We start from the raw sequence: 54472 nt of genomic DNA on the forward strand, positions 1-54472 counted from the left end.
GGGGTTCAAGAACCTCGGGCACTACATCTTGCGATCCTTGATCCACTCCGGACAGCTGCACACCAAGATCAACGCACTCTAAAACCGGAAGAGCCACTAACCGCTAGGCTAGAGGCCATGAATGACAACTCCCTAAGCGGCTCCGAAGCCGTCAACCTGGCAGCAGAGCAAGCGAAACATACCGCTGACCGCAACATCCCAGGCCTAGGTGAACTTCCCATTCCTGATGACACCGCAAACCTCCGCCAAGGCCCCAGTCTGCACGATGGCCTCCTGGCGCTGCTTCCTTTGATCGGCGTGTGGCGCGGCGAGGGCCAGGCCGACACCGCAGTGGACGGCCAGTACAACTTCGGCCAGGAAATCACCTTCGCCCACGACGGCGAGAACTACATCGCCTACAATTCCCGCTTCTGGAAGCTCGACGAAGAAGGCAACCCAACCGGTGCCGACCTGCGCGAAACCGGGTTCATCCGCATCGACCTCAAAGACGAGATCGAGTTCATCCTCTGCCACTCCACTGGCGTCGTGGAAATTTTCTACGGCAACCCGCTCAACGAACGCGCCTGGCAGCTGGAATCCGCATCCACCATGGTCACTTCCTCTGGGCCTGCTGCTCTAGGCCCCGGTAAACGCCTCTACGGCCTCCTACCCACCAATGAGCTGGGCTGGGTGGACGAGCGCCTCGTGGCTGGCGAAATGCGACCTAGAATGTCTGCCCAACTCAAGCGCGTGATCGGCTAGCGCCCCAGCAAATCTCTGACTGTATCCAGGTCGCCGCGGGACTTCAGGGGGGCGTCGTCAAGCTGCGTGACCCGCACCGCGCCCCGCGTCGACGACACCAGCCACACCTGGTCTGCCTTGAGCAAGTCGCCGTAATACATCGGCTTTTCTCGGCAGTTCCAGCCCGCTTTCAGTGCGCGCTTAAACAGAAGCGCTTGGGTGGTGCCGGCGAGGACCTCGGCGCCCGGCTGTGGGGTGCGAATTTTGTTGCCACGCACGGTGATAATCGTGGAGGTTGCCCCTTCGAGGACCTGTTCACCGTCGGTGAAGATAACATCGTCAAATCCCCGGCTGCGGGCGTATCGCAACGCGGCCATGTTCTCCGCATAGGCCAGAGTCTTCGCGCCAGTGATACTCCACGGCGCAAGTTTGGTGAGCTGATAGCCCCGCGGTCCTGTGAGCACTTTCACTCCCTCAGCGCGCTGCCGAAGGATTTCCTCGCTCAGGGGCTTAACCACCAGCCACGTGCTTGGAATGTCTGGTCGGGAGGCCCTGCCCCGAGACATCGTCCAGGTACAGGCGGCTTCCCCGTCCCCGTGCAGCGATGCCCACTTCTCAGCTGCTTCCCGGGTCGCGGTAGCCCAATGGTCCGGGTTCGGCGCTGGCAGTCCCAGCAAAGTGGCAGAACGAATGAAACGGGCCAGGTGGCGGTCCAGGTTGACCGGCGTGCCCGCCACAATGCGAATGGATTCGAATACCCCGTCGCCACGGGTTACGGCAGCATCGTCCCAGAAGAGCATGGGCAACGCAGGGCTGTGTTCCCGAGTGGAACCGCCGAATGGCTCAAGGATATAGATCAGTGGGCTCATACCCTCTAGGCTACGCGCTAACATCGGTTTTGTGACTGACTACGTTTCCCCGCTGCTCTCCCGAGCAGGCGCAGCGCCACTGACCGACGACACACTCATCGACCACCACGGCGTGGCCTGGCACTACGGCGACCCGTTGGGCGAACAACGATTCACATCCGCCATTATTGACCGCTCCCATCGAGTGGTGATTGCGGTGTCCGGCCCCGACGCCCCAGCGTTCCTCAACAAGCTAGTGAGCCAAAAGCTCGATGACGTTCCTGACGGTTTCAGCGCCGCAGCACTCGACCTCGACGCCCAAGGCCACATCCTCCACCACATGGACGTCACACGCCGGGAAGGCACCTTCTACCTGGACGTTCCCCACCCCCAGGCCGAGACGCTCCTGGATTACCTCCGCAAAATGGTGTTCTGGTCCGATGTCACCATTGACGTCACCAACCTTGGAATCCTTACCCTCTTCGGCACGCTCCCCCTCCCCGACGGCCGCCTCGCCCGCACCGTCGATTGGGCCGGACCGCCCAGGACCGACCTGTTTGTGGAACGCACGCTTATCGACGCCACAACCGCTCAACTCGAGTCCACCGGAGGGCAACTCGCCGGTCTTATGACCTTCACCGCTGCAAGGGTCAACGCCCGCGAGCCGGAACTCGCAGCAGACCTGGACGCAAAATCCATCCCTCACGAATCCACAGAACTCCTGCGTCGCGCAGTCCACCTGGACAAGGGTTGCTACCGCGGGCAAGAAACCGTCAGCCGAGTGCATAACCTCGGACGTTCCCCTCGCGCCCTCGTACTCCTGCACCTCGATGGTTCTGCACCAACCCAACCCGCCCCCGGAACTTCGATAACTTCCGGAGGACGCACCGTCGGTAGGTTGGGGACCGTGGTGCATGACCACGAGCTGGGTCCTATCGCCCTTGGATTAGTCAAACGCAGCGCTATGTCCGCCACGCTGGTAGCTGGCGACACCGCATTGGCGGTCGATCCAGATTCAATCCCTGACGATTCGACACCACGACCGGGCCGAGCCGCCATCGATCGACTCCGCGGGCTCTAACACGGGGTAACACCACATTTGCCCTAACTTCACTATCTTCGCAGGTAACAGCGCTATCATTCGCATGCACCTCAGATTTTTTGCGACGCGAACCCAAAAATCGTAGCCCCGTTTGAGCATTTTTCGTCACTACCCGCTATTGTGTCTTACAGGAATACACTTATTTAGAAATCAAGCCCTGGGGCGACGGTCTTCCGTTCGCCCCGTTTACTCCAAGGGGGTCAGGCCATGGGTCGCGGCCGTGCCAAGGCAAAGCAAGCCAAGGTTGCTCGTCAGTTGAAGTACAACACGCCAGATATGGATTTGGACTCGCTCCAGCGCGAGCTCGCAGGAAAGTCTCAAGCAGACTCCTCCTACGACGAGTCCAACGACTACGAAGATCCATATGCGGAATGGGTTGAAGACGACTGGGACGAGGCTCCTGAAGCGGGCAAGCGCTAACTCCTGCTCCAACCCAAAGCTCTAGCGAGGTAAGAGAACATTCTCTTACCTCGCTTTGCCGTGCCCGTGGTGATCTAGGGCAGGTGCCGCGCTAGCGCGGGTGCCACCAAAATGAGAGTCCTGGAATTCGAGTCTCGGATGAAATAGCAACTGTGCAGCACAAAAATGGGGTTATATTCACCGAGACTCGAATTCCACGTCTCGCGTTCAGCTGGCTTGGTGCCCCGCAGTAATAGGAACTAATGCAAAAGCCGGGCCTCTCAACGGGCCCGGCTTATGAAGCAAATTTTTTAGGCGTCTGGGTGTGCACCCTTGAGGATGGCGCGGTCGGTCTCCCCCTCTGCGGCAGAGCGGACGGTTCCGAGCTCCCAGGCGTCGATATGCCGTGCAGTGAGCATCGCGAGCGCGCGGTCACGGTCTTCGGCGGCAACGACAGCGACCATGCCGATGCCCATGTTGAAGGTCTTCTCCATCTCTTCCTGTGGCACCTTGCCCAGGCGTTCGATGGTGCGGAAGATTGGGCCTGGGGTCCAGGTCGCACGGGACATCTCAGCGACCATGCCTTCTGGGATGATGCGGACCATGTTGCCCACTAGTCCGCCACCGGTGACGTGGCAGAAGGTGTGGACTTCGCATTCGTTGGCCAGCGCGAGGCAGTCCTTGGCGTAGATGCGGGTTGGTTCGAGGAGTTCTTCACCGAGGGTGCGGCCAAGCTCATCCATGTAGGTATCCAGTGGCAGTGCGGCCTTTTCCAGCAGGACGTGGCGCGCCAAGGAGTAGCCGTTGGAGTGCAGACCGGAGGACTTCATCGCGATCAACACGTCGCCGGTGCGGACGCGGTCGGGGCCAAGGAGCTCCTCAGCTTCCACAACGCCCACTGCGGTAGCGGATACGTCGTAGTGGTCGGGTTCCATCACGCCTGGGTGCTCAGCGGTTTCGCCACCCAGGAGCGCGCAACCAGCTTGGACGCAGCCTTCTGCGATACCGGCAACGATCTGAGCCACGTGCTCTGGAACAACCCTGCCGATGGCGATGTAGTCCTGCAGGAACAGTGGTTCCGCGCCACAAACAACCAAGTCATCAACGCACATTGCCACCAGGTCGATACCGATGGTGTCGTGCTTGTCCATAGCCTGAGCCACGGCCAGCTTAGTTCCCACGCCATCAGAGCCGGCAGCGAGCAGTGGCTCCTTGTACTTGCCCAGGGCAAACAGTCCAGCAAAGCCACCGAGGCTACCGCGAACCTCAGGTCGGGTAGCACGCTTCGCGTGAGGCGCGAACAGTTCGACCGCGCGGTCGCCAGCTTCAATGTCCACGCCAGCGGCAGCGTACGAGGTCACTTGTTCGTTGTTGTCAGTCATCGGTGTGTTCACTTCTCCTGGGTTAGTTTTCTGCCTGCATGGTCTTCACGAGCTCCGCATTGGCATTGCCCTCCGGCAGCCCGAGTGGGTACTTGCCGTCGAAACATGCGCAGCACAAGTTCTCGCGCTGTTCTCCGGTGGCAGCGACCATGCCGTCCACGGAGACGTAGCCGAGGGAGTCCGCCCCCAACGCCACGCGAACCGACTCCACCATGGCTGCCTCATTTGAGCCATCCACGTTGTTCGCGATCAGTTCACCTGGGGACGCGAAATCAATACCGTAAAAGCACGGCCACTTCACTGGTGGCGAAGCAATACGAACGTGCACTTCTGCGGCGCCGGCCTCGCGCAGCATCCTGATCAGGGCGCGCTGAGTATTGCCGCGGACGATGGAATCATCCACCACTACGAGCTTTTTACCAGCGATCTCCCCCTTGAGCGGGTTGAGCTTGAGGCGGATACCGAGCTGGCGAATAGTCTGCGTTGGCTGAATGAAGGTACGGCCCACGTAAGCGTTCTTCACTAGGCCGAGGCCAAATGGGATACCGGAGCCTTGCGCGTAGCCCACTGCGGCTGGTGTGCCTGAGTCTGGGGTTGGCATCACCATGTCAGCATCTGCCGGCCATTCCTTCGCCAGTCGACGACCGATTTCCACGCGGCTGGCATGGACCGAATGTCTGGAGATGACGGAGTCAGGACGTGCGAGGTAGACGTGTTCGAACACGCACAGTTTGCGGGTTGGTTCCGCGAAGCGGACGCTGTGGATACCGGAGGCGTCGATACGCAGCAGCTCGCCCGGTTCTACGTCGCGAACGAAAGACGCGCCCACGATATCGAGCGCACAGGTCTCCGAGGCAACAACCCAACCGGAATCGAGACGGCCTATGGACAGTGGTCGGACGCCGTGCGGGTCGCGAGCAGCGTAGAGGCTCTTGCCGTCCATGAAGGTGAGGCAGAACGCGCCCTTGATACGAGGAAGGAGTTCCTGGGCAGATTGGAAGATCGTCCTGCCGTCACGGGCATTGTTCGCCAGCAGCGCTGTCATGATGTCGGAGTCAGACGGATGGGAGTCCTTGTTCACCAGTCCCAAAGCTGTGGCCTCTTCCAACAGCTCCACATAGTTAACGAGGTTGCCATTGTGTCCGAGTGCCACGTCAATATCGTCTGGGGTAACCCGGAACATAGGTTGGGAGTTTTCCCAGGAGACACCGCCTGCGGTGGAGTAGCGAGTGTGCCCCACTGCAAGGTCGCCGTTAAGGGCACTCAAGGACTGCTCGTCAAAGACTTGGGAGACTAGGCCCAAGTCTTTGAATACGACGATTGAATCACCATCGCCTACCGCAATACCTGCGGCTTCTTGCCCGCGGTGCTGCAGGGCGTATAGGCCGTAGTAGGTAAGTTTTGCAACGTCTTCACCCGGGGCCCACACACCGAAAACGCCGCACTCTTCACGAGGGGCATGTTCACCGTGGTCATCCAAATCCGGGCGCTCTAAAGTACGGTCGTCTACCACGGTGTTCATCGTAGCCTGTCTAGGTCGTAACTACCACATTCCGGTTACGCCACCGACACCCCAAAAAGCCAACCGATCAGGTATGTCACTCCAAGCGCGAGTGCGCCACCAACAACGAGGCGGGTAACCGAGCGTCCTGTGCTGGATTCGGAGAACTTCGCAGACAACCCACCGGTAAGGGTGAGCGCCACCACCGTACCCAGCAGGATCACCCACACCCGAGCCTCAACTGGCGCGAAAATCGCACAGAGGAACGGAATCATCGCCCCCACAACGAAGGACACGGCACTAGAACCCGCAGCCACCCATGGGTTGGTCAGCTCTTCCGCGTCCATGCCCAGTTCCATATCGAGGTGAGCCGCAAGAGCATTCTGTGATTCCATCTCAGTCGCAGCGATCTCTGCCGTTTCCGCCGACATGCCCTTTTCCTCTAATATCCCGACCAGCTCAGCGTGTTCTTGGTCTGGAAAACTCTCCAACTCCCACTTTTCTTTAGCCACGAGCTGTCGTTCGGTGTCTCGCTGCGCGGAAACTGAGACGTATTCGCCGAGTGCCATGGAGACAGCGCCGGAAGCTACAGACGCAATGCCCGCCGTCAAGAGTTCTTTGGATCCGGCACCGGCGGCGGCCACACCCATCAGCAAACCGGCGACCGAGACGATGCCATCGTTTGCGCCCAGCACCCCGGCGCGCAGCCAGTTGAGCTTAGAGTTCACGTCCGTTGCGTGGGGTTCAAAAAACTCTTGGTTGTGGTCGGACATGATGAACTCTCCCTTGCACGTATCAGGCGTTGCTAATTCATCATGCTAACCACTATTTGCGCAGGTCACAACGAAGTTTAGCCTAGGTTTACTATGGGTAGCCAATGCTCTATCTCACCCGCGCGGGTGCCTGAGCAGTCTTTTTCTGCTGCGGCGAAAGCTGCAATCCCCGTTGCGACTCTCAGCCATTCGCGCGGCGACATCTCCACCACATTCGGCGGCGTCCCTCTCGTATGGCGTGGCCCCTGAATGCATTGCACAGCCACGAACGGCGGTACGCGCAGCTCCACGCTCTGCCCCGGCGCGGTCTGCGCTAGGGTCCGGGCGGTGAGGCGAGTGGCGTCGGCAAGCTGGCTTCTCGACGGCCGTTGCCCGCAATCCTCGTCCCTAATCCAATCGGCGATGGCGAGGACAGCCGCGCGGGTTTCGGCGGGATCCACTTTCTTGGGGGTAGGCATAGGCTCGGCTTCCATGTTGCTGAGGTGACAAGAATATATAGTGAACTCTTACGTTCATGTAGTTACTCGATCTGAAAGTCATCTTATGCCGGACCGCTCCCCTGCCATCACTCTTCGTTTCCTGGCCGCACCGACGGATGTGCTCATGGCTGGCAACCACGGCGTCAATGGTGGACGCGTGCTGGAATGGATCGACAAGGCGGCATACGCGTGCGCCACATCGTGGTCCGGGACTTACTGCGTCACAGCTTACGTGGGTCACATTCACTTCTTCCGTCCGATCCCCTCTGGACACATGGTGGAGGTGCGTTCCCGAATCGCCATGACGGGGCGCTCCTCCATGCATATCGTCAACGAGGTGTTCTCCGCAGACCCTCGCGAAGGCGTCTTCACCCGCGCCTGCGACTGCCTGGTCATCTTCGTCGCTAAGGACACCGCCACCGGAAAATCCGTGGCAGTGCCCACCTACGAACCCAGCACTGATGAGGAGCAGCGAGTTTACGAAGCCGCCCTCTCCCGCATCGAGCTGCGCCAGGCCATCGAGGCCGAAATGGAAAAGCAAACCTACAACGGCCCTTCCGACGCCCCACGCCTCATCACCCGCTTCCTGGCCAAACCAACCGATGTGAACTGGGGCGGCAAGGTCCACGGTGGCACCGCAATGGAGTGGATCGATGAAGCCGGCGCTGCCTGCACCATGGAATGGTCCGGCGAACACACCGTCGCTGTTTACGCTGGTGGTATCCGCTTCTACCGCCCCATCCAGATCGGCGACCTCATCGAAGTCGACGCACGGCTCATCCGCACCGACGCCCGTGGTATGCAAACATCCATCCACGTCCGCTCCGGTGCACCGCGTGGCGGCCGCTCCCACCTGGAAACCGCCATTCATGCGACTGTGTCCTACGTTGCTGTGGACATCGACGGCAACCCACTACCCGCCCGCCAGTTCACGCCGGTCACCGAGGAAGACAAGCGCCTCTTCGAACACGCAGCAACCCTCCGCGAACTGCGCTCCCAGTACTCGCCACGGCCACTAGTTGCGCAGCGGCAAGTGCGGTTGACGGATTAGGGCTAGATCGGAAGATTCTCCTCAATCAGGTCAATAACCTCATCATCCTCCGGGTCGGTCTTGGGCCGGAACCGAGCGATGACCTCACCTGACGGAGAGATCAAGAACTTTTCAAAGTTCCACTGCACGTCACCGGCGTCCCCTGTCGCATCAGGGGTCTCTTTGACGATCTGGTAAAGCGGATGCGCATTCTCGCCATTGACGTCCGCCTTGGCCAGCATCGGGAACGTCACCCCGTAATTTGCCTGGCAGAATTGTTGAATCTCCTCAGCACTGCCAGGCTCCTGCGCCCCGAATTGGTTGCAGGGCATTCCAATGACGAAAAGGCCTCGCATCATGTAGTCGTCGAAAAGCCGCTGCAAGCCCTCATATTGCCCGGTCAGGCCGCACTCGCTGGCGGTATTGACCAGCAGCACCAGGTGCCCTTCCCAATCTTTGAAGGTGGTTTCGGTGCCGTCCAACAGGGTTACTGGGGTGTCATAGATGCTCATGCCGCCCAGGCTAGCGGAAGTCACGGTAGTCGCGCGGGGTGAGGCCGAGACGCAGCGCCTTATCGACGCCCTCCAGAAAATCCCGGGCCGTCTTTTTATCCGAGAGATTGCGCGCCGAGATTGACAAGCGAACCGTCCTGCCCTGCGCCGCCCCACGCTCCACCGCGCGGATGATGTTTCGCCGCCACCACTTCGCCGCGCCGTAGCCTTCACCGAAGGACAGGTTTCGGGTCTGGGTGAAGTCCCCGCTGTCCAGATTGTGAATTCCCCGCGTGGAGGAAACGAGCGTGAACCCGAATTCCGGGAGGACCTGGAGAGTCCCCGCAGACAGTCGCCAGCGAGGCGGGGCAAACAGATCAGTATCAAAACCGATCTTCTGCATCTGACGGGTAGCGCCCTTGAGCCGCAGCCGGGCTTCGTGGGACTCCAGGTTCGCGAACTCGGCGCGTCGGCCCTGCACCGCTTGATCGAAGCCATTGAGGATGATCGCGCGGTCCGCGCTTTGCTGATCAAGGAGCCACTGCTTGGTGGCCGGGTCCTTGGCTAGGTGCCAATTGCCGTCGATATGCGGGGCGACCAGCAGCGACACTGGCACTCCCCTGCTGTCCAGGTGACTGATGAGTTTTTCGGTATCGGCACGTGTGGCATCAAAGATGCTTGAGATCGAAACCAACAGAGCGCCGTGCATGAGGCGTATTATCGCACGACCTCGCCCACCCCGCCACAGGAAAAGCCCTCAACCTGCTGGCTGAGGGCTCGTTGGGAAACAACTAGTGCCGGTACGCGTCCAGGTCGACCTGCGGCGTCGGCTGCAAAGTCATGTTAGGAGCGTTTTCGACCTCTGGGTTACGAAGGTCAACGTGCGTATCATCCGGCAAGGCGACGTAAGGAATCTTGCCGTTAAGCACGTCCTTGACGCGCTCTTTGTCGATGGACTTGGTCCAAACACCAACCAACAGGGTAGCCACGGAGTTACCAGCGAAGTTGGTGAGCGCGCGAGCTTCAGACATAAACTTATCGATGCCCATGATGACGTCCACACCGCTGAGCAGCGCTGGGGAGTGAGACTGCAGACCGGCAGCCAGCGTGGCGATGCCAGCACCGGAGACGCCAGCAGCGCCCTTGGATGCGATCATCATGAAGATCAGCAGGCCAATCTGCTCATTGAGCGACATCGGCATGTGCATGGCATCAGCGATGAAGATGGCGGACATCGTCAGGTAAATAGCGGTGCCGTCCAGGTTGAAGGAGTAACCGGTCGGAACAACAATGCCGACGGTGGACTTGTCCACGCCCGCGTGCTCCATCTTGCGCATGAGGTTAGGCAGCGCGGACTCGGAGGACGAGGTAGCCACGATGAGCAGGAACTCGCGCCCCAGGTACTTGAGCAGCTTGAAGATGTTGAAGCCACCGAACACCCACAGCACCAGGCCAAGCACCACAAACACGAACAGGAAACAGGTGATGTAGAAGGCGAGCATCAGCACGGCCAGGGACTTCACGGCAGCCATACCGGAGCCACCCACCACACCAGCCATGGCGCCGAAGGCACCAAGCGGGGCGAGCCACAGGATCATGTTCAGGATCTTGAAGACGACCTTCTGCAGGTGAGCGACGAAACCGAGAATCGGCTCGCCGGCCTTGCCCATACCTTGAACAGCGAAACCGAACAGCAGCGCAATGAACAGCACCTGCAACACGGATCCGGAGGTAAACGCAGAGAACATTGTGTCCGGAATGATCGACTGGATAAAGCCAACCGTACCCGTTGCCTTACTTGGGTCCGGCGCAGACTTCGGGCGCTCAACAGCTGCGATGTGCAGGTTAGAACCAGGCTGAATGTAGTTGCCCACCATGAGGCCCACCGCAAGAGCGAAGGTGGACATAGTGATGAAGTACGCCAGCGCAATACCGCCAGCCTTACCGACGGTGGCTGCAGCGCGAACCGAGCCAATACCCAACACGATGGTGCAGAAAATCACCGGAGGAATGATCATCTTTATCAGCGACACGAACATCGTGCCAACGACCTTCCATTCCTTCGCGTGAGCCGGATCGACCAGGCCGAAGGTGACGCCTGCGACGATCGCGACGATCACCATGATGTACAGCCAGTGGGTACGGTCCTTACGAGGCTTCTTTGACTCCGCAATGCGTGGGGTGGCGGAGGATGCAGAGAGGCGTTGGGCGGCCGGGTACTCGCCCATATTGTCTTTGTCAGACATCAGTGGTTGTGGTCTTTCTAGGAAATGGCCACCATGTATGCGGTGGCCGAGTGAACGTAAAGTTCGCTGCTCGACGCACAGCTCCAATTCCCACTTGGTGTGAAACCAACGAGGAGCGCACAGGTCTGTATCGAGGGGCACATCGAACCTTCTGCGAACTGTAGTGCCACGCTGCCTACGCAATCAATGCACAACTAAGCCCCACGAAAACGCCCCCGAAAGCGGGAGGAAAAATCACAAATCAGTTACATCTTCATTTCTGCAGCGTACAGACTTGCAGCCCCCGAAAAGTTCCGATAATAAGACGCAGCGCCATAAACTATGAAACACGCCACATAAGTAACGGAAGGGGTAAAAATACCCCCGCCCGCCTGCGCTTTAGGCCTCGAGACCGGACACCTGGTTCACCAGCCACGCGAGTTCAAAGGCGGACTGGCGCCACCGCTCATAACGGCCTGAGACACCGCCGTGGCCTGCTGCCATTTCAGTCTTGAGCAGGAATTGGCCACCAGCAGCGGTGTCCCGCAGCTTCGCGATCCATTTCGCAGGCTCCACATACAGCACACGAGTGTCATTGATGGAGGTCACCGCCAGGATATTCGGGTACTGCAGCGCCGCCACGTTCTCATATGGCGAGTAGGACGCCATGTACTCGTACACTTCCTTGGATTCCAGCGGGTTGCCCCATTCTTCCCACTCCACCACAGTCAGTGGCAGCTCCGGCATGAGGATGGAGGTCAATGGATCCACAAACGGCACCTTCGCGGCGATGGCCTTGAATCGATCAGGAGCCATGTTTGCCACGGCGCCCATCAACAGGCCTCCGGCGGAGCCGCCCTCGGCGCCGAGCAGTTCGGGCGTCGTCAAGCCTGCTGCGATGAGGTCGTCTGCGACGTCGATGAAGTCGGTGAAGGTGTTCTTCTTGGCGAGGATCTTGCCGTCGTCATACCAGCGGCGTCCCATCTCGCCGCCACCACGCACGTGCGCCACGGCAAAGACGATCCCGCGGTCATACACGGAGATGTACAGGTTGGAAAAGCTCGGGTCGATAGAATGCTCATAGGAGCCATAGCCGTAGAGGATCATCGGGTTCGGCTTGCTCAAGTCCAGGTCAGCGCGGTGCACCAGCGACACCGGGATTTTCTGACCATCCCGCGCGGTCACCCACCGGCGCGTCGCGACATAGTCCTCCGGGTTGTAGCCACCGAGGACTTCCTGCTGCTTCAGCAGAGTGCGCGTTTGCTTCTCGACGTCCAACAGGTTCACGCTCGCTGGCTGCGTAAAACTGCCATAGGTATACCGAAAGACCGGGGTATCCCACTCCGGATTGCCACCGGAACCGGCGGAATAGAGCTCCTCATCGAAGCTCATTTCCACAAAACTGGTGTAGCCAGGGTCCAGCTTCATCAGCGCAATCCGGCCGATGGCCTCCCGTCGGTAGCCCAACACCAGGTGGCCGGCAAACGGGTCAATGGCTTCCAGGCGGACATCGCTACGGTGTGGCACCAGGACATTCAGTTCCTCAATCTGGAAAGAGCCCACCGGGCACTCACCGATCTCGAAGTTGGGGCCCGTCGCGTTGTGAATGACCAACCAACGGTCCTCACCATTGACCACTGCATGGTCAACACCGTACTCGATCCCTTCCTGACGCGGCAGCAAACAACGAAACTCACCGGTCGGATTATCCAGCTCCAGCGCCCACATTTCCGAGGTCATCTTCGACCCGGCCTCCAGAAGCAAGTACTTTTCCGACCGTGTGGAAGCGACGCCTACCCAGAACCGCTCATCCGGCTCGTGGAATACGCGAACATCCTGCTCGGTCGGGGTTCCGACCTTATGGCGCCACACCGAATCCGGACGCCAGGACTCGTCCACTCGCTGGTAGAAGAGATAATCATCCCCTGCCCAGGTTGCGCCGTAGGCAATATCTTCAATGACGTCATCGAGCAGCTCACCGGTACGCAGATCCTTGATCCTTAAGGTGAAACGCTCGTCGCCCTTAGTGTCGGTGGAAAACGCCAGGAAATTGCCGGACACCGTCACACTGGACGCCCCCACAGCAAAGAACTCGTGGCCCTCTGCCAGCTCATTCATATCCAGCAGTACCTGCTCATTAGGCTCAGGTTCTTCCGTGATCGTCGGCGGAAGCCACGCATCCTGCCCCTCTGTCACCGGCAGACGGCAGGCACGCCCGTAGCTCTTCCCCTCCTCCGTACGGGAGTAGTACCAGAATTTCCCCTGACGCACCGGAACCGACATATCGGTTTCCTTAATGCGGCCCTTAAGCTCCTGGTAAAGGTTTTCTTCCAGCGTCTTCAGATGCTCAGTCTGCTCCGCAGTATATGCGTTTTCCGCTTCCAGATATGCCTTAGTGTCGGCCGATTCCTTGTCCCGCAACCACTCATAATTGTCAACAAAATCAATGCCATGATGGCTGCGAGTAATAGGGCGCTTAGCTGCTTTAGGGTACATGAGCTACCACACTACCCGGACACAAGGGGTGCGTGCTTCACAGCGGTCCCGAGACAGCCCTCGCCGCAATTCCGGTTTCCGAAAAACAGCAGAAAAGATTCATCTATCCTGTGCGTGCCAAAAACAACAAGTTCCACATAGGCCCTCCTGCTCCCACTGGCCACAGTAGATACCAGTAGTGCGTTCGGTAGGCACTGGACATCCTAAGAGACTTGTCACGCAAGTACGGGAAATACGTTCTCCCCGACATTACCCGCCCGAAGTTCGGGGTCGCGGACCCATTTTTGGAACAACCTCGGGGCCATAATGTCGGGGCCAAAGCCTGTACCCCACAAAACGGAGAATGTCACCACGCATAAACCTTTGGACGCTCTCGGAACTGTTGGCACGTGCCATCTGTAACTGTTGGTAGAAGGCTCAGCCATTCCCAGTGGCGCTCCTGTATACGAAAACCGGGAACGCTAGTTGCTAAACACCAAACCCCCAACGCACACAGCATTGGGGGTTGACTGTTTAACGGGCTACACGCAGCAGCCGATCCATTCGGAGAATTTCTTGCCCGAGATGCGCTCGTAGGCTTCGATGTAGCGTTCGCGGGTTGCTTCCACAACGGAGCCTGGGAGTGGTGGTGGCGGGGTCTGGGAAGCCTTGTTCCAACCGGACTTCGGTCCGGTGAGCCAGTTGCGGACGTACTGCTTGTCGAAGGATGGTTGGACTCGCCCCTCGACGTAGTCGTCGGCTGGCCAGTAGCGGGAGGAATCGGGGGTGAGGACTTCGTCGGCGAGGACAAGGTTGCCGTCGGAGTCAAGGCCGAACTCGAATTTGGTATCGGCGAGGATGATGCCCTTCTCCAGCGCCATTTCTGCGGCCTGGGTGTAGATCTTCAAGGTGGCGTCGCGAAGCTCTTCAGCGCGCGCCTGCCCGAGCTTTTCGACGACCTGTTCAAAACTTACGTTTTCATCATGGTCACCGAGGTCTGCCTTCGTGGCAGGGGTGAAGATTGGCTCCGGGAGTTTGGAGGATTCGCGCAGGCCTTCTGGCAGTTCGATACCGCAGACGGTGCCGTTCTCCTTGTATTCGGCGAGGCCGGAACCGGTGAGGTAACCGCGTGCCACGCATTCGAATGGCAGCATTTCCAGCTTCTTGCACACCAGTGCTCGGCCGAGGACCTCCTCAGGGATCCGTGGATCATCGATGGGGCCGGCCAGTTGGTTAGGGAAATCAATGTTTTCAAAGAAGTGGACCGACATTGCGGTGAGCACACGGCCCTTGTCCGGGATTTCGGTGTCAAGGATGTAGTCGTATGCCGAAATTCGGTCGGAGACCACCATCAGAAGGGTCTCATCATCGATCTCGTAGATTTCGCGTACTTTACCTGCGGACAGGTGATTGTACGAAGAAAGTTCAGGACGCATAACAGGGTAGTGTAGCCCTGCCCTTGCCGAAATGCCATGTCGAGCGTCGGCAAGGGCAGCAAAATTTTTACAGGATCTCCCCCGGCTGGTACTTCGCGGCCTCCGGGTAGCGGGACACCACGTCGTTCACGCGGGCGAGGACGCGGCTCACCTGAGTTTCCGCCGCGCCGATGAAGGCATGGCGATCAGCCAGCGCTGCCTGCAGATCTTCCGCGGACAAGGTCATGCGCTCGTCGGCAGCAAGTCGCTCGATGAGGTCCTGGGAGCCACCGTTCTCACGCATGTTCAGCGCCACGGCGACAGCGTTTTCCTTAATCACTTCGTGAGCAGTTTCACGTCCCATGCCAGAGCGCACCGCCGCCATGAGGATGCGGGTGGTGGCCAGGAACGGCAGGTAGCGCTCCAGTTCGCGGTCGATCATCGCTGGGAACGCACCGAATTCATCCAGAACGGTAAGGAAAGTTTCGAACATGCCATCCAGCGCGAAGAATGCGTCCGGCAGCGCGACACGACGCACCACCGAGCAGAACACGTCGCCTTCGTTCCACTGCTGGCCAGACAAATCCGCCACCATGGTGAGGTAGCCGCGCAGAATAACCTGCATACCACCCACGCGTTCACAGGAGCGTGCGTTCATCTTGTGTGGCATTGCAGAAGAGCCAACCTGGCCTTCCTTGAAGCCTTCCGTGACAGTCTCGTTGCCTGCCATCAGGCGGATGGTGTGGGCCAGGGAGGATGGGCCTGCGCCGAGCTGCACCAGAGCGGACACCGCATCGAAGTCGAGGGAACGTGGGTACACCTGCCCCACGGAGTCGAACACGCGGTGGAAGCCAAGGTGATCCGCAATGCGGGTCTCCAAGGAGGCAAGCTTGGTTTCGTTGCCACCCATGAGGTCGAGCATGTCCTGTGCGGTGCCCATTGGGCCCTTGATGCCGCGCAATGGGTAGCGGTCAATCAGGGACTCGGTGCGCTCAATGGCGATGAGCAGCTCGTCGGCTGCGGAAGCGAAGCGCTTACCCAGCGTTGTTGCCTGCGCTGCTACGTTATGAGAGCGGCCGGCCATCACCAGAGACTGGTACATGGCGGCACGCTCACCGATACGAGCAAGCACAGCCACGGCCTTGCCAAGAATGATCTCCAGGGAGCGGTGAATCTGGAGCTGCTCCACATTTTCCGTAAGATCGCGGCTGGTCATGCCCTTGTGAATGTGCTCGAAACCAGCCAGGTCATTGAACTCTTCAATGCGTGCCTTCACATCGTGGCGCGTGATCTTCTCGCGCTCAGCGATGGATGCCACATCCACCTGATCTTTTACCGCCTCATAGGCAGCAATGGCCTCGGCGGGAATATCCACACCGAGGTCTTTCTGTGCCTTCATGACCGCGATCCAAAGCTCGCGCTCCATCACGATCTTCGTTTCAGCGCTCCACAAATTAGAAAGGTCAGCGGACGCATACCGATTGGACAGGACGTTGGAAATCTTCTTCTTTTCAGCCACGTCCCCATTATTCCACGTCTGAACTACCTCTCAGAAAACTCATCCAAGGCCTGAGCGGTGCCCGCAACAATCACCAAGTCTCCGGACTGAATACGATAGTCGGGTTGTGGCGTCGAAAAGCGGCCCCCTGCAGGCCTAATCGCCACCACCGTAATCCCCTGTGGAAAGTCCTTGACAGTTTTACCGTGCAGGGAAATTGGCGGCGCCAGTTTAGCCAGCGCAAAATCGGACTCAAACTCCACATAATCCTGCAGATGCCCCGCGATCAGGTGCGCCACCCGGCGGCCGGTGTCTCGTTCCGGTCGCACCACGTGGTGCACACCAATTTGGGTCAGAATCTTGGCATGCTGGTCATTGTCGGCCTTGGCCCACACGTTTTTCACGCCCAAATCCATCACCGCGGACGCCGTCAACAAGGAAGCACCCATGTCCGAGCCGATGCCGATGACCACGCGCTCCGCATCGTCCACACCCAGCTGCCGCAGCGCTTCCGCAGACGTCGTCTCTGAAATCACAGCATGAGTGATTAGGGAGGAAGCCTTGGTCACCGTAGCCTCGTCCCGGTCAATACCAAGCACCTCCACACCAGCGTTGACCAGCTCTTCGCCGAGAGCCAGACCAAAGCGTCCAAGGCCAATGATGATCACAGGCGGGGTCTTGTGAGAAGAAAACAACTTAACCAATGAACGGCCTTTCTACTGGGTAGCGGTACAACCGCTTGCTTTGCCGCGCAGCAAGCGCCGCAACGACGGTAATCGGCCCAACTCGGCCGGCGTACATCAGCACCACCAACCACAACTGGGCAAACTCCGGCAGGTCAGGAGTAATGCCCGTCGTCAGCCCCACCGTAGCAAACGCACTGATTGTTTCGAAGACGATCTGGTGCGAACTGAACTGTGGCATCAACACCTGCAGCGTCAAGATGGACACCAGCAGCACCAAGGTAGCCATCATGAACACAGCCATCGCCTGACGGACAATGCGGTTAGGCACCCGACGCCCAGAGACAAACACCTGCTCATCGCCACGAATCTCGGCGACCAACACTGCCACCAGCACTGCCGTCGTGGTCACCTTCACGCCACCAGCAGTTCCGCCAGAACCGCCACCGATAACCATCAACAAGTCAGTCATAAGCAACGTGGAATCATGCAAGTGCGACAGATCAAAAGCATTGAAACCCGCGGTCCGGGTGGAGACGCTATGGAAAAACGCAGCCTGCACCGCATTCCAAGTACTTAAGTGAGCAAGCGCCCCATTCCATTCAAAAACTGCCGTGCCCAGGGCACCGACCACCAGCAGCACCGCCGTCCCCCACAGGGTAAAACGCAAGGTCAACGACACGGGCAGTCTGTTCGGATGGTGGACCCGCTGTCGAATCTCGAGCAGCACCGGGAACCCCAAACCGCCGATGATGACGCCACAGGCGATAGGCAAAATAATCAGGGAGTCGCCCACATAAGGCACCAGGTTGGTACTTGCCAGCCCAAAGCCGGCATTATTAAAAGCCGACACCGCGTGGAAGACGCCCTCCCATACGCTGGCCCCAACTCCTAGGTCATAGTGCTCATGGAATCGCAGCACCAAAATCGTAGCCACGATTAATTCCATAAAGAAGGAAAACCCCAGGGTGCCAAGGATGATGGCTTTCACCTCACCCAATTCCCGGCCCCGCATCTCCGCGGTGGCATTCAGCCTGCCCTTCACCCCCAGGCGACCAGCCAGCAAATAGCTGGCGACCGTGGCCAAGGTCATGATGCCCAGGCCACCTATCTGAATGAGGATGAGGATGACAGCTTGCCCAAAATGCGACCAGTACGTAGCGGTATCGACCACGGTCAAACCGGTCAGGCACACCGCAGACGTCGCAGTGAACAGCGCAGTTACCGGTTCGGGGCTCTGCGGGCCGCTCCTAGAAATGGGGAGCAGTAACAACGCTGTTCCGAGCAAGATCAGCACTAAAAAACTCACGGATACCAGCTGGGCTGGGCTAAAACCGCGGCGTGGATGTGAAGAGATCACGGGAGATACTGTAGACCTCTTCACCCCAGTTTCGCACCATTTTTATAAGGAGATCCGGCCTTCTACCGCGGGGAGGGCAATGTCGGAGCGGTAGTGGGAACCGTCCAACTCGATATCTTTAATCACTGCGTATGCGGCGTTCCGGGCGTCGGCAAGCGTGCTGCCAGTGCCGATAACGTTGAGCACGCGCCCACCAGCGGAAACCAGCTCGCCGTTGCGCAGAGCGGTGCCGGCGTGCAGCACCTGCTCAGAGTCGGCGTTGCGGATCACATCGCCGGTGCGTGGGCTCTCCGGGTAACCATTGGCCGCGAGCACCACGGTGAGCGCGTAGCCGTCCTCCCATTCCAGCGGAGGCTGCTCCGCCAGAGTGCCGGTAGCCACCGAGTTCAGCAGCACACCCAGCGGTGTCTTCAGCAGTGCGAGCACAGCCTGGGTTTCAGGATCACCGAAGCGGCAGTTGAACTCGACCACGGCGATGCCCTCGCGCCCCCATGCCAAGCCTGCGTAGAGCAGACCAGAATACGGAGTGCCCCGCTTGACCATCTGACGTGCCACAGGGACGCACACCTCGTCCACGATCCGCTGCACACCATCCTCCGGCAGCCACGGCAGCGGGGTGTAGGCACCCATGCCACCAGTGTTGGGGCCTTGGTCGTTGTCGCGAACGCGCTTGTGATCCTGGGCGGGCAGCAGCGGAACCACAGTCTCGCCGTCGACCAGACAGAACAAAGACACTTCCGGGCCATCGAGGTAAGACTCCAGGAGCACCGGGTTACCTGCCTGGTGCACGGCTTCCACATGTGCACGGGCAGCGACGCGATCCTCAGTGACCACCACTCCCTTGCCACCAGCAAGACCGTCATCCTTGACCACCCAGATTGGACCAAAGCGATCGAGTGTCTCATCAATGTTGTCCGCGCCCGGTTCCAGGGTTTCTGCGTGCGCCGTCTTCACTCCAGCCTCGGCCATGACGTCCTTGGCAAACTTCTTGGAGCCTTCGATCTGGGCGGCTTCCTTGGAAGGGCCGAACACCGCGATTCCGGCTTCACGCAGCGCATCCGCTACGCCCGCTACCAGCGGAATCTCCGGGCCGACCACCACCAGGTCTACGCCCAGCTTCGTTGCCAGTTGAGCCATTTCCGCTGGGGAATCCACCTTCCCCTCGTGCAGGGTAGCAAGCGATGCCATTCCTGCGTTACCAGGAACAACGTGCAGCTCAGAAACAGCAGGGTCCTTGGAGAGGCCAAGCAAAAGGGCGTGTTCACGGGCGCCCGAACCGATTACCAGAATGCGCATGTTCTTTAGTTTACGTGACCCATCTTTAGTAAGACGCAGCTACGCTAGAGAGCATGAGTAGCGTATTCACCAAAATCATTAACGGCGAACTGCCCGGACGTTTCGTGTACCGCGATGACAAGGTCGTCGCATTCCTTACTATTGAGCCGCTTGCCTACGGCCACACCCTGGTGGTGCCTATCGAAGAGGTCGATAAGTGGACCGACCTGTCCCCTGAGCTATGGGCGCACCTGAATAAGGTGGCGCAGCAGGTGGGCCAGGCGATTATCACTGCGTTCGGTTCTCAGCGGGCGGGCTACATCATCGCGGGCTTCGACGTTCCGCACACCCACATCCACGTGTTCCCCACTAACGCCATGAGCGATTATGACTTCCGCAACGCGATGGCAATGGATGCCACGGACCCCGAAAAGATGGACGATGCCGCCGAGAAAATCAAGGCTGCTCTGGCTTCCGCGTAGGGGCACTCTCCCTGCTCCCATTGATTCGGACGAACCACCTGTTGTGGTCCTCCACGGCACGCTCAGTTCACCCGGTAATTTTCAAAAGCTCGCCGAAGAGTTGCAGGCCGGTGGGCGCCCAGTCATCGGACTGGAGTACGGGCAGCGCGGGACGGCTGACCTGGATGTCTGCACTGACGAGGTGGTGGACTTCCTGTCGCAGTTTCCGCTTGTCGACGTCATTGGCCATTCCCTCGGCGGCCTCATCGGATTGCGCGCCACCCAGCAGCTAGACAATATCCGGGTGCTCATGGGCCTTGGCGCCGCCTACCGTGGTGTCCCCCGCACACTAACTGGGCGGGTGGTGGGCTGGTTCGGTGGCCCAGCTTTCCTGCAGCTCCAACGCGGTTTTGAGGCGGAGGTTCCGACGGGCGTGGAGGTGGTGTCGGTGTTGTCCACCGCGGACACCGTTGTACCGCGCTACTCCAGCGTGCTGGGAGAGGTCATTGAAATAGCTGGAGTCCACCACGCCCACCTGCCGAATCGAACAGAGGTCATCATCCCGGCCTTGGAGGCTGCGATTCTTCGCAGCGACCGGTGATGCCTTAGCTCAACTTGGGTAGGCGCACCGTGAAGGTGGTTCCCACTCCCAATTCGGATTCGACGCTGACGGTACCTCTGTGCGCCTGCACGATGGACTTCACGATCGCAAGGCCCAGGCCCGAACCACCTGTGGCACGGGAGCGAGAAGCATCCGAACGGTAAAAGCGTTCGAAGACATGCTCGGCGTCGTGCTGGCTCATTCCCACTCCGTTGTCGGAGACATTAACCAGGACTGAATCGTCCGTGTCCGTGATTTCCACTTCCACGCTTGCCTCTGGGCCGCCGTGTACGAGAGCGTTGTTCACCAAGTTTGAGAACACGCGGTGCAGTTTCTGCGGATCCGCATTGACCAGTGGCACGTTATTGGCATGATTAAAGACCGCAATTTTCCGGTTCGGGTGTGCCACCCGCAGCGAGGACGCAACTGTGACAACCAAGTCAAATGCGTCGACTTGCTGAAATTCGGTCGGGCTGCCCTCGGCTCGGGTGAGGGAAAGCAGATCCTCCACCAGGTAGTTCATCCGACCAGCTTCATCAGCAATCTTGGCAAGCACCTTATCGGCATCGGGCATGGCACCCGAACGATAGAGCTCTGTGTAGCCACGCAGCGACGTCAGCGGGGTGCGCAATTCATGGGAGGCATCCCCCACAAAGCGGCGCATCTGTTCCTCCTGGGCATGCGCCTCTTCCACAGAGTTTTGCAGCCTGCTTAGCATCTTGTTGAGCGCAAATGACAGCTGCCCCACTTCGGTGGAGGTAGAAATGTTGGGAACGCGGCGGTCAAGATCGCCCGCGGCGATGGCCACGGCGGTCTGCTCAACGTCACGCAATGGCCTTAACGACGCCCGAACCACAAAATACGCGATCAACGCAAGCACCACGAGGACCATTAACCCGAAGGTCATTTGAGTGAAAATCAGCTGCTCAATGATGCGATCCTCACGACCAAGGTTCAATGCAACAACCGTGGATACGCCATCAGTGTAGGTTGCGACAACTCGCCACCGCGTCGGCCCGGCCTCCTCAGAAACTGGGCCCACCGTGACGGGGTCGGAATCGAGCTGAATTGAGCTTAGATCCGGGGCACTCTCGGAATCGTTGAGGATGATTCGGGAGCCATCGGAGTAGATTTTCTGGACGTAGAAGTCGCTTGGTGGGCGCGCACTGGATGGGTCGGGGCGTAGAAAGTCGTTACGCGCAGCCCACCCTTGTGATGCCTTGAGCAGGTCCTGGTCTACTCGGCTGACCGTGAAATCGCGCATGATTGAAGTCACGACCACGGCGCTGGCGCTGAGGCCACAACCGGAGATCACCACCACGATAAGCACGAGCCACGTGCGCAGCGGAATGTTGCGGGACAGTGGAGTCATCGAATCGCTGATTAGGATGCCTGGCGTGGCCTGCGCAACACGTATCCCACACCCCGCACGGTCTGGATCAGTGGGGTGTCTCCAGTGTCAATCTTGCGACGCAGGTAGGAGATATAGGATTCCACCACATTTCCGTCACCGCCGAAGTCGTAGTGCCACACATTATCCAGAATCTTCGCCTTGGACAGCACAACTTCAGCGTTGAGCATCAGGTAGCGCAGCAGGTTGAACTCGGTGGGCGACAGTTCGACGATTTCCCCGGCCTTGGTCACCTCGTGTGTGTCATCGTTGAGGACAAGGTCCGCGTAAGAAAGGACGGAGCTGGTCTCGTCCTCATCTCCGACGACAGCGCCCCGGCGCAGGATCACGCGCAGACGAGTGATGACTTCTTCCAGGGAAAATGGCTTGGTCACGTAGTCATCGGCGCCGATGGTGAGGCCGTGGATGCGGTTTTCCACCGCGTCCTTCGCGGTCAGGTACAGGACCGGCCCGTCGAAGCCCTCGGCACGCAGCTTGGAGAGCAGCTCAAAGCCGTCGATACCTGGCAGCATCACGTCTAGGATGAATGCTTCCGGCTGAAATTCCCGAGCAACGCGCAGCGCGTCAGTTCCGGTCGATGCTGAAGCGACGTCGAAGCCCTGGAATTTCAGGCTGACGGTCAGCAACTCGACAATGTTTGGCTCGTCGTCAACGACAAGCACTTTTACACTCTGCTCACTCATGAGATTCTTCTTTCGCTAGGAGGCGCTGTGAGTTCCAGTAAAGGGCATTGCCCTACCGCCACTCTGCACGTTAACTGAACGTTCCCTGTGAGCCTAGAGTTTCGTGATTAACGCCACTGAACTGCGGAAAGGTCGATGCCTTCGAGTTCTGCTTGCTTCTCGACGAGGCTGAGCAAGTACTCCTGGCGCCCCGCGTAAGCTTCATGGAAGCGTTCGTCAGCGATGTACATCCGCGCCAAACACACTTGCTTCTCGCGCGAGCAGTCGTACCACTGCTCGATCTGGGCGCGGTGCCGTTCCACCAACTCCAGGGCTTCGGCGGAGCCGGGGACTACGCCTCGCTGTTCGGCGTCGGCAAGCGCGGTGGCAAAGTCCGCCATATCGACCGCCTTGCCGCGCTTTTGTGCCTGCTCCCACTCGGGCGTATCACCCCAGCGCTCTTCCGCCTCCTCGGCATAGTCCTGCCATTTTGTGCCCATATTTTCCAGCTTTTCCGCCATGGTCATGTTCCTTTCCAACATTGCAGTGACCGCATCGTTCATCTGATGCAGGCGAGCGAGTTGCTGCTGTAGGTGCTGTTGTTGTCGTCGCAGTCGCTCGGTGGTGGAGGCACCCTCGTGGATGATCGCGGCGATGTCCTTGAGTGGCATTCCGGTTTCGCGGTACACCAAAATTTCCAAGGCCATGTCCAGATCATCCCCGGTGTAGAGCCGGTAATCGCCCCAGCTTCGGTAGCTGGGTTGCAGCAGGCCGATCTCGTCCCAGTGTCGTAACGTGCGGGCAGAGATACCGAGCAGCTTCGCGACTTGCCCTACAGTCAGTTCGCTCACAACAACCACCTTTCACCTTCACGCTACGGCAAGGTCAAGCGCGCGCTTTTCCCCCGGTAGGGATAGAGTTTCTTAACATGCACTCGGCAACGGATAAAAAGTCGGTTCTCGCGTGGGCCGCATGGGACTGGGGTTCCGCAGCGTTCAATGCGGTGCTCGTGACCTTCGTATTCTCCGTCTATCTCACGGACTCCGTGGGCAAGCACGTGGACAACCCCACCGGAAAGCTCAGCTTCGCACTCGGTGCGGCCGGCGTCGCCATCGCCCTGCTCGCGCCCGTCCAAGGCAGGCTTTCCGACGTCCGGGGCACCCGTCGCCGCAGCGTCCGGATCTGGACCTTCGTCACGTTCTTCCTCATGCTTGCGCTCTTCCTGGTCCGCAACGACGACGCCTCCTACTTCTGGCTCGGCATCACCATCATGGCCATTGCTTCCGTGACCTTCCAATTCGCGGAGGTCCCTTACTTCGCCATGCTCCGCCAAGTCTCCACCCCAGAAACCGTCGGCCGGGTGTCCGGCTTTGGCTGGGCAGCAGGATACTTCGGAGGCATCGTCCTGCTACTCACCTGCTACCTCGGATTCATTGCGGGTGACGGCCCCAACCGTGGCCTCCTCGGGCTCCCTATCGACTCCGGCTTCAACATCCGCATGGTCGCAGCCCTAGCCGCCGCGTGGTTCTTGATCTTCGGACTGCCGGTGATGTTCCGAGTACCCGAGATCGCACCGGATCCCGCTGCTCAAACCACCGGTTTCGTGGCCTCATATAAGCAGCTGATCAGGGAAATCATCGAACTGTGGCGCACCGACCGCAATGCGGTGTGGTTCCTCCTCGCGGCCGCTGTTTTCCGCGATGGGCTCGCCGGGGTCTTCACATTCGGCGCCATCCTCGCCGTCAAGGTATACGGCATCAGCGAAGGCGATGTCCTCCTCTTCGGAGTCGCAGCTAACGTCGTCAGCGCGCTTGGCGCTGTGGCGGCTGGTTACCTTGATGACTGGATCGGCCCCAAACCCGTCATCATCGTGTCATTGATTTGCATGGTGGTTGACGTTGCCGTTCTCTACATCGTGTCCGGACCAATAAACTTCTGGGTCTTCGGGCTCATCCTCTGCCTTTTCGTCGGCCCCGCACAATCCGCCGCCCGTACCTTCCTCTCCAGGCTCTCCCCCACCGGGCGCGAAGGACAAATGTTCGGTCTCTACGCCACCACCGGTCGCGCCGTCAGCTGGCTAGCTCCAGTGGCCTTCGGCGTTTTTGTTTCCCTATTCGGATCGGACCGTGCCGGCATCATCGGCATCGGACTCATCCTAATGCTCGGGCTGCTCATGGTCAGCGCAGTGAAGGCACCTCGGTAGCAGAGACCACTGGGAAGCGAAATTTAGCGTACGGATGGGATTTTTTAAGCTTGAAAGATCCCATCCGTACGCTTGATTTCCGCGTATCTAGTTACTAGACATCACGGGAGATCAGCTCATCCAGACCCAGTGGGTGGATCAGGTATGGGGCGATCTCAAGGACGGTGCGGGCACCGGTTTCCCCAGCCTGAGCGAGGCGGTGTGCTGCGCGGCCGTAGGCGACCATGACACCTGCGGTGAAGTCTGGGTTGCGGTCCAGCTTCAGGGTGTATTCGATGAGGTGGTTAGTCTCGCCGATCTTGCCGGCGGTGACGACGTGTCCGCCGTGTGGCATGCCGGTGTGTTCTGCATCGAATTCAGCTTCGGAGATGAAGTGAACTTCGACTTCGTAGCCGACGAAGTAGTCCGGCATGGTGCGGATCGTGTTTTCGATGTCCTCCTGGGAGGCGCCTTCTTCGGTGACGATCCAGCATTGGCGCAGGTGAGCGTTCTTGCCGGTGATGTCTTGGCCTTCGCCACGGCGTGCCTTATCCAGGGCATCTTCTGCAGGGATGGTGTACTGGACAGCCTTCTTCACGCCGTCGATGCGGCGCAGCGCATCGGAGTGGCCCTGGGAAAGACCCGGCCCCCAGAAGGTGTGCTGTTCGTATTCCGGGACAACCGCGGAAGCGTAAGTGCGGTTGAGGGAGAACATTCCTGGATCCCAGCCGGTGGAGATGACGGCGACGTGGCCAGATTCCTTGGCCGCGGCATCCATCTCTGCGCGGTGGCGGGGGATTTCGTTGTGGTTGTCGTAGGTGTCGACGGTGTTGTAGAGCTTAGCCAAGCTAGCGGCTTGCTCTGGGATGTCGGTGGCAGAACCGAGGCACATGTAGAGGACGTCGATGTCATCGACGTGCTTTTCTACGTCTGCCACTGGGATTACTCGGGCTTCGGTGTCGAGCTTATCGCGGCGAGAGAACACGCCGACGAGATCGATGTCGGGCTGCGCGGCGATGACTTTTTCCACGCTCTTGCCCAGGTTTCCGTAGCCAATGATTGCGGCACGAATGTTGCTCATGTGTGTTCCTTTCCACGTGAGAGCTGTGCATTTAGAGTTTTTATCCTACCGGCGTTGAGATTCAGCAGGCTGTTTTATTCATACGAACTAGGGTCGGGGGACGTTGCGGATATTGGAGGTCGCAAGATCAAACATTCTGCCTACCCCACCTTCAAGGATGGTTCGGCTGGCAGCTTTGGAGAATCCGAGGATCTGCGCGGCCGTGATGTTTGGTGGGATGGACAGTGCGTTCGGGTCCGTGACGACGTCGACGAGCACCGGGCCGTCGTGAAGCAGCGCCTGCTCAAGGGTGCTGCGCAGCTCGTCTGGTTCGGTGACTCGGAAGGATGTTATGCCGGCGGCCTGCGCGATCGCGGCGTAGTCGACGGCGCTGTGATCCGTTTCGAACTCCGGGTAGCCCTGCACGAGCATCTCCAATTTCACCATGCCGAGCGAGGAGTTGTTGAACGTAATGATTTTGACGGGAAGTTGATGCAGCGCGATGGTGAGCAGCTCGCCGAGGAGCATGCTCAGCCCACCGTCGCCCGACAGTGAGATCACTTGCCGAGTTCGATCCGCAGCCGACGCACCGATCGCATGCGGGAGCGCATTAGCCATGGTGCCATGCCGGAAAGAGCCAATGAGCTCGCGCTTGCCGGAAAAGTTGTTGATGTAGCGCGCCGCCCAAACGTTGCACATGCCGGTGTCCACGGTGAAGACCGCGTCATCAGCGGCAAGCTGATCCAGTAGATCGGCAACAAGCTCGGGGTGGATTGGGGTGTGGGTTTGGGTTTTGGAGGTGTAGGCTTCGACCACCTTTTCCAGTTTGCGATGGTGCTCGTGCAGCATGCGGTCGAGGAATTTCCGGGAGGTTTTTTCCGCCACGTGGGGCAAGATATTCTCGATTGTCGCTGCCACATCACCCACAACAGGGATCTTCACGGTAGTTCGCCGACCGATTGCGGCGGGGTTGATGTCCACCTGCGCCACATTGCTTGTGGGGAGGAATTCCGAGTATGGAAAATCTGTGCCGAGCATGATGAGCAGGTCAGCGCCGTTAATAGCGTCGTGGCAGGCACCGTAGCCGAGCAGGCCAGACATGCCGACATCAAACGGATTGTCGTGCTGGATGTACATCTTCCCGCCGAGCGCGTGCCCAATGGGGGCTTTCAGCTTTTCGGCGAGCTGCAGCACCTCCTCGCGGGCGTCGCGGCACCCCGCGCCACAAAATAGGGTGACGGTGTCGGCGGAGTTGATGGCGTCGACAAGCGCGGCGGCCTGCGTTGGGTGCGGATAGCTCACCGGCTTTTCGACGGCAATAGTTGAGGCCAAAAACGTCTCATCGGTGGCCTCTTGCATGGAGATGTCGCCGGGCAGGACCAGGACGGACACCCCGCCACCGCCCATGGTGGATTGCACCGCGTGGTGCAGAATGCGGGCTCCTTGCTCGGGCGAGTTCACCATCTCGCAGTAGCCCGAACATTCGGCAAAAACCTGCTCCGGATGGGTTTCCTGGAAGAACTGGGAGCCGATCTGCGGGCTGGGGATGTGGCTGGCGAGGGCAAGCACCTTCGCGCCATTGCGGTGGGAATCGTAGAGCCCCTGGATCAGGTGGGTATTTCCTGGCCCACAGGAGGCGGCACACACTGCGAGTTTGCCGGTGACCAAAGATTCTGCCCCGGCAGCGAAGGCTGCGGCTTCCTCGTTCCGGACATGGACCCATTCGATACTGGAATCTCGAACCGCATCTGAGATCGGATTGAGGCTGTCACCTACCAGGCCGAAGATGCGTTGAACGCCGTAGCTCTCCAGGGCTTTGACGATCTGTGCGGCGAATGTTGTAGCCATCGTTTCGTACCTTCCTGTTATCGGCTGTCTCTGCCGTCCAGTGTGGTACCATGTTGTTGATATCGCCACCTTCGCAGCTAAAGCGCGAGGAGCCACAACGTAAGATCAAGATCCTGTTCCCACTTCCGCCCCACGGCCGGCAGCAGCCCTACCTGCTCAAATCCGAACTTGGTGTGCAGCGCGATGGAAGGCTCATTCTGTGAATCAATAGCCGCGACCATCTTCCGAAAACCCCTTGCACGAGCTTCAGCGATCACCGTCCGCAGCAACTCGGACCCAATCCCCCGCCCGACAGCCTTGGGATCGAGGAAAATCGAATCCTCCGCGGTGTAGCGGAACCCCGAATTTTCCTGCCACTGGGCAAACCCGGCAAACCCGAGGATCTCCCCACCTTCAACCGCCACGAAGGCAACGTGGGTGTCCAGCCATTCCTCACGCTGCGATACAGAAACAGGCTCTGTCCACCACGACGCTGTGGAGGTCTCAATCGTGTGATTGAAGATCCTCGCTAGTTCAGCGGCGTCAGTGTCCAGAGCCTGCCTAATCTCCATGAGCTGGAGACGAGACTTGAACTCGCAACCTACGCTTTCCTCAATTACAGTTTGAGTGTTCCCATTGCGTTTCACGGTTCCCACAAAATCGCCCCTACCAGCAGGGTCATGTTTCATCATTTTCACCAATTCTCATGTTTCCCAGCATTAAATGGACACTAAATGGACACTAGGTGTCCATAAAATCGTTTAGCTGAACGCGTCGGCATAATCGGGTTGAACCTCCGGGACAGCAAGGTACGCCTGCTGAGTGACCAACGTGTTTGAGTGGCCGAGGTAGCGACTCGCAGCCAATAGACCGTACTTCGCTTCGATACGTGTTGACACCGTTTTCCGGTAGTCGTGTGGCTTAATTTTCAGCTCCCCACGCGCGTCACGTAGTCGTGTCTCGAAATTCTGGACAGTCCAAAACTTGCCGGTGCTCGTAGGGAAAACGATGTCACCCATTACGTCGTGATACGGCTTCTTTGCCTGTCTCTTTAGCGCTTCCACCGCAACAGGGGCTACCGGGATACGACGACGGGACAATGCAGTTTTCGGGTAGTCCTGCCTGCCGCCCTTATCGTCGGTTGTGCCATAGACCGAAATAATCCCATTCTCTAGGTCTACGTCCTGCCACCGTAGCCCCAGGGCTTCCCCGATTCGTAAACCGCTTCCACGCAGCAGGTCAAGGACTTCTACCAGCAACTCACCGCGTGGAGGGCCGAACCTGTTGCCCCCTACCCACTCCTTGACCACGGCTCGCATTTCGTCCATTTCCGCGTCGGTTAGCGCGTTGACTTCTTTCTTCTTCCGCTTCGGTAGTTTCGTGTCCCGGACGGGGTTTGTGTTCATTGCCCCGAGTCTGACAGCTTCACCGATTGCGTTTCCGAGGACAGCGCGGGCGGTTTTCGCTGTACCAGCTGGCAGACTGTTTAGGAACGCCTGGAGCCTGGCGGTAGTGACTTCACGTAGGCGTAGAGCGCCGATCTTTGGTTTAATGTGCAGCCGAACTACTTTCGCGTAGGTGGCGATTGATTTAGGGGCGAGGTCGCGGGGGCTGTTTTCCCAGAACTCAATAAGTTCGGCAAGTGTGCTGTTGGTATGTACGTCAAGGGTTTCACCTGCCTTTAGTATCTCGATGATCTTTGTCTTGAGGTTGTTTTCCGCGTCGTTTTCAGATTTGCCGGTAGCACGGACTTTTTTGTATTGGCCGTTTTCGAGCCGGAGCCGGGTTGCTGCTACTACCTTGCCGTTCGGTTGTGGTGTGCATTTGATCGTGCCGTAGGTGCCTAATGGCTGTACTGGCCTACCTTTCGCCATTGGGTAGCCCTTGCCTTAATTGGTGGATTGCCCACGGCTCATTGACGACACCGCCAAGGTTCCGCACTTTGTCCGCTAGTTCGTCGTAGACAGCGAGGGAGTCCCTGGCGTAACTTTCCGTCATTTCAAAGCTCTCATCTTCGTGCTGCATGGTGAACGAATCAGCGAACGCCGTTAGGTTTTTGATCGCTGCTGTTAGCTGGCTAGATACGTCTACGCGGGGAGCTTTTGCCCCGTAACTGAAAGCGTTGTAATCAGCTCCGGCCACAAACCATTGTTGGGCTGAGTAGGCGGTCAATTCGGCGCGTGGTGTGACGGCGTGCCCGGCGTTGTTTCGCCCTGGGTAGATCAGGTCAGCGGGTGACACTTCTAGCGCTGCTGCTAGTGCGACGATTTCCGCGAGGTCTACTTTGCCGCTTCGTAGGTTGTTTTCGATTCGTGCGATTGAGCTTCGGGTTATTGGGTAGCCGATTTCTTTTGTCCGGTTGGACAGTTCGACGGCAGTTAGCCCGGCACGATTTCGGTACAGTGCTACGGCTTCACCGAATACTTTTGCCCGCTCAATTGCCCATTGCTTTGCTTGCTCGTTTCCGCGTGGGAGTTTTCTCCAGTCGGTATTTTCAGCGTCCACCGTGTTTGACATAGATACATACTAACGCATTTCTTGACACAATCTGCAACTAACGATACTGTTTGGGATAGAAGCACTGAATTGCTTCACAAGTTTCAAATAGGAGCAGAAATGACTATTTCATTACCGGGCACGAAAACACCGCCCGCAATCACACTCATGGACGCGGCGGAAATGCTTGGAATTTCCAGGAGTTCCGCATACCGAGCAATCAAGAACGACACGTTCCCAGTGCCAACAATCCGAATCGGCGGGCGCGTCGTCGTTCCAACTAAGGCATTGCTAGAGCTGCTTGGACTCGATGAACTCCCACAGGAGGCCGCTTAAATGGCGAACTACGCCGATTTTGAGTCCCGCGCGTTGCAGGAGCCACCATGCGCCCCGGCATACGACGACGACGTTCCACCGCCCCACAGCTTGCAGCAGGCACTACGCAACACCGGCACTGATTCAGGAGCCGCCCGCCTACTCGCACAACTAGCAGCACACCCCACCACCGCATAGGAGAACCCGAACATGACCACCGCAACAATCACCTTTGAATCTATCCACGGCACCGTGACTATTCCGCTTGAGGAAGCGACGTTTGAGCAGCTTCTACAGGTGCGTGACAAGTGCAACAGCCTCATGGCCGGGCTTGACCTCGAAGCCCTGGCGATTGCGTAGAAAAAGAGAATCGACCCCGCCGGAAACCACAACCAGCAAGGCCGAATCACAACCAATCAACACCCCGACATTGCCTGTTTACGCCTTGGGGAAGATCGTGGCAGGCAATCAATTTTCCTTGGGAGGATAAATTATGGGATCAACCCCATCTTACCTTGAGGATCAGCAGGTAGGCAACCACGACCAGCCTGCAACCACCCCCGCGTGGGGCTATGAATCTTCCCCCGAAAACAACCAAAAATTGAATACTGGAGGGAAGAACCCCGACATGATCGAACACCCAGCGAACCTACCGAACCAGGCCGACACCAAAGCTGACAACTTCACCACCAACGACGGCCAACTAGCCGAGCACCAATACAGTGACACCGGCCTAGCCGTGCTACGAAACGCACTACACCAGCCCATAGACCGGCTTCTAGACCTCGCCCCACTCATTACCGCCGACATGTTCCATAGCACGCATGACGGCAAAATCTGGCGGGCAATAATTGACGTAGCAACCGAAACGCATAACACCGGAGACACCACCGCCTTTGTCCAAGAAGTCCTTGTAAACGGGCACCTTGCAGGCAAGGGCGAATTTGCCAATGATTCTTTCCGCCACCGCTGGAATGACGCTGCTTTCCCAGGCGACAGGTTCAAACCTGCTGTGTGGGAGCAATTCAAAAAGATGGTGGTTATCCTCGCAGAGTCCCGATACCGTGGCCTATTCCGCGACACTTTCGGCGATTCGTGCGACTTTGACGGGTACACCATCGACGATATCGACCTTGCAATAAAGCACCGGGTAGATCGTCTACGCCGGGCACGCGTGCAGCTAAGCGCCCTGCAATCCCGCAACCTACGGGCCGTAGAAGCTCAAGGGGTGGCGTAAATGGGAGCTGCAACAGTCACAGCCCTATCGACCCGTAAGCCGGATAGCGTCTACAGCGTCCAGCAATGGGAGCAGCTACACGCCGACGTATTCGGCACCGTCGAAGTCAACGGCGAAATGTACGAGCCGGGCGAAGCGCTCACGCGAGTAAAGGACTTTGCCGACTACAACAGTCTCGCCCCAGTAGCGGTAGCCGTCCTTGCTGTCATGCAGGTATGCGCGTCTGTGCCAGCAGGCACGACGTTTAACGCTGGACTTGGGCCAGGTTCACTCAACCAACTAACCGCAGTGGTTGGACAACCAGGCTCCGGGAAAGATCGCCATTCCTACAGGACTTCCCTTGCCCTCAAAGTGTTTCACGGTAGCCACGAAGTCAAGCCACAACGCCTACCGATCGGCACCGGAGAGGGCATTGTAGAAGCCCTTAAAGGAGGTAAACCCGCGATATTCGGCACCAGTGAAGTTGGCGGGTTCAACGAGCTTATGAAACGCCCTGGCGCAACATTGCGGGCTACTGTGCTCGCGCTGTACAGCGGTAACGCCATTGGGTTCACCACGAAAAAGGAAGCTTCATCACTACCAGCAAACAGCTACACCGCCGGGCTATGGGTATCGACGCAACCGGATAAAGCCGGGGCACTACTCGATGGTGAGGACGACGGTCTAGCCCACAGGTTCGTGTGGGTGGAACCGATAAACCCAACGCTGATTACCAAGGCCGTAGAGATTGATTACAGCCGGAACATTACCGAGCTGCACCCGGTTATCTTGCCCGATGACATACAGGAGGTTGGGGTTAGGTTTCATCGTTCTATCATCACCGCAACGGTTAAAGCAGGCCGGGAAACGCTGACTTATGGGCCACAGGGCAACAATGATGGGCACCGCCACCAAACCCGGCTTAAAGTCGCCGCTGGATTGGCGTTGCTTGCGTCTCGCAACGTCGTTGACCTTGGGGACTGGTACCGTGCCGGGGCACTCATGGACTACAGCGACGCGGTACGCAGAAACTGCCAAAAGCACCTTGAGGGTAAGGACGTGGAAGCGCAGACAAAACGCCTTGAAAACCAGGAGTTGGCACAATCCCGCGTCCATGAAAACCGGGTTAAGCGTAATCGTGTCCGTATCTTGGAAGCGCTTGCCGACCCCGCTAGTGAGGGAGCGGTCAAGTGGTCGCCACTGTTGCAGGCACGCCCCTACCGTGAGCGAGATTCTATGTCCGAAGCATTGCAGCAGCTCATTAGGGCGGGCGCTGTGATTGTCGTTCCGAACGACGATGGGCACACGGACGCGCTACGGTTAGGCAACAATTTTGAGTCCGTGTGTACTACCGAGGGGGTGTCCTACGTGTCCTAACTGTCCTGTGCAGGTCACGGGCGGTTTTGAAGTGTCCTACCCCGTGTCCTATGGGTGTCCTACAGGACACTTTGCGCCACCACGGCCAGGACACCTAGGACACTTTAGGACACCTACTAGGACACCTAAAAACATGCCCTGACCTGGGTAGGACACCTAGGACACCTAGGACACTGCCCCGGCGCTGCAAGCAACAGTAAGCCCCCGCGATACCGCAAATATCCGGGGGCACGGACTCAAAGTTAGGAGCTTTGAATCATGAATGATAATACCGCAATGCTTGTCGCGCCCTGATCGCGGAATCACTTAAAGCAGACCCACAACTATCCAACCGGGCACACGCCAGACGAACCGGAGCAAGCCATAACACCGTAAATGCAGTACGCGACGAGATGGAGGCAGGTGGTCAAATTGACCACCTCGAAGAACGGCAAGCTCCGGACGGAAAGACATATCCAGCGTCACGGGAACCGAAACCCCGCGCCACCGTCATGCCACAGGCAGACCTCGACGCGCTCAACACGTCCCGTAACCGTGGGGTAAACGTGGGGCGCTACCCGGTCTAGCAACGGGTTTAGACCCCCTGTTGTCCGAGGTTAGGGCACACGCGGGAATCGACATGAACCCAAATCAGAATAGAGTGGGAGCGTATTACAGCCACTTCCACGCAACACCCCAGGTCAAAGGCACAAAATAGCCCCCACCATCGACCGTGGTAGGGGCGTTTGTTGTGTTAGTCCGTTGTGGGTTCACGGCGTAGAAGCTCTTGCAGCAACATTTTATTGGTCGCTGCACCTAGTGAGTCTGCCCCGCCCTGGTATCGGCGCATTTCCGCGTTGGTGAGTTTCCCGGCCATGTGGAGCGCCCGCACTGGGTCAGCGTTGTAGGCGCGGGCTATCTCGATGATTAAGTCAGCGGTTAAGGGGCTGGCACCGCTAAGCTGTCTAGTGATCTTGGATTGTGTTTCGCCGGTGCGTTGTGCGATCTGGTGGCGACTGTCGGTTGTTATGGCTAGTAGCCATTTTGGTTCGGGTGCCCGTCGTTTATCTTCAATGCTCATATGACTTATTCTAGGGTTATTTTAAGGCGTTAACAACTATATAGGCGCATTGATTTTATGCAGTCATTATTGCAGGTGGTGGGCAGTTTTTGAGTCAACAATGCAGCAATACGCATAATGCATTGGCCGATAATGTATCTTATGTCAAATTGAGGCATGTATGCATTGATTGCATAAACCAGGCATGACCAGCACCTTTAACCGAATAGAGTCAAAACGCGGACAATGCCCCGATTATCTCGGACACTTACCGTTATCTCAGACAAAGAAAACCCCCACTACCGAAGTAGCAGGGGCACAACGTGACCGTTAGCGTTGCGGTTGCCAGCCCGGGAAATGCCCACCACTCAAGCCGCCCAGCTCGTTATCGTCGCCCCACCCAAGGTCGGCCATTTCGTCGCTCACCCCGCCCGCCCGCTTATTGCGACGGCGCAGCTCGTTCAATGCCGCGTCATTCAGCGCGTGATCTTCCAGCAGCCCCCACAGGTCAATTGCACCGGAAACCTGCTTCCAAAAATTGGTGGAGTCCACCGGCAGCCTGCCGCACTCGTTGAACACGGCGACCGCCCACGCTTCCACGTCAAAATCAGGCGCGGTAAAGCGGTAATGCCCGACCTTAGCTTCCCGGTCAATACGGTTTACAAACTCGAAAATGATCTCTTGCCACTCCGGGAACCTTAGACGTGTGTGCATTGACCGCCTACGCTCCACCGGAACGATTAGCCCTTGTGGGTGGTAGTCCTCAAAATCAGCGTATCGACACAGCCGGACACCACGCGCCACCGCCTTGAAATACGCCGGTAGTGCCTTGACCACCACGCGACGATCAGGAACATGGCGCATTACGGCAGCGAACGCGGCTTCCGGTATGTCACCCTCAATCACGCGGGTTTCAGTAGTCAGCTCTCCGAGCGCAGTGTCACGCGAATCAATGATTATTTCCCGCTCCGGCTCCGCACCAAGCGACGGGTCTGTGTGCGCCAACAGATCACGGGTGAGCATGTCTAGGTTGATTCGCTCCGGGCTGATATTCACCGACGACTTCCACGAGTCCAGCCACTCACGTAAATCTTCCTCGAAAAATGGACCTGGTTTCAGTGTCATAACTAATCCTTTACTCTCATAGTTTCCGAACGTTCGTGTTAATGGTAACCTAAAAGTCACAGTGACGGAATAGTAGCGACATGAAACCACCTACTACCAGTAGGAAAACAACACACTTAGGAGACGATAACCACCATGCCGAAGCAAACACCACCCGAAATTATTAGCGAAATACTGAGGTTGACCGGCGAGGGGCACACCCGCCGACAAGTGGCCGGGGCACTAGGACTAGCCCCCAGCACCGTCCAGGACGTACTAGCCCGCCACGCCGCAACACCAACCTCCGAACGCATGCAACAGGCCGGAAACCTACTAGACGAAATAGCCCAACTCCGGGCACAACTAGACACACCCGGCACAACATTCAAAGCACAGCGCTACCTAGCCGAAGCAATGGAACAACGCGCCCAAAAAATAGCCGCTCTCATGCATGTAGGGGCAACGATGATGACACTTAAATCTACGTCCACATGGCCTGTACGCGCGTGCGCGGGTGGTGATCGTAGTGAGTAAGCCTAAGCGGTATTCGGAGACGGAAATAGCGGGAATGGTGGCGCTGTATCGGGAGTGTGAAAGTGTCCGTCAGGTCGCTAAGTCTGTTGGGTGCTCCCCCACGACGGCAGCGAAGTATCTGCGCGAAGCCGGGATTGATACGTGGAAAGCTGTCACAGCGGAGGCAACGGAAACGGTAAAGCTCAGGGCTAATCAGCGACGCTTGCAGCTTGCCGAGGATTTACTGAATGACGTGCAGCTTTTGCGTGATCGTGCATGGGGCGAGTATCAGCTACCCGTCAACACCGGGGAGGGTGTGGAGGTCGTATTGCTAGACGAGCCACCACTAAAGGAACAGGCCGACGCGTACCGAGCGGTCAACGCCACAATGACCACGGTTGGCAAGGTACTGGACGACGTTAACGATTCTGGCGTTTCCCATGCTAAGTCCATGCTCACGGGCATGATGGAGGGTCTGCAAAAACTTTTCGAGCAAGACCCCGACGCGGGGCGTGGTGAGAATGACCAAGATTAGCCCGGCTGGTGGCTCGATGGAGCATGAGGTGTTGCAGGACGTGGCGCGGGTGGCGCGTGCTAGTTACGAGAACACCCCGTATGACCCGAGCAACGGGCGGTTGGTGTTTGATTTCGACCGTAGCGAGGTCACCGGCACGATGGGCGGGTTCTGGCTAAAGGCCAACAAAATGACGTTTGCTCACGTGCCCCGTGGCGAGTGGGAGCTGTCGTGGGACGTGAAGTGTGTCCTTAACCGTGGCCAATACGTGGTACAGCGTGACGGGCACCTAATCGCCCTGGTCGATGGGCACGAAGTCACGGGGGCTACAGTCGCCGAACTGCTGTATAACGCGGCTGTGGTGGTTGCTGAGGGTAAGTGACACGGCTGTAAGATCAACTGCATAGGCTACAAATTTTTGAGGGGTAACCATGAGGAACATTGCTTTTGTCGCAGCGCTTATTTTCTTGGGCGGGTGCCTGTACTACACCCCAGATAAGTCCACCATGCCAATTCTTTTGGGCGCTGTTTCAGCCCTTGCCTACGCCCGATACCTGCACGTAAAGGCAGACTAAGCCCGGCGCTACTGCCGGGTCACTGCCAAGTTGGTTGACCATGCGCTTAAGTCCGAGGTCGCACCGGCAAACAAGGTGGGCAGACCAACTAAGGAAAAAGAAAGTGCCACTTCCATTAATGGCACGGGCAACGCTACTGCTACGTCGATTCTTTCTCGCCTTAAGCGCGATCACCCCGGCATTGCCGAGCGGGTTGTTAGTGGCGAACTAACCGCCAACGCAGCGGCTAGGCGGGCTATTCCGCTGCTGCTTTTCGTTGTCTGATTATGCGCCCGGCTTCCATCAGAATGGGCTTAATCTCCGCATAAGAAAGCACGCCGTACGCCTCTAAATTGTCAAGGTCGGCCTGCGTGCCGAACGGGTAACCGTCCCACTCTTCAAGCTCGTAGTAGTCGGTTGGCTTAGGGCTAACCGTAAGCCGTTCCGTTGCGATAGCCTCGGCCACTTCACTTGCGGTAGCGGTGCCGTCCAAGAACCGCTGCACAAGCGGGGAAATGTTTAGTTGCATGGTCATCACCTTTTAGAAATCATTGTATCCAGCACGGTCAAACGATTATGCAAAAACACCCTCTGACCTGCGGTTATGGGCCGGCCCTGCGTGTCTGTTTAAGCAATTGAGGGTGTATTGGTACCGACCGTGTAGCTTCAACGCCTTAAAACGGCATACAGCGCGACGCTTCCATGGCTGAATATGGCTTCACCGCAGGCCAGGACTTCGACCAGAAAAATCTGATCGGACAAGACAAGCTAGGTCACCGGCCTAAACGACCGCCCCGCCACGCGCTCCACGGTGGAATGGAGGGGGCGGGGCTTTATGGAGTTATCGACCGGGAAACAGCGACGTGACCCGGCAAGGGGTATTTTACCACCCAAAGTAAGCAAATCTACAGGTAGTTTAGCTTTCATTTTGTGGACACTTTATGGACACCTTGAACAGTTAACCCCATTTCAAGGTGGCCATATAGCGTCCTGACCTGCATGTTTTGAGCTGGAGACGAGACTTGAACTCGCAACCTACGCATTACAAGTGCGTTGCGCTACCGATTGCGCCACTCCAGCACGTGTCATTGACACGAAAAGTCATGCTACCTGATAGACCCATCTGCAACAAAGGCCGGATGCGCGATGGGCGACAAAAAGGTAAAGTCCGTGGTCGAAAAGGAAAGGTGGAGCCGTTGTTTAGTTTCTTCCGAGGCCACGGCCGCATCGCAACGATTGACGCTGCTAAAGCAGCTCCACCCCCTTCCCCACTGGCCCCCATTGATTTGACCGACCCGGGCCAGGTGGCTGGCGTGATGCACATCGCCGCCAGAATCGGAGACATCCTGCTCTCCTCCGGCACCGGCAACAACGATACCAAGGCCCAAATCCATGCGGTGACCAGCGCATACGGCCTGCATTACACGCACGTGGACATCACGATGAACACAATCACGCTGTTCACCCACATGGGAACATTCAAAACCCCAGTGAGTGTGTTCCGCGTGGTCAACCGGTTGGGCACCAACTTCGGACAACTCGCCGAAGTTGACCGGTTGATCCGTTCGATTCAGGCCGGTGCTACCTCGCCCGATATGGCGGAAAAGATCCTGGATCAGATCCTCAGCGCGAAACCCGAGGCACGCTTGCTCCGATTCACGTTGGGGTGGGCAGTGATGGCAGCCGCCGTCGCTGTACTGCTGGGCGGTGGTTTTCTAGTGGCGGCGATCTCGTCGATCTCTGCTGCGATCATCATGCTCGGAAGCGAGCTGTTGGACAAGCAGAACTTGCCGCCGTTCTTCCAAAACATTTATGGCGGGTTCGTGGCCACCGTGCCGGCCGCAGTGGCTTACATCATCGCAGTTAATCAGGGATTCAGCTTGGCTCCCTCGCAGATCATTGCTTCTGGGATCGTCGTAATGCTGGCAGGCCTTACTCTGGTGCAGGCCTTGCAGGATGGCATTACCGGCGCCCCGGTGACAGCGAGCGCCCGCTTCTTTGAAACGATGCTGGTCACCGGCGGTATTGTGGCGGGCGTCGCCATCGGCATTCAGGTCTCCGCCGCACTCGGCATTCATCTGCCACCGATCGAAACCAACGCACCCCCCAATTTTGCGTCCGCCACTGTCAAGGTCATTTCAGGCGCGGTGGCCTCCGCTGCTTTTGCGGTGGCTTGCTACGTTGAGTGGAAATCGATGTGGATCGCAGGACTCACCGCGGCAGCAGGCTCCTCGGTGTATTACTTCCTCCTCCTCCCAAACGGGGTGGGACCCGTGGTGGGCATCGGGATCTCCTCCACCATCATCGGCCTCGCCGGTGGCTTGCTCGCCCGCCGACACCTGATTCCCCCTTTGATCGTTTCGGTGTCTGGCATTACCCCGTTGCTGCCCGGATTAGCGATCTATCGCGGCATGTATGCCGTTTTGAACGAGCAGCTGCTTACGGGCTTTACCAACATGGCCCTTGCCTTGGCTATCGCAACGTCCCTGGGCGCGGGTGTGGTGTTGGGTGAATGGATTGCCCGGAAGCTCCGCAGGCCACCGACGTTCAACCCTTACCGTGCGTTCCGGGCCCGTAGGCGCTTCTTTCACAAGCCCACCCCGCCATTGAATTGAGGATTAGCGTAGAATGGGGTGTCTACGTGTCCAGATAGCTTTGATTTTCAGGAGGATCCTTGCCACCCAAGGTGACTGACACCCGCTCCGCTGCCACTGACTCTATGGTTGCGCTTGAGGAGGAGACGGCTCTCGCCGCTCGGCGCATCGTAGCAACGTACGCTACTGATTTCCTGGATGCCGTGACGCTGGCCTGCATGTTGGGCGTTGAGCCTGAGGGTCTCATCCACCGGAAGGTCGCTGCCGAGTTCGAAGAAGCTGCTCCGAAGAAGGCCACGAAGCGCACGCGTAAGAAGGCAACCACCAAGGCTGCCAAGAAGGCCACGAAGAAAGCCACAAAGAAGGCGACTAAGAAAGCCACCAAGAAGGCTACGAAGAAGGCGACTAAGAAAGCCACCAAGAAGGCCTAAGATTCTTTATGAGTGGAAACAGCTTTGTTGTCGTCGCTAATCGGCTCCCAGTTGATCTTGATAGCGAGGGCAACTGGCAGCCCAGCCCCGGTGGCCTGGTCACCGCGCTGAGCCCGGTGCTCGCCGAGCAGCAGGGCTGCTGGGTAGGTTGGCCGGGCGTTCCGGACCAATGCCCGGAGCCTTTCCACACGGATGATGGCATCTTGCTCCATCCGGTTCAGCTCACCCAACAGGACTACGAAGAGTTCTACGAAGGGTTTTCTAACGCCACGCTGTGGCCCCTCTACCACGACCTCATTGTGCCACCAGAGTTTCATCGCACCTGGTGGGAGACGTATCGCGAGGTTAATCTGAAATTCGCTGAGGCTGTCAGCACCGTCGCCGACCAGGGTGCCACAGTGTGGGTCCAGGATTACCAGCTGCAGTTGGTCCCGGGAATTCTGCGACAGATCCGTCCCGATCTCACCATCGGGTTTTTCCTCCACATTCCTTTCCCCGGCGCGGAACTGTTCCGCCAGTTGCCGTGGCGTGAGGAGATCATGCGTGGCCTGCTAGGTGCGGATCTCATTGGGTTCCACAGCATTGCTAATGCAGAGAATTTCCTGGCGCTTTCTCGCCAGATTGCCGGGACGGCAGGTTCTCACATCGGGCAGCCTGATGCGCTGGAGATTGCGGGGACGGCGTCGATACGCGAAGTGACCGCTACGGTGCAGGCGCCGGATGGTCGCACGGTCGGGGTGGCGGCCTTCCCTATTTCCATTGATTCCCGCACGGTGGCCGCGATGGCCAAGCAGCCGACTAACCTGCGGGAGCTGCTCGGCGATAAGACGCTGATTTTGGGCGTGGATCGGTTGGACTACACCAAGGGCATTTTGCAGCGTCTGATGGCGTTTGAGGAGTTGCTCGCCAGTGACGCGGTCCAGCCGCAGGACGTGGTGTTTGTGCAGATCGCGACGCCTTCGCGGGAGCGTATCGAACATTACAAAAAGACCCGCACCGAGGTCGAAGCTGCCGTGGGCCGCATCAATGGGCTTTATGGCGAAGTGGGTGCCCCGGTGGTGCACTATATTCACCGCAGCGTCCCTAAGGACGTGCTGATGGGGTACTACGCGGCAGCGGATGTCATGCTGGTCACCCCGTTCAAGGACGGCATGAATCTGGTGGCGAAGGAGTATGTGGCGTGCCACGAGGACGACGGCGCGCTGGTGCTCAGTGAGTTCGCCGGCGCCGCAGTCGAGCTTACCGACGCCTACCTCACCAACCCGTACGACATCGAATCCATTAAACGCCAGCTCCTGACCGCCGTTAATGACGTTTCCACCGGCGCGCCAGAAGCACGCAGCCGAATGGAACATCTTCACGACCAGGTGATGGAGCACGATGTGCATTTGTGGGCATCGAGTTTCCTGCGGTCTTTGGAGGCGAAACGATGAACCGTGCGCTACTAGCTTCCGCGGCATTGTTGTGTGCAGCTACCGTCACGGGTTGTGCTACATCGGAGACGCCGATGTCCACCACGTGGCAGATCACGAACATCTATATCAATCCGGAGACCCCCTCGGAGCCTCCGAACCCGGCGTTCATGGTGTTCGGTAATTCCACGGTGACGGGCAACACTGGCTGCAGTCAGTTCCAGGGGATGGTGCAATTCTCCCCGTCTGTCGATGAGCCAGAACGCGCACAGTTTAGGGACATGCAGTTTGACGCCGCAGACTGCGTGGGTCCGCAGCAGTTCTATCACCAGGAACTGACCACAATTCTGCAGGGAGACTTCAAGGTCAGGCGCTCCGAGGATGAGATGGTGCTGACTAAGGTCGGCGAGTTGGATCCACCAGGTGTCCGATTGGTCTCTTCGCACTAGATTTGTGGGTATGGATTTCGCTTCGCCCACTGATATCACTTCTGCCCTGAGCCGTGTCGCCTCGGCACATACCCTCCTGGTGGTGTCCGATTTTGATGGGACACTGGCCGGGTTCGCTACTGACGCCTCAAAGGTGCCGGTCAACCATGCTGCTATTGCTGCACTTCGGGAATTGGATGGGCTGCCGAACACGCACTCGGTCATCCTTTCCGGGCGGCATCTCGCGGGACTGGCGGAGGTGGCCGGCGATGTGGGCAGCGTCCGGCTGGTGGGCAGTCACGGCGCTGAGGGCCTCACGCTTACTGACGCCCAACAGGCACTCCTCGAGCACATCACAACCGAATTAGAGGGACTCGTGGCCGACGTGGAGGGGGCATTCATTGAACACAAGCCGGTTCACCGGGTCCTGCATTACCGGATGGTGGCCCCTGAGCTTCACGAAGAGCTGGTCAGCGCAGCCCGCGCGCTCGTACGGGAAGGGATTCATCTCACGCAGGGCAAGTGCATTGAGGAGTTTTCCGTCCTCGACGTAACGAAGGGAACCTGGATTGCCCAGGCTCGCGAGGCCTACCAGGCTGATTCGGTGGTGTTCCTTGGCGACGATGTCACCGACGAAAACGGGATGCGGGCGCTTGGCCCCAATGACCTGGGAATTAGGGTGGGCGATGGGGAGACCTGCGCGCATGTACGAGTCGCGGGCCTGGCCGAGGTGGAAGCGGTTCTTAGTGAACTACTTCAGATGCGCCGCACGGTAGCCCCTGGGTTGTAGCTGGTAGGCAAGACGGTCCGCGGTGCGGCCACGGGGGTGTCGTTCAGGTGGGCGTCGATAAGCGTGGCGAGCATGCGACCAGCCGTGATGCCCTTTTCGCGGTTCGGCTGGATGACCGTGGCGAGGTTGCGGCTGAGTGCGGTGCAGATGCCATCGAAACCGGTGACCGATATGTCTGGGCGCAGCTCCAGGACCCCGAGCGCCATCGAGTCAGTCGTACACAGCACCGCAGTGAGGTGCGGGTGCGTTTCCAGCAGCTCACGAGCAGCGTCAATGTTGTTTGAGCGGTCATTGATGTGTCGCTCCACGATCGGGACGCTGCGCGGGTCAATGCCACCGTCGGCGAGCACAGCCAGCGCCCCCTGCACGCGCGCTTGCTGCACATGCAAGCTTGCCGACGCCAACCTCTCCGGATCCACGAGCCCATTGTTGGGGGTGCGGTCCAGGCGAATGCAGAGAATCCCAATATCGCGGTGCCCAGCTTCCAACAACGCTGCCGCCGCAGGGGCGATGGCGTGATAGTCGTCAATTCCTACCCAGGGCAGCTGCGTGGTTGTAGGCTGATCCACCACCACGACCGGAACATGCCGGGATACCGCCGCTTCTAAATACGGATCATCGGCCGCTACCGAATAAACCACGAAGCCATCGACAACAGCTTGGCCGACCAAGGCTTGGGGATCCACCATGCCCCCAGGACCAGCGGGGATGAGGGTTAGCGACGTGTGGCTACCATGAGATGCCTCCGCCATCCCGGCCAAGAAATCCACCGAGGCAAGATCTTCAAAGGCGTAGGACAAGTGATCCGTGAACAGCACCCCGATCGTGCCGGTCTTCCGGGTTCGCAACGACCTAGCGGCGGGGTTGGGTCCGGGGTACCCCCTCTGCGTAGCGGCAGCGAGAATTCGTTCTCGCAGCGCGGAGGATAACTGATCGGGCCGATTGTAGGCGTTGGAAACGGTAGTGCGCGATACCCCTAGCTCAGCTGCCAGCGAGGCCAACGTGCTCCTGGTTGTTTTCCGTTTCGCCATGAGAAAACAGTATCACTATTAGGGGGTGCTCCTTAGCCCAACTCCCTAAACCCTTAAAATACGGGCGCTAGCTGCGAAAATAAGGGTAAACTCCGTATCATTTTCAGCCATTTCCATTTGACAAACTTATTCAATAAACGTTTTATATAACCATGAAGTTCAGTGTGCCTAAAACCTTGAAGACTGCCGTCGCTACCGTCGCTGCCGTCGGTGCAGCACTGGGCATGGCATCCTGCTCATCCGACGAAAACAAGACCGAAAACGACAAGATCTCCATCGTTGCATCCACCCAGGTATGGGCTGATGTCGTTGACACCGTCACTGACGACGATCGCGTCGAAATCTCCGCGATCGTCACCGGCAACGACATGGACCCACACTCCTTTGAACCGACCGCCAAGGACATGGCGAAAGCCGAGAAAGCTGACATCATCGTCGTAGGTGGCGGCGGATACGACTCCTGGCTCTACTCCGCAGTAGACAAGGGCAAGGTCATCCACGCACTTGAGCTCACTGAGCACGACCACGATCATGGCCATGAGGGGCACGATCACGGCCACGAGGGTCACGATCACGGCACCGCAGAAGCCATGGCCACCGAGGAAGCTCACGACCACGAAGGCCACGATCATGGCCACGAGGGCCACAACCACGGCGCCGCAGGTGCTGAGGAGAATGAGCACGTCTGGTACAACACTTCTGCACTAACGCAGGTCGCTGAGGATACGGCGAAGCAGATCCAGAAGCTGAACCCTGAGGTCAAGGTCAACCTGGACGCCGCGAAGCAAAAGATCAAGGCGCTCGATTCTCGTATCCACGCCCTCCCAGAGGCTAAGGTTGCCCAGACCCACCCGATCGCTGACCACATCCTGGCGTACACGCACATGACTGACGTGACCCCAGCTGACTACCGCGCTACCACGCTGAGCGAAGCAGAGCCTTCCGCTGCTGAGCTGAACGCAATGCTCGAGATGGTCAACAGCGGCGAGGTCCAGCTGCTTGTGGACACCCCACAAACCAAGACCCCATACTCCACCCGCATTCGCGAGGCTGCTGAGGCGAAGAACATCCCGGTGGTTGAAGTTAACGAAACCCCAGAAAAGGGCACCAACTTCTTCACCGAGTTCGACCGGGCAATCTCTGACTTCGAAAAGGCTACCGAGCACATCGGACACAACCACTAGTACCGTGATCCTTCAGGTCAACAATGCCGCGGTGGATCCGCTCTGGCACGACCTCAACATGCAGGTCGAGCCGGGCGAATTCATCGCGGTTCTTGGTCCAAATGGCGCCGGAAAATCCACGATGCTCCACGCCATCCTCGGGACCCGAAAACTCACCGCAGGAACCATTGAAGCCACTCCCGACATCGGATTCATCCCGCAACAACGCATGTTCCCGATGGATCTGCCTATGCGCGCGAAAGACCTCGTGGGGTTATCGCTGGCGCACGGTGTGATTCGGGGGCGACGGGCGTCGAAAAGCGCCGTGCTTAACCTACTCCGCGAGGTAGGTGCGGAGGATTTGGCAGAACGGCGCGTCGGGAAGCTGTCCGGTGGCCAGCAGCAACTCGTCCGGCAAGCGCAAGCCTTCGCCAACGACCCGAAGCTGCTGCTTTGCGACGAACCCCTGCTCTCCCTCGACCCCGGCGTGCAACAGCGTACTGTGGCGCGCCTGGACAAGCGACGCCGCGACCACGACACTGCCATCCTGTTCGTCACCCATGGCATCAACCCGATCCTCAACGTGGTCAACCGGGTGCTCTACCTGGCACCTTACGGACACATGATCGGCGAAGTCCACGAAGTCATGCGCTCCGACGTCCTCTCCGAGCTCTACCGAACCCGCGTTGATGTGGTCAACATCGACGGCCGACTGATTGTGGTGTAACCGTGCTCCAAGAAACCCTCACCCTCCTGAACGTCGAATTCGTCCAGACCGCCCTCATCGCCTCCGCGCTGCTCGGCATCGTCTCCGGCATCATGGCCCCACTCATCGTGCTGCGCCAAATGTCGTTTTCAGTACACGGCACCTCGGAACTCGCACTCATGGGCGCGGCAGCTGCTTTGCTCTTCGGACTCAACGTCGGAATCGGTGCGGTCGTCGGATCCGTCATCGCAGCCATCGTCCTCGCCCTCCTCGGTATGACGCAACAAGACAGCGCCGTCGGCGTAGTCATGAGCTTCGGCATGGGCTTATCCGTGCTGTTCATCCACCTATACCCCGGCAAATCATCCACAGCATTCTCACTGCTCACCGGACAAATCGTGGGAGTGTCCGGTAGTTCCCTGTGGCTGCTCACCGGCGTCGTACTCGTCGTAGTCCTCACCGTAGTGATCCTCTGGCGCCCACTCCTCTTCGCCTCCGCAGACCCTGTAATCGCCGCAGCCTCAGGAATCAACATACGTTGGGTCGCAATCCTCTTCGCAGTGCTGGTGGGTCTCACGGCAGCTCAATCAGTGCAAATCGTGGGCGCGCTGCTTGTGATGGCCCTGCTTATCACCCCCGGCGCTGCAGCCGTACAAATCACCTCCAACCCCATCATGGCCGTCGTCTGGTCCCTGATTTTCGCAGAAACCGCAGCCGTGGGAGGCCTCGTCTTATCCCTCGCCCCTGGACTCCCAGTGAGCGTGTTCGTCACCTCAATTTCTTTCGCCATCTACCTGGTCTGCCGCTTAATCGGATGGCGTCAAGGACGCGTAGTACACGCGCGCGCCGCACACGCACGCGACAACTGCTGCACGCAATAGGTTGGGGTTGGGCGCCGGGGAATGCGAGACCTGGAATTCGAGCCTAGGTGAATAAAATTGCCGCAAACCTGCTACTTGCCCGTTTGCCCCCCGAGGCACGAATTCCAGGTCTCGACGTTTGCCAAAAACGAGGCCCTCGAACCGCCCGCTTTTTAAGCCCTCCGTTGACGCGCGAATTCGCTGAGCACGACGCCTGCCGCGACGGACGCGTTGAGGGATTCCACCCAGCCTTCCATCGGAATGGACATGATGGTGTCGCAGGTTTCCCCGACAAGGCGAGAGATCCCTTTACCTTCGGATCCCACGACGATGACCACAGGACCCGTGCCGTCGTAGGTATCGAGAGTGTGGTCGCCCCCAGCATCGAGGCCGACTACTTGGTAGCCGGATTTTTGCAGGTCTTTGAGGGTGCGGACGAGGTTGGTTGCGCGCGCGACTGGGAGTCGTGCCGCGGTTCCAGCGGAGGTGCGCCAGGTGACTGCGGTGACGGAGGCAGAGCGTCGTTCTGGGATGATCACGCCGTGTCCACCGAATGCGGCAACCGAGCGGATGACTGCACCAAGGTTGCGGGGGTCGGTGATGTTGTCGAGGACCACGATCATGCCTGGTTCGCCGGACTCGCGGACGCGGTCGATGAGGTCGTGGACGTCGGCATACTTGTAGGGCGCAATGACAAGCCCGATGCCTTGGTGCAGCATGTTGCCGGTCATGCGGTCCATCTCATGACGTGCCTTTTCGATCACCGGAATGCCACGCTTGTGCGCGAGCATGACGGCTTCGGAAAGACGGTCGTCGTTTGAGGTGCCCTCGGCCACATACAGCGCTGTTGCGGGCACTTTGGCGTGCAGGCATTCCACCACTGGGTTGCGGCCGACCACGAATTCGTCTTGTTCCTTTACGTGGCGCCCCTGGTTGCGTCGTTCCGCTGCCTTTTTGGCTTTGTATTTTGCGTGGTATTCGCGGTTTTCAGCTTTCGGGGTGGGGCCTTTGCCTCGCAGGCTGCGGCGGTTTTTCCCGCCGGAGCCCTTCGTTGCGCCCTTCTTGTTGGTCTTGCGAACCGCGCCGCGACGTTGATCATTTCCAGCCATGGTTGTTCCTTACTTCAATGACCACTGTGGGCCGTCGGGGGTGTCGGTCACTTCGATACCGGCAGCGGCAAGGCGATCGCGCACCTCGTCGGCGGTCGCCCAGTCCTTGTTGGCGCGGGCTTCGCTGCGACGTTGCAGTTCTGCGTCGACAAGCACGCCGAGTGCGTGGTCGCTGCCCGCATTGCTGCTTGTCGACGACCACTGCTCCGACTGCGGGTCGACACCGAGGATTGCCATCATCGCACGAACCTGGCCGGCCAGCCTAATCTGCTCCTCCTTGTCGGAAGTCGAGTTGGCTGCGCGGACCGTGTTGTGGATCTCGGCCAGGGCCTTCGGCACGGAGATATCGTCATCCATCGCGGCGGCGAACGCGTCAGTCCACGTGGTCTTTTCTACCTTGCCGACGCGTTCCAGGAAGGATTCGATGCGTCGGTAGCCTGCGGCGGCCTCCAGGAGTGCTGCCTCGGAGTATTCCAGCATGCTGCGGTAGTGGGCGGACCCCAGGTAGTAACGCAGCTCAACTGGGCGGACGATCTCCAGGATGTTCGGGACGGAGAGCACGTTGCCCAGCGATTTGGACATTTTCTCACCGGACATGGTGACCCAGCCGTTGTGCATCCAGTAATTCGCGAACCCATCGCCCGCGGCGTGCGCCTGGGCAATCTCGTTCTCGTGGTGCGGGAACTGCAGGTCCAGGCCACCGCAGTGAATGTCGAAGGTGCTTCCGAGGTATTTCGTGGCCATGGCGGTGCACTCAATGTGCCAGCCAGGTCGGCCGCGTCCCCACGGGGTGGGCCAGCTCGGCTCGCCCGGCTTGGCGGCTTTCCACATAGCGAAGTCGCGCGGATCGCGCTTGCCCGTGCCGTCGGATTCGCCCTGGTCCATCTCATCGAGCTTCTGGCCAGATAGCTGGCCGTAGCCTTCGATCGTTGCTGGGGTGGCGTACACGTTTCCGTCCGCGGCGTACCCATGGCCGTTGTCGATGATCCGCTGCATGTATTCGACCATCTCGGTCACGTGGCCGGTAGCGCGTGGTTCAATGCTTGGCGGCCGCACGCCGAGCTGGTCGTACGCCCATTGGAAGTGGCGCTCGTGGGTTGCTGCCCATTCCCACCATGGGCGACCGTTTTCTTCGGCCTTGCGGAGGATCTTGTCATCAATATCGGTGACGTTGCGAACGAAGGCTACGTCGTATCCCTTGGCTTCCAGCCAGTTTCGTAGCACGTCAAAGGCCACGCCGGAGCGCACGTGACCAATGTGTGGAATGGATTGCACCGTGGCACCACACAAGTACACAGACGCGTGTCCTTCCTTGACGGGGACAAAGTCACGGAGTGTTCTGGTGTTGGTGTCAAAAATGCGTAAAGTCACGGTGTTTAGTTTAGCGTTTCCACACCACAGCGGTAGCTATGGCAGCCCTACCTTCCCCACGCCCGGTAAAGCCCATGTGATCGGTGGTGGTTGCGGAGACGGAAACTGGCGCGCCGAGCAGTTCAGACATGACTTGTTCTGCCTCTTTGCGACGCGGCCCCATCTTCGGCGTCTGCCCCACCAACTGCGCGGCCACATTTCCTACGATGAAGCCTTCCTTATCCAACAGCTCGCGCACCTCACGGATCAGCTGAGCTCCCGATACCCCGTCGTATTCGGGCCGGCCTACACCGACGAAGGACCCGAGATCGCCGAGCCCCGAGGCAGACAGCAGCGCATCAACCACAACGTGCGCCACCACATCCCCATCCGAATGTCCCTCACAACCATCCTGACCTTCAAACAGCAGGCAGGCGATCCAGCATTCTTTACCGGCCTCGATCTGGTGGGCGTCCGTGGCAATGCCGACGCGGGGAATGATGTTATTCACTAGGTACCTCGAAAATTGTTGGTTCGGCGTCATCAGTAATGACCTGCGCCAAAATCATGTCCATCGGAGTGGTGACCTTGAACGCCATCGGGTCGCCCTGCACGGTGTGTACCGCGTGGCCTGCCCATTCCATCAAGCTGGCGTCATCGGTCGGGATAAAATCGCTGTTTCCCGCGAAAAACTTTTCGTTCACTGCCTTGAGGGTGGCCAGGTCGAAGCCCTGCGGAGTTTGAACTGCGCGCAGCGTGGAGCGGTCTGGCGTATCGACGACCACTGCCCCATCAACTCGTTTAATAGTGTCAGCGACGGGAAGCACCGGAATCACCGCGTGGTGGCCAGCGAGTACCTCGCGGGCAACGCGAGCGATCATTCCGGGAGGGGTGAGCGCGCGAGCGGCATCGTGGATGAGTACCACCCCGGCGTCGTTAAGCGCCTGCAAACCGCACCAGATGCTGTCTGCGCGCTCTCCCCCGCCATGTACCAATCGCACAGGCACCTCGGTGTCGAGCATGCCACGGCGCGCCAACAGTTCGCGGGCATAGTCTTCCATATCGGGGCTGACCAGGACGATGATGTCGTCGACGACCCCGGAGTTGATCATCGCCTGAATGCTGCGTTCCAGAAGGGTTTTGCCACGCAGAGTGACAAACGCCTTCGGAATCGGAGCGCCGAGGCGGGTGCCTTTACCCGCGGCGGCGATGAGGGCACTAACTCGGCGACTCATGCTGCGAAGATTAGTCCTCGTCGTCGAAGTTGAGGTCGTCGAGGTCAATATCTTCGTCCTCGAGTGCTGGTTTTTCTGGCTCTGGAGCAGACGCCTTGTGACGCTCAATCGCGGCATCCATCTGGGCCAGAATGTCATCAGCCTTGGCCTCGTCAACGGTCTCAGCGAGCGCCAGCTCACCAACTAGCACCTGACGCGCCTTCACCAACATGCGCTTCTCACCAGCAGAAAGGCCGCGATCTTGGTCGCGACGCCACAGGTCACGCACCACTTCAGCAACCTTGTTCACGTCGCCCGAAGCAAGTCGCTCCTGGTTCGCCTTGTAACGACGCGACCAGTTGCCAGCTTCTTCCACATCAGTTTCCCGAAGCACAGAGAAGACCTTCTGCAGGCCTTCCTCACCCACCACATCACGAACACCAACGAGCTCAGCGTTCTTGGCGGGCACCCGGACGACAAGGTCAGACTGGCGAATCTGCAAAACCAGGTATTCCATCATCTGGCCACCGAGTTCACGCTGCTCAATCGCTTCAATCTGAGCCGCGCCATGGTGCGGATAGACGACAGTGTCCCCGACCTTGAATTCCATACCCAATCCACCCATTCTTAAAAAAGAAACTTGTTACAGTGTTGGCCATTCTACCACGCAGCTACCCTGCAGCTTTGCTGAGCCCACTACCACCATTGTGGTGTGATTTTGACCGAAACTGCCAGTTAAGCCCCCAATAAGTATGTGCTTTGACCTGTGCCGGGCTACACTGGCTATTCGACAAATATCTTGCCCAAAAGCCTCAGATGAAGGACGTACCCAAGTGATGATCCTGAAGACTGCCCGCCGTGGCGCACTCTTTGCCGTTGCTGGCGCAGCCGTCGTTGCACTTTCCGCATGCAGCGCTGGCCAGATTTCCCAGACCTCTGACCAGGTCGCAGCAGTTGACGGTGCCGGCGCCGCTACCGAAGACAAAACTGTCCTGGTCCGCGACGTCACCATCATCGTCAACGACGATCAGTCCGCAGCACTGAAGTTCACCGCCATCAACGACAATGCGTCCATGCAGACACACAATCTGAAGTCCGTCAAGGTCGATGGCAAGGATGTCACCCTGTCTGAGAAGCCTTCCTTCGAACGTGGCTGCAGCGTCGTCGCAGACTCCAAGGAAAACCTGGAGCTGCTGAAGAAGAACGACGACCTGTGCATCACCTACGTTGACACCAAGCTGGAGAACCCAGGCTTCGCTGTCGGTGGCCAGAAGCCAGTCACCTTCATGTTTGATAACGGTGAGGTCGAGGTTAACGCAGCCATTGCCACCAACCACAACGAAGATGGCAAGGACAACCGCGTGGAGCCTTCCCACAACCACAATCACTAATCATTAAAGTTTCGGAGCTGCGGCTCCGTTTCTTTTTACACCCATATTCGAACATATGTTCTTTCTTGTCTGGGGGTTGGTCTACTATCTTTAGGCATGGCAAAGAAGGAACGCAGCATTCATGTCTGCAGCGCGTGCAACTACTCCAGCCCCAAATGGCTGGGCAGATGCCCGGAATGTGGATCTTGGGGGACCCTAGAGCTAGAAACAACAGCAGCCCCCATCCGCACCAGCGTCCCCGTCGCTTCCCTCACCCCAACGTCACCCGCTCTTCCTATCAGTCAGATCAGCGCCAGCAAGAGCGAAGCCGTCTCAACTGGTATCGGCGAGCTTGACCGCGTCTTGGGCACTGGCATTATCCCTGGTTCTGTTGTGCTCCTGGCAGGTGAACCTGGCGTCGGCAAGTCCACCCTGCTGCTGGAAGTGGCTGCCGGGTGGGCCAGGCAGGGACGCACTGCCTTGTATGTCACCGCCGAGGAGTCCGCGGGCCAGGTTCGGCTTCGCGCTGAACGCACCGGCGCATTGCTCGATTCGCTCTACCTCGCCTCAGAATCGAATTTGGATGTAGTGTTTGGGCATGTAGAACAGCTAAATCCTTCACTACTGATCGTCGATTCCGTCCAGACGATGTCTGCGCCCGGCGTCGAAGGAGTGTCCGGAGGCGTTGCCCAGTCCCGCGCGGTCACGGCGGCGCTCACCACACTCGCCAAGACCAAAGGCATCCCAGTGCTGTTGGTCGGCCACGTGACCAAGGACGGCAATGTCGCCGGTCCCCGTGTACTGGAGCACCTGGTTGACGTAGTACTGAACTTTGAAGGTGACCACCACTCTTCCCTGCGCATGTTGCGTGGCATTAAAAACCGCTTTGGGGCAACCGATGAGGTCGGCTGCTTTGAACAGCAATCCGACGGCATCCACGAGGTGGCAGACCCGTCTGGGCTATTCCTCTCACACCGGGAAGCCACACCGGACGGCACGGCGGTCACCGTGGCGATGGACGGGGTACGCCCAATCCTTGCGGAGGTTCAGGCTTTGCTTGTGAAATCGCCTGCTAAGAACCCACGCCGCGCGGTCACCGGCCTCGATGCCACCAGAGTCCCCATGGTGTTGGCGGTCCTCGCCGCGAAAGCCGGCTACGACACCACGGACAAGGACGTCTACGTGGCAACCGTGGGCGGAATGAAGATCGGCGAACCCGCCTCGGACCTTGCCATCGCTCTCGCCGCGGTCTCCGCGCTAAAATCAGTTCCCCTTCCACCGAAGACGGTTGCCATCGGAGAAGTTGGCTTAGCTGGGGAAATACGTCGCGCCCCTAATCTCAAACGACGTCTCCAAGAAGCAGCCAGGTTAGGCTACACCCGCGCTATCGTCCCGGATGGAGACCGCGTGTCAGTCCCTGGTATTAAAGTCACATACGCCAGTGACATCACCACCGCCATTTCTTACCTAAGGTAAAACCCATGACCGAAACCACTAGCTACTCCCTTCGAGACATCCTGGAACGCCTCGCCCCCGGCACCGGGTTGCGCGACGGCCTCGAACGCATTCTGCGTGGGCGCACCGGCGCACTGATTGTGCTGGGATACGACGAGCAAGTGGAAGCCATTTCCGACGGCGGATTTGAGATCGATGTTCCCTTCGCCCCCACCAGGCTGCGGGAGCTCTGCAAAATGGACGGCGCGGTAATACTTTCCACTGACGGCACCCGCATTCGCCGCGCGAACGTGCAGCTCATGCCGGACCCCACCTTCCCCACCGAGGAATCCGGCACCCGGCACCGCTCCGCTGAGCGCACCGCCCTGCAAACTGGCTACCCAGTTATCTCCGTTAGCCAGTCGATGAACATCATCACTGTTTACGTGGACAAAAAGCGCCACATCCTGGAGGGCTCCTCAGACATTCTCTCCCGGGCTAACCAGGCTATCGCCACCATGGAGCGATACCGCAATCGCCTCGACCAAGTCAACGAGCGCTTGTTCGTTGCAGAGCTCCACAACTACGCGTCACTGTCGGACGTGATTACCGTGATCCAACGCTTGGAAATGCTGCGACGCGCCGCCGTCACCATCGACCGCGACGTGATCGAGCTCGGCACTGACGGCAAACAGCTTGCAGTGCAGCTGGAGGAATTGTTTGGTGACAACGACAAAGACCGTGAGCTGATCCTGCGCGACTACTTGATGGCGGCCGGGCTGCCCACCGATGACGACGTGAAACAAGCGTTGCTGGAGCTCGAGCAGCTGAACGATAAAGACATCGTCAAATCCACCCATATCGCCCGAATTCTCGGGTTCCCAACCGCAGAAGAATCCCTTCACCAGTGGATCGTGCCTCGCGGCTACCGGATCCTTGGCCGTGTCCCCCGTGTGCAGCCTTTCTTGATGGACAAACTCATCTTGGCATTCGGCGATTCCAACCACCTACTCGAAGCTAGCGTGGACGACATCGCAGCTGTCGAAAGCGTCGGTTCACTGTGGGCCCGCCACATTCACGACGGGCTGATCAGGCTGAAAGCTTAGGCTACCCCAGGTTAAAAGTGAAGGCTTCGGAGTTGTTGTCTCCTACCAAGGTGTGCAGGAAGTAGCTGCCTGCTGGAACTGGCTGGCGGGCGTTGCACTGGTTCGGGGCGGAGGTAGTTCGGGACCACACTGCCTCGTAGTGGCGTTCCTCGCCGGCCGGGAAGGTGCGCTCGGAGGTGTCTTCGCTCGGGTTGCAGTCCGTGTCAGCCCATAGCAGCTGGTTCGTGGCCAGGTCATAAACCTCAAAACGGAGGCCGTCTTTACGCAGGTCAATCTTGCAGTCAGCAGCCGTTGGGTTCTTCACGGAGAGGTAAAACTTGGGGCGCTCGTCCGGCCCGTACGAGGGCTTGTCGGCGTTTGCAGTGATCACCAGGTCTTCTAGTGAACAGCTTTTTTTAGGCTCTGGGGTCGGCGTTGCAGTGTCCGTTGCCGCTTCCGTAGCAGCAGGAGAGGTTGCAGCAGCTGACGATGTTTCCGGGATTGCTG

The 54472-nt window shown here is 58.6% G+C and carries 60 protein-coding genes and 1 tRNA gene (1 of these 61 cut by a window edge); 28 read left to right on the forward strand and 33 right to left on the reverse strand.

Going from position 1 to position 54472, the window contains the following annotated elements; translation table 11 throughout:
- Nucleotides 1-117 precede the first annotated feature (117 nt).
- Nucleotides 118-741, forward strand: a complete 624-nt coding sequence (locus tag ACZ6ZO_RS09850) for a heme-binding beta-barrel domain-containing protein (RefSeq protein ID WP_182385456.1) — start codon at nt 118-120, stop codon at nt 739-741.
- On the opposite strand, the gene ACZ6ZO_RS09855 is transcribed toward ACZ6ZO_RS09850, so the two are convergent.
- The gene (locus tag ACZ6ZO_RS09855) at nt 738-1589 is read right to left on the reverse strand and encodes an aminodeoxychorismate lyase (protein WP_465292293.1); all 852 of its coding nucleotides are present in this window, start codon (nt 1587-1589) and stop codon (nt 738-740) included. The genes ACZ6ZO_RS09850 and ACZ6ZO_RS09855 overlap by 4 nt on opposite strands.
- 22 nt (nt 1590-1611) lie before the next feature.
- Between ACZ6ZO_RS09855 and ygfZ the strand changes: the two genes are divergently transcribed.
- Together ygfZ and ACZ6ZO_RS09865 are read left to right on the forward strand one after the other, a co-directional pair.
- A complete protein-coding gene (gene ygfZ / locus ACZ6ZO_RS09860) occupies nt 1612-2649 on the forward strand; it encodes a CAF17-like 4Fe-4S cluster assembly/insertion protein YgfZ (protein WP_465292392.1) in 1038 nt (345 codons plus the stop codon).
- Between the two features lie 228 nt (nt 2650-2877).
- The gene (locus tag ACZ6ZO_RS09865; RefSeq protein ID WP_182385454.1) at nt 2878-3090 is read left to right on the forward strand and encodes a DUF3073 domain-containing protein; all 213 of its coding nucleotides are present in this window, start codon (nt 2878-2880) and stop codon (nt 3088-3090) included.
- Between the two features lie 290 nt (nt 3091-3380).
- On the opposite strand, the gene purM is transcribed toward ACZ6ZO_RS09865, so the two are convergent.
- From purM to ACZ6ZO_RS09885, 4 genes are all read right to left on the reverse strand, one after another.
- A complete protein-coding gene (gene purM, locus ACZ6ZO_RS09870; RefSeq protein WP_465292295.1) occupies nt 3381-4451 on the reverse strand; it encodes a phosphoribosylformylglycinamidine cyclo-ligase in 1071 nt (356 codons plus the stop codon).
- A 22-nt stretch (nt 4452-4473) separates the two neighbouring features.
- Nucleotides 4474-5973: an amidophosphoribosyltransferase gene (gene purF / locus ACZ6ZO_RS09875; RefSeq protein WP_465292297.1), complete on the reverse strand. Its 1500-nt coding sequence runs from the start codon at nt 5971-5973 to the stop codon at nt 4474-4476.
- A 35-nt stretch (nt 5974-6008) separates the two neighbouring features.
- The gene (locus ACZ6ZO_RS09880) at nt 6009-6725 is read right to left on the reverse strand and encodes a VIT1/CCC1 transporter family protein (RefSeq protein WP_465292299.1); all 717 of its coding nucleotides are present in this window, start codon (nt 6723-6725) and stop codon (nt 6009-6011) included.
- A 77-nt stretch (nt 6726-6802) separates the two neighbouring features.
- Complete coding sequence (locus ACZ6ZO_RS09885) at nt 6803-7183, reverse strand: sterol carrier family protein (RefSeq protein ID WP_417925952.1); 381 nt, start codon at nt 7181-7183, stop codon at nt 6803-6805.
- An 85-nt stretch (nt 7184-7268) separates the two neighbouring features.
- Here ACZ6ZO_RS09885 and ACZ6ZO_RS09890 point away from each other — a divergent pair, with 85 nt between their 5' ends.
- Nucleotides 7269-8255 carry an acyl-CoA thioesterase gene (locus tag ACZ6ZO_RS09890; RefSeq protein ID WP_465292302.1) on the forward strand — a complete coding sequence of 329 codons (987 nt, stop codon included), beginning with the start codon at nt 7269-7271 and terminating at the stop codon, nt 8253-8255.
- A gap of 2 nt (nt 8256-8257) precedes the next feature.
- On the opposite strand, the gene ACZ6ZO_RS09895 is transcribed toward ACZ6ZO_RS09890, so the two are convergent.
- The 9 genes from ACZ6ZO_RS09895 to purD all read right to left on the reverse strand — a co-directional run bounded on the left by ACZ6ZO_RS09895 (nt 8258) and on the right by purD (nt 19677).
- Entirely contained in the window at nt 8258-8746 is a 489-nt protein-coding gene (locus ACZ6ZO_RS09895) for a glutathione peroxidase (RefSeq protein ID WP_465292304.1), read from the reverse strand.
- 10 nt (nt 8747-8756) lie between these two features.
- Nucleotides 8757-9434 carry a DUF2334 domain-containing protein gene (locus ACZ6ZO_RS09900; protein WP_182385442.1) on the reverse strand — a complete coding sequence of 226 codons (678 nt, stop codon included), beginning with the start codon at nt 9432-9434 and terminating at the stop codon, nt 8757-8759.
- A gap of 82 nt (nt 9435-9516) precedes the next feature.
- Nucleotides 9517-10953: a cation:dicarboxylate symporter family transporter gene (locus tag ACZ6ZO_RS09905; protein ID WP_465292394.1), complete on the reverse strand. Its 1437-nt coding sequence runs from the start codon at nt 10951-10953 to the stop codon at nt 9517-9519.
- Nucleotides 10954-11349: 396 nt separating this feature from the next.
- The gene (locus tag ACZ6ZO_RS09910; RefSeq protein WP_465292306.1) at nt 11350-13446 is read right to left on the reverse strand and encodes a S9 family peptidase; all 2097 of its coding nucleotides are present in this window, start codon (nt 13444-13446) and stop codon (nt 11350-11352) included.
- Between the two features lie 521 nt (nt 13447-13967).
- Nucleotides 13968-14861 (reverse strand): phosphoribosylaminoimidazolesuccinocarboxamide synthase, encoded by an 894-nt coding sequence (locus ACZ6ZO_RS09915; protein ID WP_182385439.1) that lies wholly within the window; start codon nt 14859-14861, stop codon nt 13968-13970.
- Nucleotides 14862-14928: 67 nt separating this feature from the next.
- Complete coding sequence (gene purB / locus ACZ6ZO_RS09920) at nt 14929-16359, reverse strand: adenylosuccinate lyase (protein ID WP_182385438.1); 1431 nt, start codon at nt 16357-16359, stop codon at nt 14929-14931.
- A 23-nt stretch (nt 16360-16382) separates the two neighbouring features.
- A complete protein-coding gene (locus ACZ6ZO_RS09925; RefSeq protein WP_465292309.1) occupies nt 16383-17042 on the reverse strand; it encodes a potassium channel family protein in 660 nt (219 codons plus the stop codon).
- Entirely contained in the window at nt 17035-18381 is a 1347-nt protein-coding gene (locus ACZ6ZO_RS09930) for a TrkH family potassium uptake protein (RefSeq protein WP_232843237.1), read from the reverse strand. The genes ACZ6ZO_RS09925 and ACZ6ZO_RS09930 overlap by 8 nt, the downstream gene beginning before the upstream one ends.
- Nucleotides 18382-18423: 42 nt before the next feature.
- Nucleotides 18424-19677 carry a phosphoribosylamine--glycine ligase gene (gene purD, locus ACZ6ZO_RS09935; protein WP_465292311.1) on the reverse strand — a complete coding sequence of 418 codons (1254 nt, stop codon included), beginning with the start codon at nt 19675-19677 and terminating at the stop codon, nt 18424-18426.
- Nucleotides 19678-19730: 53 nt separating this feature from the next.
- On the opposite strand from purD, the gene ACZ6ZO_RS09940 reads away from it, so the two are divergent.
- Complete coding sequence (locus tag ACZ6ZO_RS09940; RefSeq protein ID WP_182385436.1) at nt 19731-20138, forward strand: HIT family protein; 408 nt, start codon at nt 19731-19733, stop codon at nt 20136-20138.
- Between the two features lie 43 nt (nt 20139-20181).
- A complete protein-coding gene (locus ACZ6ZO_RS09945) occupies nt 20182-20718 on the forward strand; it encodes an esterase/lipase family protein (RefSeq protein WP_465292314.1) in 537 nt (178 codons plus the stop codon).
- Nucleotides 20719-20722: 4 nt separating this feature from the next.
- On the opposite strand, the gene ACZ6ZO_RS09950 is transcribed toward ACZ6ZO_RS09945, so the two are convergent.
- The 3 genes from ACZ6ZO_RS09950 to ACZ6ZO_RS09960 form a co-directional block, all read right to left on the reverse strand.
- The gene (locus ACZ6ZO_RS09950) at nt 20723-22090 is read right to left on the reverse strand and encodes a sensor histidine kinase (protein WP_182385434.1); all 1368 of its coding nucleotides are present in this window, start codon (nt 22088-22090) and stop codon (nt 20723-20725) included.
- An 11-nt stretch (nt 22091-22101) separates the two neighbouring features.
- A complete protein-coding gene (locus tag ACZ6ZO_RS09955) occupies nt 22102-22812 on the reverse strand; it encodes a response regulator transcription factor (protein WP_465292316.1) in 711 nt (236 codons plus the stop codon).
- Nucleotides 22813-22919: 107 nt separating this feature from the next.
- Complete coding sequence (locus ACZ6ZO_RS09960; RefSeq protein ID WP_465292318.1) at nt 22920-23642, reverse strand: MerR family transcriptional regulator; 723 nt, start codon at nt 23640-23642, stop codon at nt 22920-22922.
- 77 nt (nt 23643-23719) lie between these two features.
- On the opposite strand from ACZ6ZO_RS09960, the gene ACZ6ZO_RS09965 reads away from it, so the two are divergent.
- A complete protein-coding gene (locus ACZ6ZO_RS09965) occupies nt 23720-24994 on the forward strand; it encodes an MFS transporter (RefSeq protein WP_465292320.1) in 1275 nt (424 codons plus the stop codon).
- A 94-nt stretch (nt 24995-25088) separates the two neighbouring features.
- Here the strand turns inward: ACZ6ZO_RS09965 and ACZ6ZO_RS09970 are convergent, their stop codons facing one another.
- The 5 genes from ACZ6ZO_RS09970 to ACZ6ZO_RS09990 all read right to left on the reverse strand — a co-directional run bounded on the left by ACZ6ZO_RS09970 (nt 25089) and on the right by ACZ6ZO_RS09990 (nt 30377).
- Complete coding sequence (locus tag ACZ6ZO_RS09970; RefSeq protein ID WP_465292322.1) at nt 25089-26054, reverse strand: diaminopimelate dehydrogenase; 966 nt, start codon at nt 26052-26054, stop codon at nt 25089-25091.
- A gap of 87 nt (nt 26055-26141) precedes the next feature.
- Nucleotides 26142-27881, reverse strand: coding sequence for a pyruvate dehydrogenase (locus tag ACZ6ZO_RS09975; protein ID WP_465292324.1), 1740 nt, complete (start codon nt 27879-27881; stop codon nt 26142-26144).
- 77 nt (nt 27882-27958) lie between these two features.
- Entirely contained in the window at nt 27959-28432 is a 474-nt protein-coding gene (locus ACZ6ZO_RS09980; RefSeq protein WP_465292326.1) for a GNAT family N-acetyltransferase, read from the reverse strand.
- Between the two features lie 189 nt (nt 28433-28621).
- Nucleotides 28622-29734: a tyrosine-type recombinase/integrase gene (locus ACZ6ZO_RS09985; protein WP_465292328.1), complete on the reverse strand. Its 1113-nt coding sequence runs from the start codon at nt 29732-29734 to the stop codon at nt 28622-28624.
- Nucleotides 29721-30377: a helix-turn-helix domain-containing protein gene (locus tag ACZ6ZO_RS09990; protein ID WP_465292330.1), complete on the reverse strand. Its 657-nt coding sequence runs from the start codon at nt 30375-30377 to the stop codon at nt 29721-29723. Before ACZ6ZO_RS09990 ends, ACZ6ZO_RS09985 begins: the two co-directional genes overlap by 14 nt.
- Nucleotides 30378-30476: 99 nt before the next feature.
- Between ACZ6ZO_RS09990 and ACZ6ZO_RS09995 the strand changes: the two genes are divergently transcribed.
- The 6 genes from ACZ6ZO_RS09995 to ACZ6ZO_RS10020 all read left to right on the forward strand — a co-directional run bounded on the left by ACZ6ZO_RS09995 (nt 30477) and on the right by ACZ6ZO_RS10020 (nt 33830).
- The gene (locus ACZ6ZO_RS09995; RefSeq protein WP_465292332.1) at nt 30477-30692 is read left to right on the forward strand and encodes a helix-turn-helix transcriptional regulator; all 216 of its coding nucleotides are present in this window, start codon (nt 30477-30479) and stop codon (nt 30690-30692) included.
- Nucleotides 30693-30869, forward strand: a complete 177-nt coding sequence (locus ACZ6ZO_RS10000; RefSeq protein WP_465292334.1) for a hypothetical protein — start codon at nt 30693-30695, stop codon at nt 30867-30869.
- A gap of 12 nt (nt 30870-30881) precedes the next feature.
- Nucleotides 30882-31031, forward strand: a complete 150-nt coding sequence (locus ACZ6ZO_RS10005) for a hypothetical protein (protein ID WP_465292336.1) — start codon at nt 30882-30884, stop codon at nt 31029-31031.
- Between the two features lie 133 nt (nt 31032-31164).
- Nucleotides 31165-31908 (forward strand): hypothetical protein, encoded by a 744-nt coding sequence (locus tag ACZ6ZO_RS10010; protein ID WP_465292338.1) that lies wholly within the window; start codon nt 31165-31167, stop codon nt 31906-31908.
- Entirely contained in the window at nt 31909-33264 is a 1356-nt protein-coding gene (locus tag ACZ6ZO_RS10015; RefSeq protein WP_465292340.1) for a hypothetical protein, read from the forward strand. It begins immediately after the preceding gene.
- A gap of 392 nt (nt 33265-33656) precedes the next feature.
- On the forward strand, nt 33657-33830 hold the full coding sequence (locus ACZ6ZO_RS10020; RefSeq protein WP_465292342.1) for a hypothetical protein: 174 nt from the start codon (nt 33657-33659) through the stop codon (nt 33828-33830).
- A 167-nt stretch (nt 33831-33997) separates the two neighbouring features.
- On the opposite strand, the gene ACZ6ZO_RS10025 is transcribed toward ACZ6ZO_RS10020, so the two are convergent.
- Nucleotides 33998-34324 carry a hypothetical protein gene (locus ACZ6ZO_RS10025; protein WP_465292344.1) on the reverse strand — a complete coding sequence of 109 codons (327 nt, stop codon included), beginning with the start codon at nt 34322-34324 and terminating at the stop codon, nt 33998-34000.
- 309 nt (nt 34325-34633) lie between these two features.
- Entirely contained in the window at nt 34634-35428 is a 795-nt protein-coding gene (locus ACZ6ZO_RS10030) for a hypothetical protein (RefSeq protein WP_465292346.1), read from the reverse strand.
- Between the two features lie 505 nt (nt 35429-35933).
- Here ACZ6ZO_RS10030 and ACZ6ZO_RS10035 point away from each other — a divergent pair.
- Genes ACZ6ZO_RS10035 through ACZ6ZO_RS10045 form a run of 3 tightly spaced genes read left to right on the forward strand, consistent with a single transcriptional unit; the run spans nt 35934 to nt 37009 of the window.
- Entirely contained in the window at nt 35934-36455 is a 522-nt protein-coding gene (locus ACZ6ZO_RS10035) for a helix-turn-helix domain-containing protein (protein WP_465292348.1), read from the forward strand.
- Nucleotides 36442-36816: a hypothetical protein gene (locus ACZ6ZO_RS10040; RefSeq protein WP_465292350.1), complete on the forward strand. Its 375-nt coding sequence runs from the start codon at nt 36442-36444 to the stop codon at nt 36814-36816. The genes ACZ6ZO_RS10035 and ACZ6ZO_RS10040 overlap by 14 nt, the downstream gene beginning before the upstream one ends.
- A 49-nt stretch (nt 36817-36865) precedes the next feature.
- Nucleotides 36866-37009, forward strand: a complete 144-nt coding sequence (locus ACZ6ZO_RS10045; RefSeq protein WP_465292352.1) for a hypothetical protein — start codon at nt 36866-36868, stop codon at nt 37007-37009.
- A gap of 235 nt (nt 37010-37244) precedes the next feature.
- Here the strand turns inward: ACZ6ZO_RS10045 and ACZ6ZO_RS10050 are convergent, their stop codons facing one another.
- Nucleotides 37245-37517 carry a hypothetical protein gene (locus ACZ6ZO_RS10050; protein WP_465292354.1) on the reverse strand — a complete coding sequence of 91 codons (273 nt, stop codon included), beginning with the start codon at nt 37515-37517 and terminating at the stop codon, nt 37245-37247.
- 173 nt (nt 37518-37690) lie between these two features.
- Between ACZ6ZO_RS10050 and ACZ6ZO_RS10055 the strand changes: the two genes are divergently transcribed.
- Nucleotides 37691-37855, forward strand: a complete 165-nt coding sequence (locus ACZ6ZO_RS10055; RefSeq protein ID WP_465292356.1) for a hypothetical protein — start codon at nt 37691-37693, stop codon at nt 37853-37855.
- Nucleotides 37856-37995: 140 nt separating this feature from the next.
- On the opposite strand, the gene ACZ6ZO_RS10060 is transcribed toward ACZ6ZO_RS10055, so the two are convergent.
- Nucleotides 37996-38068 (reverse strand) — tRNA-Thr (locus ACZ6ZO_RS10060).
- A gap of 59 nt (nt 38069-38127) precedes the next feature.
- Between ACZ6ZO_RS10060 and thrE the strand changes: the two genes are divergently transcribed.
- Genes thrE through otsB form a run of 5 tightly spaced genes read left to right on the forward strand, consistent with a single transcriptional unit; the run spans nt 38128 to nt 42643 of the window.
- Complete coding sequence (gene thrE, locus ACZ6ZO_RS10065) at nt 38128-39603, forward strand: threonine/serine exporter ThrE (protein WP_465292358.1); 1476 nt, start codon at nt 38128-38130, stop codon at nt 39601-39603.
- 59 nt (nt 39604-39662) lie between these two features.
- Nucleotides 39663-40013 (forward strand): hypothetical protein, encoded by a 351-nt coding sequence (locus ACZ6ZO_RS10070; protein ID WP_465292360.1) that lies wholly within the window; start codon nt 39663-39665, stop codon nt 40011-40013.
- Between the two features lie 8 nt (nt 40014-40021).
- On the forward strand, nt 40022-41446 hold the full coding sequence (locus tag ACZ6ZO_RS10075) for an alpha,alpha-trehalose-phosphate synthase (UDP-forming) (RefSeq protein ID WP_465292362.1): 1425 nt from the start codon (nt 40022-40024) through the stop codon (nt 41444-41446).
- On the forward strand, nt 41443-41874 hold the full coding sequence (locus ACZ6ZO_RS10080; RefSeq protein ID WP_465292364.1) for an META domain-containing protein: 432 nt from the start codon (nt 41443-41445) through the stop codon (nt 41872-41874). The genes ACZ6ZO_RS10075 and ACZ6ZO_RS10080 overlap by 4 nt, the downstream gene beginning before the upstream one ends.
- Nucleotides 41875-41884: 10 nt before the next feature.
- Nucleotides 41885-42643, forward strand: a complete 759-nt coding sequence (otsB, locus tag ACZ6ZO_RS10085; protein WP_465292366.1) for a trehalose-phosphatase — start codon at nt 41885-41887, stop codon at nt 42641-42643.
- Here the strand turns inward: otsB and ACZ6ZO_RS10090 are convergent.
- Nucleotides 42610-43674 (reverse strand): LacI family DNA-binding transcriptional regulator, encoded by a 1065-nt coding sequence (locus tag ACZ6ZO_RS10090; protein WP_465292368.1) that lies wholly within the window; start codon nt 43672-43674, stop codon nt 42610-42612. The genes otsB and ACZ6ZO_RS10090 overlap by 34 nt on opposite strands.
- 164 nt (nt 43675-43838) lie before the next feature.
- Between ACZ6ZO_RS10090 and ACZ6ZO_RS10095 the strand changes: the two genes are divergently transcribed.
- The 3 genes from ACZ6ZO_RS10095 to ACZ6ZO_RS10105 are packed head-to-tail and all read left to right on the forward strand — an operon-like array spanning nt 43839 to nt 46424.
- A complete protein-coding gene (locus ACZ6ZO_RS10095) occupies nt 43839-44858 on the forward strand; it encodes a metal ABC transporter solute-binding protein, Zn/Mn family (RefSeq protein WP_465292371.1) in 1020 nt (339 codons plus the stop codon).
- A gap of 4 nt (nt 44859-44862) precedes the next feature.
- The gene (locus ACZ6ZO_RS10100) at nt 44863-45564 is read left to right on the forward strand and encodes a metal ABC transporter ATP-binding protein (RefSeq protein ID WP_182385422.1); all 702 of its coding nucleotides are present in this window, start codon (nt 44863-44865) and stop codon (nt 45562-45564) included.
- 2 nt (nt 45565-45566) lie between these two features.
- Complete coding sequence (locus ACZ6ZO_RS10105; protein WP_465292374.1) at nt 45567-46424, forward strand: metal ABC transporter permease; 858 nt, start codon at nt 45567-45569, stop codon at nt 46422-46424.
- 152 nt (nt 46425-46576) lie between these two features.
- On the opposite strand, the gene rlmB is transcribed toward ACZ6ZO_RS10105, so the two are convergent.
- From rlmB to ACZ6ZO_RS10130, 5 genes are read right to left on the reverse strand one after another with little or no spacing between them, the layout of a single operon-like run.
- Nucleotides 46577-47512, reverse strand: coding sequence for a 23S rRNA (guanosine(2251)-2'-O)-methyltransferase RlmB (rlmB, locus tag ACZ6ZO_RS10110; protein ID WP_182385420.1), 936 nt, complete (start codon nt 47510-47512; stop codon nt 46577-46579).
- A gap of 9 nt (nt 47513-47521) precedes the next feature.
- A complete protein-coding gene (gene cysS / locus ACZ6ZO_RS10115; protein WP_465292376.1) occupies nt 47522-48883 on the reverse strand; it encodes a cysteine--tRNA ligase in 1362 nt (453 codons plus the stop codon).
- Nucleotides 48884-48893: 10 nt separating this feature from the next.
- The gene (gene ispF, locus ACZ6ZO_RS10120; RefSeq protein WP_465292378.1) at nt 48894-49406 is read right to left on the reverse strand and encodes a 2-C-methyl-D-erythritol 2,4-cyclodiphosphate synthase; all 513 of its coding nucleotides are present in this window, start codon (nt 49404-49406) and stop codon (nt 48894-48896) included.
- On the reverse strand, nt 49366-50097 hold the full coding sequence (ispD, locus tag ACZ6ZO_RS10125) for a 2-C-methyl-D-erythritol 4-phosphate cytidylyltransferase (protein WP_465292380.1): 732 nt from the start codon (nt 50095-50097) through the stop codon (nt 49366-49368). The genes ispF and ispD overlap by 41 nt, the downstream gene beginning before the upstream one ends.
- A gap of 10 nt (nt 50098-50107) precedes the next feature.
- Nucleotides 50108-50686 carry a CarD family transcriptional regulator gene (locus ACZ6ZO_RS10130; protein ID WP_417925938.1) on the reverse strand — a complete coding sequence of 193 codons (579 nt, stop codon included), beginning with the start codon at nt 50684-50686 and terminating at the stop codon, nt 50108-50110.
- Nucleotides 50687-50912: 226 nt separating this feature from the next.
- Here ACZ6ZO_RS10130 and ACZ6ZO_RS10135 point away from each other — a divergent pair, with 226 nt between their 5' ends.
- From ACZ6ZO_RS10135 to disA, 3 genes are all read left to right on the forward strand, one after another.
- On the forward strand, nt 50913-51467 hold the full coding sequence (locus tag ACZ6ZO_RS10135; protein ID WP_208768065.1) for a hypothetical protein: 555 nt from the start codon (nt 50913-50915) through the stop codon (nt 51465-51467).
- Between the two features lie 96 nt (nt 51468-51563).
- Nucleotides 51564-52922, forward strand: a complete 1359-nt coding sequence (gene radA, locus ACZ6ZO_RS10140) for a DNA repair protein RadA (protein WP_465292383.1) — start codon at nt 51564-51566, stop codon at nt 52920-52922.
- A gap of 5 nt (nt 52923-52927) precedes the next feature.
- Nucleotides 52928-53986, forward strand: coding sequence for a DNA integrity scanning diadenylate cyclase DisA (gene disA / locus ACZ6ZO_RS10145; RefSeq protein ID WP_465292385.1), 1059 nt, complete (start codon nt 52928-52930; stop codon nt 53984-53986).
- A gap of 1 nt (nt 53987) precedes the next feature.
- On the opposite strand, the gene ACZ6ZO_RS10150 is transcribed toward disA, so the two are convergent.
- A protein-coding gene (locus ACZ6ZO_RS10150) for a P-loop NTPase family protein (RefSeq protein WP_465292387.1) crosses the window boundary here: on the reverse strand, nt 53988-54472 show its 3' portion. It continues 181 nt past the right edge of the window; only the last 485 of its 666 coding nucleotides appear in the window; its start codon lies beyond the right edge, outside the window — the gene reads right to left on this strand; it ends in the stop codon at nt 53988-53990.

It is taken from the genome of Corynebacterium sp. NPDC104732, assembly GCF_055583565.1.

Excerpts from the sequence above, each read along its gene's own strand:
- ACZ6ZO_RS09850 (WP_182385456.1), top strand. The coding sequence starts at position 118 with ATGAATGACAACTCCCTAAGCGGCTCCGAAGCCGTCAACCTGGCAGCA.
- ACZ6ZO_RS09855 (WP_465292293.1), bottom strand. The coding sequence starts at position 1,589 with ATGAGCCCACTGATCTATATCCTTGAGCCATTCGGCGGTTCCACTCGG.
- ACZ6ZO_RS09865 (WP_182385454.1), top strand. The coding sequence starts at position 2,878 with ATGGGTCGCGGCCGTGCCAAGGCAAAGCAAGCCAAGGTTGCTCGTCAG.
- purM (WP_465292295.1), bottom strand. The coding sequence starts at position 4,451 with ATGACTGACAACAACGAACAAGTGACCTCGTACGCTGCCGCTGGCGTG.
- purF (WP_465292297.1), bottom strand. The coding sequence starts at position 5,973 with ATGAACACCGTGGTAGACGACCGTACTTTAGAGCGCCCGGATTTGGAT.
- ACZ6ZO_RS09880 (WP_465292299.1), bottom strand. The coding sequence starts at position 6,725 with ATGTCCGACCACAACCAAGAGTTTTTTGAACCCCACGCAACGGACGTG.
- ACZ6ZO_RS09885 (WP_417925952.1), bottom strand. The coding sequence starts at position 7,183 with ATGCCTACCCCCAAGAAAGTGGATCCCGCCGAAACCCGCGCGGCTGTC.
- ACZ6ZO_RS09890 (WP_465292302.1), top strand. The coding sequence starts at position 7,269 with ATGCCGGACCGCTCCCCTGCCATCACTCTTCGTTTCCTGGCCGCACCG.
- ACZ6ZO_RS09895 (WP_465292304.1), bottom strand. The coding sequence starts at position 8,746 with ATGAGCATCTATGACACCCCAGTAACCCTGTTGGACGGCACCGAAACC.
- ACZ6ZO_RS09900 (WP_182385442.1), bottom strand. The coding sequence starts at position 9,434 with ATGCACGGCGCTCTGTTGGTTTCGATCTCAAGCATCTTTGATGCCACA.
- ACZ6ZO_RS09905 (WP_465292394.1), bottom strand. The coding sequence starts at position 10,953 with ATGGGCGAGTACCCGGCCGCCCAACGCCTCTCTGCATCCTCCGCCACC.
- ACZ6ZO_RS09910 (WP_465292306.1), bottom strand. The coding sequence starts at position 13,446 with ATGTACCCTAAAGCAGCTAAGCGCCCTATTACTCGCAGCCATCATGGC.
- ACZ6ZO_RS09915 (WP_182385439.1), bottom strand. The coding sequence starts at position 14,861 with ATGCGTCCTGAACTTTCTTCGTACAATCACCTGTCCGCAGGTAAAGTA.
- purD (WP_465292311.1), bottom strand. The coding sequence starts at position 19,677 with ATGCGCATTCTGGTAATCGGTTCGGGCGCCCGTGAACACGCCCTTTTG.
- ACZ6ZO_RS09940 (WP_182385436.1), top strand. The coding sequence starts at position 19,731 with ATGAGTAGCGTATTCACCAAAATCATTAACGGCGAACTGCCCGGACGT.
- ACZ6ZO_RS09950 (WP_182385434.1), bottom strand. The coding sequence starts at position 22,090 with ATGACTCCACTGTCCCGCAACATTCCGCTGCGCACGTGGCTCGTGCTT.
- ACZ6ZO_RS09955 (WP_465292316.1), bottom strand. The coding sequence starts at position 22,812 with ATGAGTGAGCAGAGTGTAAAAGTGCTTGTCGTTGACGACGAGCCAAAC.
- ACZ6ZO_RS09965 (WP_465292320.1), top strand. The coding sequence starts at position 23,720 with ATGCACTCGGCAACGGATAAAAAGTCGGTTCTCGCGTGGGCCGCATGG.
- ACZ6ZO_RS09970 (WP_465292322.1), bottom strand. The coding sequence starts at position 26,054 with ATGAGCAACATTCGTGCCGCAATCATTGGCTACGGAAACCTGGGCAAG.
- ACZ6ZO_RS09975 (WP_465292324.1), bottom strand. The coding sequence starts at position 27,881 with ATGGCTACAACATTCGCCGCACAGATCGTCAAAGCCCTGGAGAGCTAC.
- ACZ6ZO_RS09980 (WP_465292326.1), bottom strand. The coding sequence starts at position 28,432 with ATGGAGATTAGGCAGGCTCTGGACACTGACGCCGCTGAACTAGCGAGG.
- ACZ6ZO_RS09985 (WP_465292328.1), bottom strand. The coding sequence starts at position 29,734 with ATGGCGAAAGGTAGGCCAGTACAGCCATTAGGCACCTACGGCACGATC.
- ACZ6ZO_RS09990 (WP_465292330.1), bottom strand. The coding sequence starts at position 30,377 with ATGTCAAACACGGTGGACGCTGAAAATACCGACTGGAGAAAACTCCCA.
- ACZ6ZO_RS09995 (WP_465292332.1), top strand. The coding sequence starts at position 30,477 with ATGACTATTTCATTACCGGGCACGAAAACACCGCCCGCAATCACACTC.
- ACZ6ZO_RS10000 (WP_465292334.1), top strand. The coding sequence starts at position 30,693 with ATGGCGAACTACGCCGATTTTGAGTCCCGCGCGTTGCAGGAGCCACCA.
- ACZ6ZO_RS10005 (WP_465292336.1), top strand. The coding sequence starts at position 30,882 with ATGACCACCGCAACAATCACCTTTGAATCTATCCACGGCACCGTGACT.
- ACZ6ZO_RS10010 (WP_465292338.1), top strand. The coding sequence starts at position 31,165 with ATGGGATCAACCCCATCTTACCTTGAGGATCAGCAGGTAGGCAACCAC.
- ACZ6ZO_RS10015 (WP_465292340.1), top strand. The coding sequence starts at position 31,909 with ATGGGAGCTGCAACAGTCACAGCCCTATCGACCCGTAAGCCGGATAGC.
- ACZ6ZO_RS10020 (WP_465292342.1), top strand. The coding sequence starts at position 33,657 with ATGGAGGCAGGTGGTCAAATTGACCACCTCGAAGAACGGCAAGCTCCG.
- ACZ6ZO_RS10025 (WP_465292344.1), bottom strand. The coding sequence starts at position 34,324 with ATGAGCATTGAAGATAAACGACGGGCACCCGAACCAAAATGGCTACTA.
- ACZ6ZO_RS10030 (WP_465292346.1), bottom strand. The coding sequence starts at position 35,428 with ATGACACTGAAACCAGGTCCATTTTTCGAGGAAGATTTACGTGAGTGG.
- ACZ6ZO_RS10040 (WP_465292350.1), top strand. The coding sequence starts at position 36,442 with ATGACCAAGATTAGCCCGGCTGGTGGCTCGATGGAGCATGAGGTGTTG.
- ACZ6ZO_RS10045 (WP_465292352.1), top strand. The coding sequence starts at position 36,866 with ATGAGGAACATTGCTTTTGTCGCAGCGCTTATTTTCTTGGGCGGGTGC.
- ACZ6ZO_RS10050 (WP_465292354.1), bottom strand. The coding sequence starts at position 37,517 with ATGCAACTAAACATTTCCCCGCTTGTGCAGCGGTTCTTGGACGGCACC.
- ACZ6ZO_RS10055 (WP_465292356.1), top strand. The coding sequence starts at position 37,691 with ATGGCTGAATATGGCTTCACCGCAGGCCAGGACTTCGACCAGAAAAAT.
- thrE (WP_465292358.1), top strand. The coding sequence starts at position 38,128 with ATGCGCGATGGGCGACAAAAAGGTAAAGTCCGTGGTCGAAAAGGAAAG.
- ACZ6ZO_RS10075 (WP_465292362.1), top strand. The coding sequence starts at position 40,022 with ATGAGTGGAAACAGCTTTGTTGTCGTCGCTAATCGGCTCCCAGTTGAT.
- ACZ6ZO_RS10080 (WP_465292364.1), top strand. The coding sequence starts at position 41,443 with ATGAACCGTGCGCTACTAGCTTCCGCGGCATTGTTGTGTGCAGCTACC.
- otsB (WP_465292366.1), top strand. The coding sequence starts at position 41,885 with ATGGATTTCGCTTCGCCCACTGATATCACTTCTGCCCTGAGCCGTGTC.
- ACZ6ZO_RS10090 (WP_465292368.1), bottom strand. The coding sequence starts at position 43,674 with ATGGCGAAACGGAAAACAACCAGGAGCACGTTGGCCTCGCTGGCAGCT.
- rlmB (WP_182385420.1), bottom strand. The coding sequence starts at position 47,512 with ATGGCTGGAAATGATCAACGTCGCGGCGCGGTTCGCAAGACCAACAAG.
- ispF (WP_465292378.1), bottom strand. The coding sequence starts at position 49,406 with ATGACGCCGAACCAACAATTTTCGAGGTACCTAGTGAATAACATCATT.
- ispD (WP_465292380.1), bottom strand. The coding sequence starts at position 50,097 with ATGAGTCGCCGAGTTAGTGCCCTCATCGCCGCCGCGGGTAAAGGCACC.
- ACZ6ZO_RS10130 (WP_417925938.1), bottom strand. The coding sequence starts at position 50,686 with ATGGAATTCAAGGTCGGGGACACTGTCGTCTATCCGCACCATGGCGCG.
- ACZ6ZO_RS10135 (WP_208768065.1), top strand. The coding sequence starts at position 50,913 with ATGATCCTGAAGACTGCCCGCCGTGGCGCACTCTTTGCCGTTGCTGGC.
- radA (WP_465292383.1), top strand. The coding sequence starts at position 51,564 with ATGGCAAAGAAGGAACGCAGCATTCATGTCTGCAGCGCGTGCAACTAC.
- disA (WP_465292385.1), top strand. The coding sequence starts at position 52,928 with ATGACCGAAACCACTAGCTACTCCCTTCGAGACATCCTGGAACGCCTC.